Origin of the sequence: Proteus sp. fly-1013 (genome assembly GCF_040140245.1) — a bacterium.
GTDB classification, from domain to species: domain Bacteria; phylum Pseudomonadota; class Gammaproteobacteria; order Enterobacterales; family Enterobacteriaceae; genus Proteus; species Proteus mirabilis_B.
Genome location: NZ_JBEEWD010000011.1, coordinates 57,672 through 106,043 on the forward strand (window position 1 = coordinate 57,672; position 48,372 = coordinate 106,043).

General features: G+C 36.6%; 38 protein-coding genes (1 of these 38 cut by a window edge). 27 read left to right on the forward strand and 11 right to left on the reverse strand.

What is annotated here, in order from left to right; all coding sequences use genetic code 11:
• A protein-coding gene (locus ABN236_RS17790; RefSeq protein ID WP_349474552.1) for an efflux RND transporter permease subunit crosses the window boundary here: on the forward strand, window positions 1-2,459 show its 3' portion. The gene continues 625 nt to the left of window position 1, outside the view; the window shows 2,459 of its 3,084 coding nt (coding positions 626-3,084); its start codon lies beyond the left edge, outside the window; its stop codon occupies window positions 2,457-2,459.
• 198 nt (window positions 2,460-2,657) lie between these two features.
• Window positions 2,658-3,743 carry a tRNA 2-selenouridine(34) synthase MnmH gene (gene mnmH, locus ABN236_RS17795; RefSeq protein ID WP_349474554.1) on the forward strand — a complete coding sequence of 362 codons (1,086 nt, stop codon included), beginning with the start codon at window positions 2,658-2,660 and terminating at the stop codon, window positions 3,741-3,743.
• 93 nt (window positions 3,744-3,836) lie between these two features.
• On the opposite strand, the gene ABN236_RS17800 is transcribed toward mnmH, so the two are convergent.
• Together ABN236_RS17800 and ABN236_RS17805 are read right to left on the reverse strand one after the other, a co-directional pair.
• Entirely contained in the window at window positions 3,837-4,580 is a 744-nt protein-coding gene (locus tag ABN236_RS17800) for a DUF4184 family protein (RefSeq protein WP_349474555.1), read from the reverse strand.
• Between the two features lie 188 nt (window positions 4,581-4,768).
• A complete protein-coding gene (locus tag ABN236_RS17805; RefSeq protein WP_349474556.1) occupies window positions 4,769-6,328 on the reverse strand; it encodes a bifunctional metallophosphatase/5'-nucleotidase in 1,560 nt (519 codons plus the stop codon).
• A gap of 169 nt (window positions 6,329-6,497) precedes the next feature.
• Between ABN236_RS17805 and ABN236_RS17810 the strand changes: the two genes are divergently transcribed.
• The 6 genes from ABN236_RS17810 to ABN236_RS17835 all read left to right on the forward strand — a co-directional run bounded on the left by ABN236_RS17810 (window position 6,498) and on the right by ABN236_RS17835 (window position 12,807).
• On the forward strand, window positions 6,498-7,874 hold the full coding sequence (locus ABN236_RS17810; protein WP_349474557.1) for an IS1/IS1595 family N-terminal zinc-binding domain-containing protein: 1,377 nt from the start codon (window positions 6,498-6,500) through the stop codon (window positions 7,872-7,874).
• A 148-nt stretch (window positions 7,875-8,022) separates the two neighbouring features.
• On the forward strand, window positions 8,023-9,201 hold the full coding sequence (locus tag ABN236_RS17815; RefSeq protein ID WP_349474558.1) for an MFS transporter: 1,179 nt from the start codon (window positions 8,023-8,025) through the stop codon (window positions 9,199-9,201).
• Window positions 9,194-10,168: an HTH-type transcriptional regulator YidZ gene (gene yidZ, locus ABN236_RS17820; protein WP_349474559.1), complete on the forward strand. Its 975-nt coding sequence runs from the start codon at window positions 9,194-9,196 to the stop codon at window positions 10,166-10,168. Before ABN236_RS17815 ends, yidZ begins: the two co-directional genes overlap by 8 nt.
• Before the next feature lie 279 nt (window positions 10,169-10,447).
• Complete coding sequence (locus tag ABN236_RS17825; RefSeq protein ID WP_349474560.1) at window positions 10,448-11,104, forward strand: glutathione S-transferase family protein; 657 nt, start codon at window positions 10,448-10,450, stop codon at window positions 11,102-11,104.
• Window positions 11,105-11,332: 228 nt separating this feature from the next.
• Window positions 11,333-11,776, forward strand: a complete 444-nt coding sequence (locus ABN236_RS17830) for a GNAT family N-acetyltransferase (protein WP_349474561.1) — start codon at window positions 11,333-11,335, stop codon at window positions 11,774-11,776.
• On the forward strand, window positions 11,773-12,807 hold the full coding sequence (locus ABN236_RS17835) for a serine hydrolase domain-containing protein (RefSeq protein ID WP_349474562.1): 1,035 nt from the start codon (window positions 11,773-11,775) through the stop codon (window positions 12,805-12,807). The genes ABN236_RS17830 and ABN236_RS17835 overlap by 4 nt, the downstream gene beginning before the upstream one ends.
• A 102-nt stretch (window positions 12,808-12,909) precedes the next feature.
• Here ABN236_RS17835 and ABN236_RS17840 read toward each other — a convergent pair whose 3' ends face one another.
• Both ABN236_RS17840 and ABN236_RS17845 read right to left on the reverse strand, forming a co-directional pair.
• Window positions 12,910-14,568 carry a DUF4139 domain-containing protein gene (locus ABN236_RS17840; protein WP_349474563.1) on the reverse strand — a complete coding sequence of 553 codons (1,659 nt, stop codon included), beginning with the start codon at window positions 14,566-14,568 and terminating at the stop codon, window positions 12,910-12,912.
• 354 nt (window positions 14,569-14,922) lie between these two features.
• Window positions 14,923-16,323: an amidohydrolase gene (locus ABN236_RS17845; protein ID WP_349474564.1), complete on the reverse strand. Its 1,401-nt coding sequence runs from the start codon at window positions 16,321-16,323 to the stop codon at window positions 14,923-14,925.
• Window positions 16,324-16,495: 172 nt separating this feature from the next.
• Between ABN236_RS17845 and ABN236_RS17850 the strand changes: the two genes are divergently transcribed.
• The gene (locus tag ABN236_RS17850; protein ID WP_349474565.1) at window positions 16,496-17,734 is read left to right on the forward strand and encodes a TerD family protein; all 1,239 of its coding nucleotides are present in this window, start codon (window positions 16,496-16,498) and stop codon (window positions 17,732-17,734) included.
• A 101-nt stretch (window positions 17,735-17,835) separates the two neighbouring features.
• On the opposite strand, the gene ABN236_RS17855 is transcribed toward ABN236_RS17850, so the two are convergent.
• Together ABN236_RS17855 and ABN236_RS17860 are read right to left on the reverse strand one after the other, a co-directional pair.
• Window positions 17,836-18,291: a YaiI/YqxD family protein gene (locus tag ABN236_RS17855; protein ID WP_088495601.1), complete on the reverse strand. Its 456-nt coding sequence runs from the start codon at window positions 18,289-18,291 to the stop codon at window positions 17,836-17,838.
• Between the two features lie 83 nt (window positions 18,292-18,374).
• Complete coding sequence (locus ABN236_RS17860; protein WP_349474566.1) at window positions 18,375-19,250, reverse strand: EamA family transporter; 876 nt, start codon at window positions 19,248-19,250, stop codon at window positions 18,375-18,377.
• A gap of 99 nt (window positions 19,251-19,349) precedes the next feature.
• Between ABN236_RS17860 and ABN236_RS17865 the strand changes: the two genes are divergently transcribed.
• From ABN236_RS17865 to fhuB, 14 genes are all read left to right on the forward strand, one after another.
• Window positions 19,350-19,832 carry a MarR family winged helix-turn-helix transcriptional regulator gene (locus ABN236_RS17865; RefSeq protein ID WP_088495599.1) on the forward strand — a complete coding sequence of 161 codons (483 nt, stop codon included), beginning with the start codon at window positions 19,350-19,352 and terminating at the stop codon, window positions 19,830-19,832.
• A 284-nt stretch (window positions 19,833-20,116) separates the two neighbouring features.
• The gene (locus tag ABN236_RS17870; protein WP_349474567.1) at window positions 20,117-22,255 is read left to right on the forward strand and encodes a TonB-dependent receptor plug domain-containing protein; all 2,139 of its coding nucleotides are present in this window, start codon (window positions 20,117-20,119) and stop codon (window positions 22,253-22,255) included.
• 53 nt (window positions 22,256-22,308) lie between these two features.
• On the forward strand, window positions 22,309-23,133 hold the full coding sequence (locus ABN236_RS17875) for a heme/hemin ABC transporter substrate-binding protein (protein ID WP_270754069.1): 825 nt from the start codon (window positions 22,309-22,311) through the stop codon (window positions 23,131-23,133).
• A gap of 17 nt (window positions 23,134-23,150) precedes the next feature.
• Window positions 23,151-24,497, forward strand: a complete 1,347-nt coding sequence (gene hutW, locus ABN236_RS17880; RefSeq protein ID WP_349474568.1) for a heme anaerobic degradation radical SAM methyltransferase ChuW/HutW — start codon at window positions 23,151-23,153, stop codon at window positions 24,495-24,497.
• A gap of 42 nt (window positions 24,498-24,539) precedes the next feature.
• Complete coding sequence (hutX, locus tag ABN236_RS17885) at window positions 24,540-25,028, forward strand: heme utilization cystosolic carrier protein HutX (RefSeq protein ID WP_370992614.1); 489 nt, start codon at window positions 24,540-24,542, stop codon at window positions 25,026-25,028.
• Window positions 25,029-25,034: 6 nt separating this feature from the next.
• Window positions 25,035-25,661 carry an NAD(P)H-binding protein gene (locus ABN236_RS17890; protein WP_349474569.1) on the forward strand — a complete coding sequence of 209 codons (627 nt, stop codon included), beginning with the start codon at window positions 25,035-25,037 and terminating at the stop codon, window positions 25,659-25,661.
• Window positions 25,662-25,922: 261 nt separating this feature from the next.
• Window positions 25,923-27,521 (forward strand): ABC-F family ATPase, encoded by a 1,599-nt coding sequence (locus ABN236_RS17895; protein WP_088495593.1) that lies wholly within the window; start codon window positions 25,923-25,925, stop codon window positions 27,519-27,521.
• 243 nt (window positions 27,522-27,764) lie between these two features.
• Window positions 27,765-29,954 carry a TonB-dependent siderophore receptor gene (locus tag ABN236_RS17900; RefSeq protein WP_349474570.1) on the forward strand — a complete coding sequence of 730 codons (2,190 nt, stop codon included), beginning with the start codon at window positions 27,765-27,767 and terminating at the stop codon, window positions 29,952-29,954.
• Window positions 29,955-29,963: 9 nt separating this feature from the next.
• A complete protein-coding gene (locus ABN236_RS17905) occupies window positions 29,964-31,118 on the forward strand; it encodes an ABC transporter substrate-binding protein (RefSeq protein ID WP_349474572.1) in 1,155 nt (384 codons plus the stop codon).
• A gap of 2 nt (window positions 31,119-31,120) precedes the next feature.
• The gene (locus ABN236_RS17910) at window positions 31,121-32,242 is read left to right on the forward strand and encodes a hypothetical protein (RefSeq protein ID WP_349474573.1); all 1,122 of its coding nucleotides are present in this window, start codon (window positions 31,121-31,123) and stop codon (window positions 32,240-32,242) included.
• 111 nt (window positions 32,243-32,353) lie between these two features.
• Complete coding sequence (locus tag ABN236_RS17915) at window positions 32,354-34,438, forward strand: TonB-dependent siderophore receptor (protein ID WP_349474574.1); 2,085 nt, start codon at window positions 32,354-32,356, stop codon at window positions 34,436-34,438.
• 74 nt (window positions 34,439-34,512) lie between these two features.
• Window positions 34,513-35,295, forward strand: coding sequence for an ABC transporter ATP-binding protein (locus tag ABN236_RS17920; protein ID WP_098942867.1), 783 nt, complete (start codon window positions 34,513-34,515; stop codon window positions 35,293-35,295).
• Window positions 35,286-36,194: an iron-siderophore ABC transporter substrate-binding protein gene (locus ABN236_RS17925; protein WP_349474576.1), complete on the forward strand. Its 909-nt coding sequence runs from the start codon at window positions 35,286-35,288 to the stop codon at window positions 36,192-36,194. The genes ABN236_RS17920 and ABN236_RS17925 overlap by 10 nt, the downstream gene beginning before the upstream one ends.
• Entirely contained in the window at window positions 36,184-38,151 is a 1,968-nt protein-coding gene (gene fhuB, locus ABN236_RS17930; RefSeq protein WP_349474578.1) for a Fe(3+)-hydroxamate ABC transporter permease FhuB, read from the forward strand. Before ABN236_RS17925 ends, fhuB begins: the two co-directional genes overlap by 11 nt.
• 64 nt (window positions 38,152-38,215) lie before the next feature.
• Here the strand turns inward: fhuB and ABN236_RS17935 are convergent, their stop codons facing one another.
• A complete protein-coding gene (locus ABN236_RS17935; RefSeq protein ID WP_349474579.1) occupies window positions 38,216-39,433 on the reverse strand; it encodes an MFS transporter in 1,218 nt (405 codons plus the stop codon).
• Window positions 39,434-39,574: 141 nt separating this feature from the next.
• Between ABN236_RS17935 and ABN236_RS17940 the strand changes: the two genes are divergently transcribed.
• Entirely contained in the window at window positions 39,575-40,165 is a 591-nt protein-coding gene (locus tag ABN236_RS17940; protein WP_349474580.1) for a TetR/AcrR family transcriptional regulator, read from the forward strand.
• Between the two features lie 84 nt (window positions 40,166-40,249).
• Here the strand turns inward: ABN236_RS17940 and ABN236_RS17945 are convergent, their stop codons facing one another.
• On the reverse strand, window positions 40,250-41,182 hold the full coding sequence (locus ABN236_RS17945) for a LysR family transcriptional regulator (protein WP_349474581.1): 933 nt from the start codon (window positions 41,180-41,182) through the stop codon (window positions 40,250-40,252).
• Between the two features lie 99 nt (window positions 41,183-41,281).
• Between ABN236_RS17945 and ABN236_RS17950 the strand changes: the two genes are divergently transcribed.
• Window positions 41,282-42,475, forward strand: a complete 1,194-nt coding sequence (locus ABN236_RS17950; protein WP_349474582.1) for an MFS transporter — start codon at window positions 41,282-41,284, stop codon at window positions 42,473-42,475.
• A 95-nt stretch (window positions 42,476-42,570) separates the two neighbouring features.
• Here ABN236_RS17950 and ABN236_RS17955 read toward each other — a convergent pair whose 3' ends face one another.
• Window positions 42,571-43,167, reverse strand: coding sequence for a TetR/AcrR family transcriptional regulator (locus tag ABN236_RS17955; protein WP_102949508.1), 597 nt, complete (start codon window positions 43,165-43,167; stop codon window positions 42,571-42,573).
• Between the two features lie 152 nt (window positions 43,168-43,319).
• Between ABN236_RS17955 and ABN236_RS17960 the strand changes: the two genes are divergently transcribed.
• Window positions 43,320-44,822, forward strand: coding sequence for an MFS transporter (locus ABN236_RS17960; RefSeq protein ID WP_349474584.1), 1,503 nt, complete (start codon window positions 43,320-43,322; stop codon window positions 44,820-44,822).
• 3 nt (window positions 44,823-44,825) lie between these two features.
• Here the strand turns inward: ABN236_RS17960 and ABN236_RS17965 are convergent, their stop codons facing one another.
• Window positions 44,826-45,713: a LysR family transcriptional regulator gene (locus tag ABN236_RS17965; protein WP_349474588.1), complete on the reverse strand. Its 888-nt coding sequence runs from the start codon at window positions 45,711-45,713 to the stop codon at window positions 44,826-44,828.
• Window positions 45,714-45,791: 78 nt separating this feature from the next.
• On the reverse strand, window positions 45,792-46,754 hold the full coding sequence (gene accA / locus ABN236_RS17970; RefSeq protein ID WP_088495584.1) for an acetyl-CoA carboxylase carboxyl transferase subunit alpha: 963 nt from the start codon (window positions 46,752-46,754) through the stop codon (window positions 45,792-45,794).
• Between the two features lie 302 nt (window positions 46,755-47,056).
• Between accA and ydeE the strand changes: the two genes are divergently transcribed.
• Window positions 47,057-48,244, forward strand: coding sequence for an efflux MFS transporter YdeE (gene ydeE / locus ABN236_RS17975; protein WP_349474585.1), 1,188 nt, complete (start codon window positions 47,057-47,059; stop codon window positions 48,242-48,244).
• Window positions 48,245-48,372: the final 128 nt, after the last annotated feature.

Here is a 48,372-nt window from a genome sequence, read left to right on the forward strand (position 1 = left end):
TACGAGGTGTTCACCAGAATTCAGCGGGAGGAAGTACCAAATATAATACACTGCAACATACCATCCGTGTTTTAGGTGAAAAACAGAGTGTTGAGGAAATTAAAAATATTCTATTGCCTACTGATAATGGGCAATGGATCAAATTAGGTGAAGTCGCCAATATTTATGATGGGCAAAAATCAACTAAATCTATCTCTCAACTTAATGGCAATGACGGTGTCGGATTTGCGATATATAGAACAAAAGGTTCTAGTGATACGGTCGTTGCTGACAATGTCGAAAAAGTATTGGCACAACTAAGAGCAACTAACCCAGATATTAATATTGAGCTCATTTCATCAACAGTAAAATACACCGAATCGAGCTATCATTTAACGATTAAAACGTTAATTGAAGGGGCTTTCTTAACGGTTATTATCGTTTTATTTTTCTTAAAAAGCTGGAGAGCAACATTAATTGCTGCAATTGCACTCCCTTTGTCCATATTACCCACATTCCTTGTTTTGCTGCTTTTTGACTATAGTTTAAACAGTATTACGTTATTAGCGCTAACTCTTGTTATTGGTATTTTAGTGGATGATGCTATTGTCGAAATTGAAAATATTCAAAAGTATATTGAACGTGGTGAACGGCCCTATATTTCTGCATTAAAAGCATCTGATGCTATTGGGTTTGCGATAGTGGCTATTACCTTAACAATTGTGGCTGTATTTCTTCCTGTTAGTTTTATGGGTGGATTTGTCGGTAAATATTTTATTCCTTTTGGTATCACTGTATCTGCGGCGGTATTGTCTTCCTTGCTAGTTGCTCGCCTAGTAACTCCGCTAATGGCTGCTTATATTTTGCTGCCTCAGACAAAAAGCAAAGAACACAAAATACCTCGTTGGATTGGTAAATATACTTATTTTCTATCACTAACCTTAAAACACCGAAAACTCGCTTTATCCATTGCACTCAGTTTTTTAATTGGATCAATGGCAGCCATTCGTTTATTACCTGTCGGTTTTATGCCCGAAGGTGATATTAGTATTAGTCAAATTAGTGTTGAATTACCACCCGGCTCTCCAGTTGAACAGACACAAAAAGAGATTAATCAGTTGACTCGTTTATTAAAAGAGAGAACGGAGATTAAGTCTGTTTATACTATTGCCGGCATTGCTGATGACTCTGATGGTATCGCTCAACATAAAGGCGAAATAATTCTTACCTTATCTGAGCCTAATGAGCGTGTTTTATCACAAAAAGAGTTTGAGCAAGAAGTGACAACGCTTTTTAATCAGCGCGCAGATATTAAGTTTTCATTTAGTAACAGCAGTGGTAATAAAGAGTTTTCACTCGTTTTTAGTGGGAATGATGCTGAAGAATTGGATAGAGAAATACAAAAATTAACCGATAAAATAGCAACACTTCCAGGATTTAATAATATCCAAGTTGTTAAGCCATTACTGCGTAAAGAGCTTATTGTTACACCGAAGCTAGATAATTTAGGTCGTACTGGAATAAATGTCGAAGAGATTGCGAACACATTACGGATTGCCACAATGGGAGAGGCAAATTCTCGTAGTGCTAAATTTAACCTACCCGATAGACAGTTAGCTGTTCAGGTTATTTTGCCTGAATATCAACAAGATAATATTGAGTTACTCAATAACCTCTATGTAAATAGCGCTGGGCAACAACCCGTTCCGATTAAAACGATGGCTAAAATAGACTCAGGAGATGGTCCTTCACAAATTGAGCGAATTAACCGTCAAAGAAAAATAGCGATTGAAGGTAATCTTGATGGTATTAGTTTGGGTGAAGCAATCGAAACAGTAATGGCGCTACCTGAATATCAACAATTACCACATACCGTGTCACAAGTTGAATACGGTGATACAGAATATATGCACGATATGCTGATGCGTTTTGGTTCAACAATGGTTTTTAGCATACTGCTTGTTCTCGCGATATTAATTGTATTGTTTAAAGATTTTATGCAACCAGTAACTATTTTGGTCGCATTACCCTTTTCTATTGGTGGCGCTATTATCGCTTTAGTCTTATATGGTGCGATGATTGATCTACCTGTGATTATTGGCATTCTTATGCTTATGGGGATTGTCACTAAAAACTCGATATTATTAGTTGAATTTATTCTGGAAAAAGAGCGAGCTGGGCTAAGTCGTGAAAAAGCAATTTTAGAGGCAGGTCAAGAGCGTGTTAGACCGATTATTATGACCACGTTTGCAATGATTGCAGGAATGATCCCTCTTGTTTTAACTACAGGTGCAGATGCGGGTTTCAGAGGACCTATGGCGATCGCGGTTATTGGCGGATTAATCAGTTCAACTTTATTAAGCCTATTATTTGTACCTATTATCTACACCTTTATGGATGATTTTAAGCACAAATTATTACCGGTATTAGCCAAATTAACGTCAGTGACACAGGAAGATAGAAATATTAAGCAGTGGTAACCATGCCATTGTGACAAATTAAAAATACGCCACAGAAAATACTCACTGTGGTGTATTTTTTTTGCTCTAGAAAAAATTATTCTGTTAGAAATAACACACTATAATTTAATAAAAATATACGATCAGAGCGTGTCATAACATGTTCTTAAGAGTATAGTAGTCAATCTTTCAGCTAGACTAGATATAACAATTTTTATTATGGAATCAGCGTTTTCTGCTCAAAATATTCGACATATTCTTGCTAATAACACACCTATTATTGATGTGCGTGCGCCTATTGAATTTAATCAAGGTTCAATCCCTAATGCGATTAATTTACCTTTAATGAATGATGAAGAGCGTGCTGCTGTGGGAACTTGTTATAAACAACAAGGCTCACAAAAAGCGGTTGATTTAGGGCATCAATTGGTTAGTGGTGAAATTCGTGATAACCGTATCGCAGCTTGGCGTGAAGCTTGTGAGCAATTTCCAAATGGTTATATTTGCTGTGCTCGTGGAGGAATGCGTTCTCATATCGTTCAGCAATGGCTTAAAGAGATCGGTATAGATTATCCATTAATTGAAGGTGGATATAAGGCGCTAAGACAGACTGTTATTGAAATGACCAATGAATTAGTTCAACGCCCTATTGTCTTAATTGGTGGATGTACCGGTAATGGAAAAACGACTTTAGTGCGTTCATTACCAGAGGGTATTGATCTTGAAGGTATTGCGCACCATCGAGGTTCATCTTTTGGTCGTACAGTAGAAGCGCAATTTCCTCAAGCGACATTTGAAAATCATCTTGGTGTCGAAATGTTGAAAAAATCACCGAAATATACGCGATGGGTGCTTGAGGATGAAGGTCGTGCTATTGGAGCGAATGGATTACCCGAATGTTTACGAGCAAAAATGGTTGATGCTTCAATAGTTGTTGTGGATGATCCCTTAGAGCGACGCATAGAACGTTTGAAAGCAGAGTATTTTGATCGTATGACGCACGATTATCTGGAAGCGTATGGCGAAGAGAAAGGTTGGCAAGCTTACAGTGATTATTTACATCATGGTTTATTTGCTATCCGCCGTCGATTGGGCTCTCAAAGAGCAATGGAATTAACCCAGTTGCTAGATAATGCCCTAGAAATTCAGAAAAAAGAGTCTAACACAGAAGCACATTTTTCTTGGTTAACCCCTTTACTTAAAGAATATTACGATCCTATGTATCGTTATCAATTAAGCAAAAAGGAAGATAAAATTATTTACCAAGGAAGCTATGAAGAAGTCATGCAGTGGTTTAAAAACTAATAAATAGCTAAGATTTTCTGTATTAAATACAACGTATACCAAAGAAAAGCCCCGTAAAATTTATATTACGGGGCTTTTCTTTGTTTACTGGACCTAAATTTTAGTTCGATATAACCAGACTCCTAAGATTATCATTAAGCCAAAGAAAAAAGGTACCGCTAAAGAGAGTTCAAGGAAAATAAACCGATTAATGTTAATTCCCTGCCCTTTATTTGAGAATTGTAAAGCTAAAGGTAAAGCACATAATCCAGACAGAAAGCCAATCCCAATTAAGCGATATAACTTAATACGGTTCTCTTTTTGTGTTGGCGCGTCTTGTTTGCGCTGGTATTGAATATATTTCCAACACAAATAAAGCAACCCTAATACAGAGCCTAAATGTTGTAATAACTTATAGATAGCTATCTCTTGGCTATCGGTCATTCCTTGTAGTAATTGTGCTTGTAGTACAGAAAAAAATCTGACGGCGGTTCCTGTTTCGTGAGTAAAAGAATCCCATACAATATGAGTTACCGCGCCAATATACAGGGATAAAATAAATAAGCTTAATGCTCGAATATTGGGTTTTATTGGCTCATATAAGGGGATCGGCGATACGCACTTTAATGGCTTCCGTAGTAAATAATTTAGAATAAAAACCAGTAGGCAAAAAGGAAATGCAGTATAAAACCAACCCAATAAATCATGTGCCGTTGTTGCTGATTGATATAGGCCAAAAGAATAGAGTAAATCAGGTGAAGTACTTCCTACAATTAATGCAGGTAAACTAAGGCTTTTTCCTATTCTGGACTGCTTTATGGGGAAAACAATAGAAGGATGTGAAAAAGTCCACGGCATAGGAATATCTCTATAATATGAAAATGAATAACAAAAATTAGTATGAGTATATCAGTAGATTAGCTAGGCTTTATCTGATATCACAACGATTATTAAGATTAAATTAGCTCATTGTCATTAATACAAAAACGCCATTAATGGTGAGAACATTAATGGCGTTAAATGATGGGGTTATTGATTTTTACACACTATTTTTTTGCAGAGATATCAACAATTCGTTCTTCTTTAGGCATGTTGATAGTAACTTTTTGCTTAATATATTCAATTACTGCCGTAGCTGCACTGGTATTAGGAATATCTTTAGCATTTCGACCCTGAGTGAAGGCTGTAAAACCATCTCCGCCTCTCGCTAAGAATGAATTAGCAATAATTGGATAGTAAGTATTATCTTCAACACGTTTTCCATTGATAGAAACTGAGACAACACGTTCGTTTACAGGTTTAGTACTGTCATATTTCATTTCAAAACCACTAGATGCCTGCAATACACCATTAGTTAAATTTGCAGAGTGGTTCATTAAATCCCGTAAGTCTTTACCGCTCAATTCCATGTAAGTTAAATCATCTGGGAATGGGAACATACTAATAATATCCCCAATCGTAATATCTCCTTTATGGATCTCGTTACGAATACCACCACTATTAACAAAAGCAACTTGTGCCCGATTATCTGTAACTAAAAAAGCATCAGTAATTAAATTACCAATTTCAGAAGACTCACCATAAGAACGCGTTAGTTCATTCTGAGTATTGCCAATTTTTTGTTGTGCAATTTCATCTAATTTTTTAGTCCATGTTTCTATTTTTTTCTGTGTATCCGGATCTGGCTTGTGCTCATCAGCAAAGATATTAACTAACTCGCCTTTATAGTTATCAATTTTTTTAGTTTTGTCGTTTATATCTAACACCAATTTTCCAACGTTAATGCCATAAGCATCCGTAGAAACAATCAACGTGTCGTTTACTTTAATAGGTTCTGGAGTACCCACATGAGCATGGCCAGTAATTAAAATATCTAGCCCTTTTACTTGTTGTGCTAATTCAATATCTTTTTGTAGCATACGAGCGACATCTGCCGAGCCGAAACTGGATTGTCTTGCTGGAACGCCTTCATGAACGAGTAATACGGTTATATCAACTTTCCCTTTCAGTTCATTAAGATATTTATTAAGGTATTCAACTTCATCTCTTGCTTCAACACCCTCTCGTTTATCTTTATTAACCGTGTCATAGAAAGCAAATTTACCATGCAGTCCAATTACACCAAACTTTACGCCTTCTTTTTCTACTATAATATACGGTTTATCCCAGACAGCTTTGCCGTTATCTTCATAGAAAACATTGCCTAAAAGTACAGGGAATGTTGCTTTTTTTAGTTGAGTCACCATGTTTTCTACACCATGGTCGAATTCATGATTACCCACGGAAGCTGCATCAAAAGACATCTCGTTCATGATATCGATGATGGCCTCACCTTGAGTCAAAGTACTTAAATAAGGACCTGTAAAATAATCTCCGGCATCAAGAAATAAAACACCCGGGTTATTTTTTTTAGCATCTTTAACAATGGTTGCAATATTTGCAAATCCACCAACTAATCTATCCTTACTAATATAAGGTGCTTTAAAAGGAACAGCATTCGCGTGTAAATCGTTAGTATGATAAATAGTAATTTCTTGAGCGAATACGGAAGAGCTTCCTAATAAAGCGCCAATTAACAGAGGTAATATAAGAACGGGCTTATTCATAATAATATCCTGTAATAATAAAAATACTGAAATAACCTGGTTGATATTCGGTATTTAGTTAATATCACCTGACTTGTTAAAAGTATGATGACTATCACATTGCGTTAGCATTACACGTAGTTGAATTATGTTATTATCATTTTGTGTTGGTTTTTTGTGATAAGAACTGATGAAAACAGTAAAAGAAATTAATGTTAATGTATGTAAAACAGAGGGTTGTGAGCATTTTTCTGAAGTTGTAGAAAATGCCTATGTGATCCCGTCTTTTAAATTAGGTTTTCCTGCCGTTTATTGCAATTGCTGTGGCGGTAGTAGCGTATTAATTAATAATGAAGATATAAAGGCATTATTAAATCCTTATATTGATTTTTTTAATTTAAATATTAATGAGCAATGCCCAAATTGTGATTCATCAGCAAAAATACTTTATGGAAAAACGGGGAAAGGAACGGTACGCTATCAATGTAAACAGTGTAATACGGTTTTTTCTCTTAAAAACAACATAGATTTAAAGTCTCTTAATAATAAAATAATAGAACTTCTTATTTTACAATCGCAAACGCCTACTTATATTATTAAGAATTTAAACATTACCCCTGCACTATTTTATAGAAAACTATCTGCTATCGAAAAGATAATGGAAATAAAAGCAAGGCAATATGAAAAGTTATTAGATAAAAATAAAACTTATGATTTGCAAACAAACGTATTTACGTTGAGTTGTCGTAACAACACAAAAAAAGGCTTTTCAAATGAACTTTTTGGAATGGTAACCTGTTGTTCTAAAACAGGCTATATTTTTCTTCCAAGTGTTAATTGGAGTGAAATATTAGTGAGCTCTGACAGTCAATATCATAATAATACTAAAAAAGAGACATTAGATAATACTCAAGGTATATTACTCGACAATATTATCATGCGATATGAGCAAATAAACAGTAGAAAAAGTTTTGGTCAAATTCAATACACAGAAAAGATTTGCTCTGAACATATTATTGAGCCTGTAGTTTTATCTCATTTTCACTTTCTTAAACTAAAGTTTATTTTACCAATAAGTATTAAACATCATTTTATTTATCATGATAGCTTTATCCGTGGTGGGTGTATGGTTGCCTACGGTAAAGAAATAAAACAAAAAACGTCTAACCTTTATTATGTGGTTTCAAAGGGAACACGCCTAACATCAGATTTTAATTATAAAGGAAGTTATACACTGGGTTGGTGGAATAACAAATGGTATGAGTTTATATCTCAAGATAATCAAGAGTTATTCTATCTATGTAATTTGGGGTTAAATAAAACAGATGATGTTAGTTTTTATACTAAAATATCCCCTTCTCTTGATTACAGCCATCTATTTATTCAATCATTTAAAGAAAAATTTCCTGATGTATTTTTGAAAACCTTATCGCCTCGTACAGTAAAGTTATTATTATCTATTTATAGTTTTTACTATAATTATTGTCTTAGTAATGAAAGTGGAACGCCAGCACAAAGAGTGGAACTAATAAAAGAAAAGATAACGATAAAATCACTGTTTAATTAAAATAAAAATACCTTATCATTACCGTTTGATCTCGAAAAGTATAATCGGATATTTCCAAAATGGAAATTAGAGATTGCTTTTTTGTCATTAGGTTTCAGTTTCTTTGACGACTAGAATGCCTCTTCATCAGAATAATTGAGGTGGCTGGATGACAAAATATATCCTTTTTAGCTTTTGTTTAGTGTTGATTTACCCTCTTGGTGTGGACTTACATTTAACGGGGTTAACAGCAATTGCAAATGATTTAAACGCGTCAGAAGTGACATTACATCAAGCTTTCTCAATTTATTTAATGGGCATGGTTTCATCCATGTTAATTGCAGGATGGTGTAGTGATAATTTAGGGCGTAAACCTGTTGTATTGCTTGGAGCCGTTATTTTCTTATTGGCATCATTTGGTGCTGGAGTTTCGGTAACGGAAAATAACTTTTTGATCGCACGCTTCTTCCAAGGTATTGGGGCTGGATTTTGTTATGTTGTTACTTTTGCGATATTACGAGATACATTAGCTGAAAAACAACGCGCTAAAGTTCTTTCTATGATAAATGGCATTACTTGTATTATTCCAGTATTAGCGCCTGTTTTAGGTTTTCTGATCTTATTAAAATTTAAATGGCCGGTCATGTTTTATGCCATGGCAATCTATGCGTTATTAATCTTTATCTATTGTTTCTTTGCAATAAAAGAAACCAAACCAAAACAGTCAGCTAAAAGTAAAAATAGAACGACTACAATCACCGATGAATCTTTCTTAAATAGCTTCTTTTTAAGTCGTTTGCTTATATCATGCTTGGGAATGAGCGTGATCCTGACTTATGTTAATATCTCTCCAATCGTGATTATGCAGCAAATGCACTACACCACTGGGCAGTATTCAACAGCAATTACATTGCTTTCAATGGTTAGTATGATCACTTCGTTTATGATGCCGAAAATATTAACAAAACTCCGTTATGAAACCATTTTATATACAGGGTTATCGAGTTTTTTAGGTGCGGCTATTTTTCTTTTTATCGGAAAAAATAGTGATCCTCGCTGGTTCTTTGTCTCATTTTCATTATGTGGCGCGGGGTTTGCGTTGTTATTTGGTATTATAATGAGTCAAGCACTTTCACCATTTAGCCAGCGTGCTGGGCTTGCCAGTTCAATTTTAGGGATTTTGCAGTTGAGTTTTGCATCTCTCTATATCTGGACTATGGGGTGGTTAGGAATATCTGCAATTAATATGCTGATGATTATATTGTTTGCAAGTAGCTTTATTGGTTTTACCTTTTTGCATCTCTTTCGTTCTTCTGGACAACAACAAAAGGTGAATTGTGATGCATAAGCCATTACATCGAATAGATTTGAATTTATTAGTTATTTTTCAAATTCTTTTACAAGAGCGTAGTGTTACATTGACTGCAAAATGGTTGTCTATTTCACCTTCTGCGGTGAGTAAAGCATTGGCTAAATTGCGCGTTTGGTTTGATGATCCTCTTTTCGTTCGCAGCCCTCAGGGATTAATTCCAACACCTTTGACATTAAGTATTGAAGAATCTCTTTCCGATTTTATTAATATTGGTAACCATATCGCGGGTAAGCAAAATAGCGAGACACCTAAAGGTGTTCATTTTAGTTTAATATTGGAATCCCCTTTACATCAGGTGTTACTGAATCAATTTCCTTTAGAAATATTGAATTATTATCCTCAATCAATGGTGCAAATACGAAATTGGGAATATAACTCACTTTCGAGCATTATTGACGGTGATGCTGATATTGCTTTTTTAGGTCGTGAATATTATTCAGGCTCTAAAGAAGCATTACATTTATTACCTGAAGTCATCGATTGTGAAGAGCTTTTTCGTGATACGCCATTAGTTTATGTACGAAAAGATCACCCGTTATTAAAAGAGCCTTGGAATTTAGAGACATTTTTACGCTATTCTCACATCTCAACAGAATATGATAAACGACCTCATTGGGCATTAGATGATATTTTGGCAGAGCATGGGCGTTTACGTAATATAGCCATAACTTACACGTCATTCGAGCAAACTTTATTTATGATTTCTCAACCTAATCATGAGCTTATTACTTGTTTGCCTGGGTATTGTGTACATTATATCTCTAGAGCTTTACCTAATTTAGTGACATTATCTCTACCACTGCCACACAGTGTTTCTGAACAGCTTGATATCTCATTTATTTTACTGTGGCATAAACGCCATGCGTATAATTCTAAAGTGTTGTGGTTAAGAGAAACTATCAAAAATAGTGTTAATCAATTTATGCAGAAAAATAGTCGTTAAAAGTCTTACTACTATTTATTTAGTTTCTTCTGTGTTTACCGAAAATTATTAGCAGGATTAAGATTATTATTAATAAAAATCTTAATCCTGTTTTTTATATCGCTATCGTATACCACCCTATTTCTAACCTCTTTTTATACTCTTTCTGACATCAGAGGAGCATGTTATGCACTTTATCGTGCTTGATCTCCTTATGCTTAAAATATATAGTTGCAATTGCAATGATTGCTTTTGCAATCTAAATAATATTTAAAGAATATAAACTGTAGAGAGCGCAATATGAAAAAATCACCTGATAAAAAGCTAATTTTTTATACCTCTAATACGCCTAATGGCTTAAAAATTAGTATCTTTTTACATGAAGCTCAATTAGCACATTCTAAAATCTATTTGGATTTATCGACGGGCGTTCAGCGTAGCCCAGAATATTTGGCGATCAACCCAAATGGAAAAATACCTGCAATTGTTGACAATGAGGAGGATATGACTGTTTTTGAATCAGGTGCGATATTAACTTACCTCGATGATAAGTATAAAGTATTTAAATCGGCATCAATGAAAGAGAATTTGAGTATCCAGCAATGGCTAAATTTTCAAATCGCAGGTGTTGGCCCTATGATGGGGCAATTATGGTGGTTTTTGCATGGTTCTAAAACACAAAATCTTGAGGCAATTACACGTTATACAAATGAATCTTTGCGTCTATTGGGTGTAATTGAACGACAACTCACAATAACGCCTTATTTAGCAGGAAATCATTACTCAATTGCTGATATTGCAACTTTTTCATGGTTAAGAACATGGGAAGAGTTAAATTTAGATCTTGCAACATTCCCATATGTTATTGAGTGGCTGGATAAAATTAATCAACGCCCTGCTGTTAAAAAAGCGATATTAGCAAATAGCCAACCTAAAAATGAAGAGATATTGGCTTAATTATTAGATTAAATATGCAGAATAATTAATGCTGATCTTTTTTTATACTCACCTTAGTTTTTTAAGTTTAAGGTGAGTAAATAAAATATTTTTATATTTTCCCTTTTATAAATAATGTGTCTTATTGTGCTATCTAAATCTTCTCTTAATCTTTCTTTAATTTTATCGCAGATAATAAACAATGAGTTTTTATTAAAATGCGATTTAGTGATTTAAAAAGAGAATATGATGGATATCAGTTTAAAACGTATCACTTCAGATAATTATGAAGAAATTAGCTTGCTTGAAGTGGAAGAATATCAAGAAGACTATATTGCTTCTAATATGTGGTCTTTAGTTGAGGCGGCTTATAACGAAAACTATGTCGTCAGAGGTATTTATTTATCAGATAAACCAGTCGGCTTTTTTATGTGGGTAAAAGAAAACTCGCATAAAATTGCTATCTGGCGTTTTATGATAGATAAAGCACACCAAAATAAAGGATTAGGCAGAAATGCCCTTCAGCTTGCTTTAAATGAAATTAAACAAGATAAAGAAATCAATGAAATTGAGATCTGTTATAACCCATTAAATCCAGTGGCTAAAACATTCTATGCCTCTTTTGGTTTTGAAGAGATAGGTATGGATAAAGATGGGGATGATATGTTAGCACTAATAAGAGTAACACAATGAAAAATATAAAAAATAATAGCAAGCAAGAACAGATAGAACAGTTATTGAGCCCTATTTCAGAGAATACACCGGGTATTATTATACAGGCTCGTTTTGATGATGGTGTTATATATCAAGCTCAAAAAGGTCTTACGAATATATCTAAAAATCAATTAATTGATGAAAATAGTGTCTTTAATTTGGCTTCTGTTTCAAAGCAATTTACCGCTTTTTCTATATTACTTCTGGCTAAAGATGGAAAGTTATCACTTGATGATTCAATTCTTATTTATTTGCCGGAGTTAGGTGACTATGCCAAAGCGATCACAATTAACGATTTAGTTTCCCATACCAGTGGATTAATTGATTATATGGAATTAGCGTTTGAGCGAGGTGTTTCTTACACAACGCAACTTACGCCAGAAGAAAGTTTTGCTGATATTGTAAAGCAAACAGATACTTACTACCCTATTGGTAGTAAATTTGAATATAACAATACTGGATATTTTTTACTTTCTCAGATCATTGAGCGAGTAACTCAACAACCATTTTCAGTTTTTGCTCAAGAGCGTATCTTTGCGCCATTACAAATGAACGATACGTTTATTGTTGAAGAATATCCTACAATAAATCCTATTGTGTCTGGATATGCGGAAAATGAGCAAGGAAACTATGAGTTATCAGAAAGTCCTTGGACACATACTGGAGATGGTGCAGTACATTCAAGTGCGAACGATTTAATGAAATGGGGTGAAAACTTTAGTACTGCAAAAGTGGGCGGTGCTGAGCTTATTGCGAAAATGACACAACCTTTTCCTAATTCTACGTGTGAAGGTAAGCCGATAATTGATTATGAAGCTTATGGATTTGGCCTTTTTATTAATCATACTCTGGGTGAAATAAGTTTTGAACATTCGGGGGGCTGGATGGGAACTTCAACCTATTTTATGCGTTTCCCTCAATCTAAACTCACTATCACCGTTCTATCTAATCGTGAAAACTATGATGTTGATTTACTTGCAACTAAAGCCGCAAAAATTTTGCTTAATTAGTCGGCAAAATAGAGAAAATGAAAAAATAGCTCTTATTTAAAATAGAAAAAAGGTGCAATTGCACCCTTTTCTATTTTGTTTTTTAAATGTAGATAAGACAAATTATAATCCCATAATTTGTCTATTCTTAGGATAAGAAAGAGTATAATTCAATGGTAATGATTTTTCCTCTTTGGCACCTAATGTGATATCCCATTTAATTTCGCCAGTATCTTTATCAAGTACACCATCTTTATAAACGGCATCTGCTACATTGATATTGTTTTCTTGGCTAAGTGGTAGTTGATCGTAAATAGTGACTTTTACAGGAGAGTTATAAGTATTTCTTACTTTAATGGTATAACTCTCTTTTTGTTCAATCGTTGTACCAATAAAAATAGGCTCTTTTCTTATTTTCTCATTGTTAATACGGCTAATTTGAATATTTTTATCTATTCCAAATGGAATGCTAAGTAACTCTGTTAATTCGTTGGTATTAATATAACTATTACCAACAAAGCTATTCATATAGTAGATATTCGCACGACCATTAAGTAAATTTAAGTTTTCCCAATCTTTAACTTCAGCTTGTAAATAAACTTCTTCAACTAATTTAGGCGTTGTTAAATAGCGATAATCCGCAACAACTTCTTTTTGATTAATCACTAATGTATTAGGCTCTGTGCTATTTTTTAAGGTGTAAGGTAACGCGATAGCATGGCTTAAATTGATACCATTATTATTGGTTGTTACGTAACGAGTCACGCCTTTACTTAGTCGCTCTCTTGGTGCCATGCTTTCCCTTTCACTCATTTCTTCTAACACGGGAGCTGGCATAGCCATCCTCATGTCCATATTGGATTGTTTAAATTTCGAAGTGTTATTATAAAGAGATAAATACCAAGGTGATAATGTTGGTGCAGTGATATTAAGTGATGGATTAGTAGATGTTAAAACCAGTTTTACTTTATCCCAATTTAAGCCTGTATTTTGAATAACATCCGCTTTATAGGTGAGTAATATTGGCTTATCCATTCCTTGGCTTCGGATATCATAAGCAGGTGACCATCCAGCATCTGGCGTTATATAAGAAATACGCATTTTGCTGGTTAGATTTTTTGATGTGCCTAAAGATAAAACAATTTGTGTTTTCTCTTGCGCAATAATTGGCATATCAATTTCTAATTGTCGGTTTAACTCTTCTAATTGTTCTGTTAATTCAGCAATTTCTTCACGCGCCATTTTTTGCTGATTTAGAATAGATGTCATTTTTTGGCTAATAAAATCAAATTTTTGTGATGAGTGTTCTAATGACTGAGTTTCACCATAACCAAAAAATGATTGGTCTTTTAATAAAGTAATTTGTTCATCACCCACATTAATATTGATGTTTAATACTTCAATTCGCTTATTAATGTCTTTCTGTTTTTCCATCAATACTGCAATGTTAGAAGGGTAACTAGGAGCAATAGGAATTTTTTTAACGTTAATGGTATTAATAATCACATCTTCATTATCAATGCTAATTGATAGGCTTCTAGGATCAATATTGTTTGCGACATTAGATAAAACAACTTCACTCTGCCCTGCGGGTAAGTTGAGAGTGACGTTATTTTCAAGTTCAGCACCCCGTAAAAAAATCGTTGCTTGGTTGAGTTTTATATCATAATTAAGCGGTTTAGTTGGATCTACTGAATTGATTTCATTAGCAAAAACACTAGTTGCACTAATAATAGATAATGTAATAAGCGATAGCGTTAATTTATTGGGTTTAATCATCATTTTTATTCTATCCGTAGTTGATGAGCAGTATTAGTGAGAACTGCAAAATAGAGATGCACTGTTGCACAAGTATATTTAGATAGTATTGCATCTCTAATAAATTTGATAACAGAATAAACTTAAAATCTGATAGTTACGAAGTGGAAAAAACAGATAAAACAGTGTGTTAGAATTTTTAATTAAATGAATATTTAAATAATAAGGATTATCTTAATGATGGTGCAATATTTAGCTTTTATTAGCTTTATATCGTCTTGTTTAGATAAAAATAAGCAGAAAAGATTAATATACTCTAGCAATAAAAAAGGCAGTTTAAAAATAAACTGCCTAGGATAAAGATATTTTTATCGAATCTTATTTAACAATTTCACCGCTGTCGATAACGGTTTTACGTACTTTATCTGAAAAATCTTGTGCTTCTTTAATAATGGCTTTTTCATCAACGGTTAATAGTTGGCGATCTTCCATTAAGATCTTTCCATCAACAATGGTGTGGCGAACATTACTGCCATTTGCACCATACACTAATGCTGCATAAGGGCTATACATTGGCACCATATTAGGCGATTTAGTATCAACAACGATAATATCAGCAAGTTTGCCTGATTCTAAAGATCCCAGTTTATCTTCCATATGTAATACTTTAGTCGAACCCATTGTCGCCAGTTCTACAACGGTTAATGGTGGCATAGCAGCACGATCTTTATTCTCTAATTTATGGATTTTACCTACAAGATTTAGCTCATTCATGGTCGTTAGCGTATTACTCGACATTGGACCATCAGTCCCTAAGCCCACACGAACACCCTTTTCTAACATCGCGACGACAGGCGCTACACCTTTTGCTGATTTAGTATTTGCACTGATATTATGAGCAACACCAACATCATATTTTTTCAGTAAATCAATATCTTTATCATCAACCATAATTGCGTGAGCTGCGATAACTTTATTATTTAGCGCTCCGATATCTGCCATATATTGAACTGGACTTTTACCGCCAGTACGTTTAGCGATTTCTTCTTGTTCACGGTCAGTTTCAGCCAAATGGATCATAACAGGAACATCAAGTTCTATTGATAATTTAGCAATCTTCTGAAGGTTTTCTGTGGTATTTGTGTAAGGAGCATGTGGTGCAAATGCTGGGATAATACGAGGGTGATCTTTATATTCTTTAATAAAGTTGACTGCGTATTGAATACCTTCTTCTGGTGTTTTCGCATCTGCAACAGGGAAATTAATAACAGATTCTCCTAATACTGCGCGATTACCCATTTTATCAACAGTTTTGGCTACTTCATCTTCAAAGTAATACATATCAACGTAAGTTGTTACGCCACCTTTTACCATTTCGATATTTGCAAGTTCGGCACCTACTCTGACCATTTCGCGAGAAACCATTTTGCTTTCGAGTGGGAAAATATAGCGATGAAGTCTGTCTGGTACATCATCGGCTAATGAACGAAATACCGTCATCGAACCATGCGTATGGGTATTAATTAAACCCGGCATCACAATATCACCCTCAACATCTAACACTTTGTTGGCTTGATATTCTTTTGAAAGCTCAGGGCCACCAACGGCAATAATTTTATTTTCTTTTACGACAACAGTACCCTGTTCAATGATTTTATTTTGCTGATCCATAGTTAGAACAGTACCGTCAACTATCATCAAATCAGCCTGTTTTGCCGCGTAACTAGAAAAAGAGACCGCCATAACAGCCAAAGCAAGCATAGATTTAGAAAATGACATCATTACCTCTCGTCTTGATGGGAAAATTTCCCTAAGATTATAAGTAAATTCATCGGCTTTTGATATCAACCAAAAGTGAATGAGATCACCGAATAAATAATTAATCGAAGTTATTATCGCATTCGCGGTCTAAATTTCTTGCAGTTAGTCTTATCAATCAAGGAGCGGTTTAATGAGTAAAACGTTACAACCGGGTGAAAATACATCACTCAACGAAAATAAAGGACAAGTTAAAGTCTCTCATGCAGTAGGCGATAATCTTGATATTAATCTGACTGCGTTTTTAGTAACAGATTCAGGAAAAGTCGTTAATGATGATGATATGGTTTTCTTTAATGCTCCTCATCATGCTTCTGGTGCAGCTTCGTTTATTTCACCGATAACTCAAGGTTCAACAGTTATTCATAGTATTGACTTTGATTTTTCTCGTTTGCCCGCAAATATTACCAAAATAGCAATTACATTAACGCAAGATGGCAGTGCTGGCGCTTTCGCTGTTGTTAATCAATTAAAAGCACAAGTGCTGATAAATAATGAAGTTATTGAGTTAGCGCCGAGCCAGTTTTCACAAGAAACAGGCATCATCGTTTTAGAACTTTATGTTCGAAATGGTCAGAATAAAGTCCGTTCTGTGTGGCAAGGTTTTGCTTCTGGACTTGCGGGCTTATGTAACCTTTACGGTGTTGAAGTTGAAGAGCCTGCTCCCGTTGTTACACCACCACCTGCTCCCGTAAATATACAAAAAAGCGTAGTGAAACTGACTAAACCAGATAGTAGTCATCGTGTTTCATTGCTAAAAGGTAATGATGCACCTAAGCGTATTTTAGTCAGTGCAACATGGATAGATAATGGAGATGGAAAAGATAATGATGATTTAGATCTTCGTGTGGGAATTTTACGCCCGAATGGTCAAATGTCGATTATTCAAGCGCCAGATAAAAGCGGTGCTTTTAATTCTGATCCTTTTGTTTTCCATACCGGTGATGTGGTGAGTGTGAGTCAACAACAACCCGGTTGCGAAACCGTTGAGATTAATCCCGCTATTTCTCAATTAATGGGCGGTAAAGTCGCGTTGGTTTGTAGTGTTTACTCTGCGATCAGTAACGGTTGTGTTTCTGTTGCCTCATTAAAACCAACAATGCGTATGGAATATGGCAATCAAGTAGTTGAATGTTCTTGCGAGTATAAGAAAGGCTTTTTCAATAATATGATTTATACCTATGTGATTGGTATTATTGAAATTGATCAAGATAGCATTACATTAAAACCATCAGGTGTAACATCAAGAGCAGGTAGTGAAGCGACACCTTGGTTAACTCGCAATGGTAATGAGCTTAAATTAACGATGGACGGTCCTCATGTTTTTAAAGGGAAGAAACCCAGTATTTTAGGCACTAAACGTTATGTCTGATCTCATTATAAAAAAGAAATAATCTAAAGTTTATCTTAAAGAAAAACGGGCTATAATATCTATGCCCGTTTATTTATTAAAAGCATTTATTGCTGATTAAATTAAGCGCGCTTTTTTTGTTGTAAAAACCACTTATCTAATTCATTGGCAAAAAGTTGACGGTCGCGTTGGCTTAAACTTGCAGGACCTCCAGTTTGAATACCGCTTGCTCTCATCGTATCCATAAAATCACGTATATTTAGACGTTCCCGAATAGTTGCTTCAGTATAACGTTCGCCTCTTGGATTTAGAGCGACTGCACCCTTTTCTATGACTTCGGCTGCTAATGGAATATCAGCGGTAATAACCAAGTCATCTTTATTAGTACGGCGAACAATTTCGTTATCAGCAACGTCAAACCCAGCAGAAACTTGTAATGTACGTAAGAAAGGCGATGCGGGCACGATTAATCGTTGATTAGCAACAAAAGTAATAATCACTTTTTCTCTATCTGCTGCACGATATAACACTTCTTTGATTACTTTTGGACACGCATCAGCATCAACCCATATAGGCATAACAACACTCTCTTGATTATTCGGTATTAAACAGTCGGTATTAAATGGTCTGTATTTGTGGCGTTTAAAATAACACATTAATCCTAACTAAGTGACTGAAGCTTTGCTCTTTCTCGTTTTTCTGACTGTTGATTAGCCCAGATACTAATTAATATCACGATCATGCCTAGAATTTGTAAACTCGTTAATTGTTGTCCTAACAATGCCCAACCTAAAATAACCGCGCTTAGTGGGCTTAAAAAGCCTAATGAAGCCACAGAGCTTGGTCCTAATAATGCTAATCCTCTAAACCAGAAAATATAAGTTAATGCTCCACCGATTAAGGTTAAATAAGCCAAGCCTAAAAGATTAATTCCTGTTAATGAAGGTAATGCGGGTTCGAAAAATAACGCAAAAGGTAATAATACAGCGCCACCAGCGGTTAATTGCCAAGCTGTAAACGTTAAAGGTGGAACAGGCGGTTGCCAACGACGACTTAATACAGTACCTGTCGCCATAGAAAATGCACCGCCTAATCCTGCAATTATTCCGATAGGATCAAGCGCTGCATTCGGTGTCAATATCAGTATTGCCACACCAAAAATACCGCCTAATGCGGCTGAAATAGACAACCATGATAACCGTGTTTGTAATAACCACCGAGATAAAAATAAGACAACTAAAGGCTGAACGGCACCCACTGTTGCAGCAACACCACCGGGTAAACGATAGGCTGAAATAAATAATAGCCACCAGAACAGCGAGAAATTTAAAATCCCCAAAATAATGACACGCAACCACCATATACCTTGTGGCAGTTGTCTCATGATAATTAATAATAAAATTCCTGCGGGTAATGCTCGTAATGCAGCTAACGTCATGGGAACATTAGCGGGCAACATTTCCGTTGTCACAATATAAGTGCTCCCCCATACAATAGGAGCTAATGCCGTTAGTAGTAATGTTGTGTATCGATTCATAAAATCACTCGTTTAGTTGTTATCATACTAATTTATCTTGAGGTCAAGATAAATTGATAATACCTTGACGTCAAGATAAATAATTGACATTATGAATACATGGACAGAATAGATAAAATTACTAAACAATGGCAGCGTGAGCGCCCTGATCTTGATATTAGTCCGATGGGATTAATAGGTCGATTGGGGAATATAACTTTGCATCTTTCGCGCGAAATGGAGAAAGTTTTCTCTCAATTTGGCTTAAATACGTCAAGTTTTGATGTTCTTGCTACACTACGACGTGCAGGAGATCCTTATACCCTCTCTCCTGGTGAGATGTTATCAACACTGATGGTTACATCAGGCACGATGACAAATCGTATTGATCAATTAGAAAAAGCCGGTTGGGTTATTCGTAAAGTTAATCCAGAAGATGGGCGTGGTTTTTTAGTCTCGCTAACACCTGAAGGTCTGGAATTAATCAACCAAGTAATAGAAGCACACGTTGAAAATCAAAAACGTTTAGTCTCAGGTTTATCACAACAAGAACAACAAGCATTAAACCAATTGCTTAAAGTTTTTCTTAACACATTAGAATAGTATTTTATCCGCTTTTATTTTCTTCCATTTAACCTAACTCTCTCGATAATGAAGGTAAGAATATAAACCGAGTGTCTTTACTTACCTTTTTTTCATTACTTGCTTAAAAACCCTTCTATTTGTGTTATTTCTGTTTATTTAAGCAGCTAATATGCATGAAGTCACACTTTTACTTTGATTTAAATCAAAGATGCATTCTATTTACCATTTTGTGGTTGATGAATGCCAAAACTTAAATTATAAAGCGAATGATAATAATTATTGATCTCATTAGGATTCGCATTATGTGTATTCAATTTAAGTCTTGCTTCGTATTATCTGCTTTAACACTCTCACTCTCTCAATATGCTATTGCTGATAATGTTTCGCCTAAAGAAGAAACACTGGTTGTTACTACAACACGTAGCGCATCTTCGCTATGGAATAGCCCTGCTACCATTCAAGTTATCGATAAAGAAACATTAACTCAGTCAACATCTTCTTCTATTGCAGACCAATTACGTGATATCCCTGGTGTTGAAGTCACGGATAATAGCCTTGCTGGCCGTAAACAGATCCGCATTCGTGGAGAAGCATCATCACGCGTACTTTTGTTAGTTGATGGGCAAGAAGTAACCTATCAACGAGGTGGTCAAAACTTTGGTGCTGGTATTTTAATTGATGAATCTGCATTAGAGCGCATTGAAGTGGTTAAAGGCCCCTATTCTGTACTTTATGGCTCACAAGCTATTGGCGGTGTAGTGAATTTAATTACTCAAAAAGGTGGCGATAAGCCTTTTGGGGGAAATGTCAAAGTCGTTTATGACTCAGCCACGATGGGCTGGCGAGAGTCTGCGTTAATTTCAGGTACTGTCGGTGATTTTGAATATCGCCTTAATGGAAGTTATGCCGATCATGGCGACAGATATACGCCTGATGGGCGTTTACCTAATACGCATTTTAGAAATAACGGTCAAGGTGCATGGTTAGGCTATAAAGTGGATAAACATAAATTTGGCCTTTCACTTGATCGCTATAATTTATCGACGCAATCTTATTACGCGGATGAAGGAAAGTATCAAGAGTTTAGCGTTAAAGTGCCTAAACTTGAGCGTGAAAAAGTCGGTTTATTTTATGACTATGAGATTGATGCAGATTATTTCAAAAAACTTCATATTGATGCTTACACACAGCGTATAGAGCGAAAATTTGAAAACCGCGTGGGTGTTGTTACACCAACAGGCAGTCCAATGATTGGTAATTTGACGGTTAAAAACAGAACCCAATCGGAAGATACACAGAATACTTATGGCATGACTATGCAGGCAAACTTTACGTTACCTGCAAATAATGAATTAATTTTAGGCACGCAATATCAACAAGATAAAGTGAAACAAACCTCTGTTGGTCAAACATCTTCAAATAGTACAACAGGCTTCCCTCCTGCCGTAAATTACGAAAAGCAATCTCTGTTACATAATCGTAGTCAGCAAACTAATGTGTCTGTTTTTGCCCAAAATGATTGGAAAATAACAGAGGATTGGTCATGGACAATGGGTGCCAGACAATATTGGTTGAAATCAGAATTACAAGATGGTGATGAAACTGTTCATCATAATAAGACAGGAACAAGTTATAAGACATTAGGCTCTGATCCTGTAAGAGATAACGCTTTTATTGTGTCATCTAATGTGCGTTATTCTGGATTTAAAGATACAGAATTACGTCTCGCGTTTGCACAAGGTTATGTTTTCCCAACGCTGGTTCAGCAATTTATGAACACGACTGCTGGCGGTGCGGTGACTTACGGTAATCGAGATCTTGAAGCTGAACACTCTAATAATGTGGAATTTGGTGCGCGTTATAAAGGAAATAACTGGTATATCGATAGCGCGATTTATTATTCTGAAGCCAAAGATTACATCACATCTATTGCCTGTGCAGGCGAATCAATTTGCGAAGGAAATAGCAAAACAGGACGAGCAGATTATTTCTATTATGACAATATCGACCGCGCTAAAACCTATGGTATGGAAGTGATGGCTCAATACCAAGGTTGGTCAATTACGCCTTATGTTTCAGCCAATGTGATGCGTCGCCAATTTATTGGTTCAACATTGAAAACATGGGATACCGGCGAACCTACATTAACGACTCGTTTTGGTGCTAAACATTTATTATTGCTCAATAATATGAATTTAATGTCAGATTTGTATTTAAGAGCAGCAACAAAAGCGAAAGATCATAGCAACCCAGAAAATAAACAGCACTATGCTGGTTGGACAACGGTTAACCTTTCACTGAGTACAGAATTTGGCAATAACGATCAATACCGTATCAACTTTGATTTAAATAATATTTTGAATAAGCGTTATCAAACGGCTCATGAATCTATCCCTGCTACGGGTATTAATGCTGCAGTTGGTCTGACATGGGCATTTTAATTATGAAAAAAATAGCGATCGTACTCAGCTTGTTATTGTTACCTTTTAACTTAATGGCAAAAGATAACGAAGATAGTGAGCGTTGGGTTATTGCCGGTGGCTCTATTACAGAATTAGTTTATGCCATAGGTGCTGGTAATAAGGTTGTTGGTGTTGATGAAACGACGTCTTATCCTGAACAAACGCAAGCATTACCTCATATCGGATACTGGAAACAGCTAAGTACAGAAGGCATTTTGTCTTTACGCCCTTCTACTTTTGTAACTTGGGATGATGCTGAACCTAAAATGGTACTGCGCCAGCTGGCACAACATAATGTAAAGGTGATTTCCTTACCAAGAACACCCGCCACATTTGAATTAATGCTTAAAAATATTCGTACCTTAGCGATTTCATTAGATAAACAAAAGGAAGCAGAAGCATTAATTGGTTCTCTTCAATCTCGTTTAGCCGTGATCAACGCTAAAAATAGTCAAATTAAGCAAAAAGTGAAAGTGATGTTCTTTCTTTCACCTGGTGGTGGAATTCCTCAAGTTGCGGGAAAAACCAGTGTTGCAGATGCCATTCTTCATTTAGCCGGCGGCGAGAATATTGCTACGCATGAGAACTATCGTATTTATAGTGCAGAGGCGATTATTGCTGCCAATCCAGAATTAATTGTTATTACAACGCAGAGTCAGAAAAACCAAACCGGTGGATTAAGAGCCTCTGAAGGGCTTGCTTCTGTGCCCGGTGTTTCAATGACTCAAGCATGGAAAAACCAACGCATTATTGAAATTGATCAATCCCTTATTTTGGGAATGGGACCTCGTATTGTGGATGCCGTGGAGTTATTGCATCAACAGTTTTATCCCGCTGATCCTGTTAATGATAAATAAGTAGGAATGATTTAATAATGAAAGAGTCAGTCGCAACACATAGCACGCAATCTTCAACTGAAATCGATCTTACTCCCCATTTTGCACTTGAGGGTGATAGCCCTTTTCGCGATAGACATGCCACCATGCCGTGGAGAGGCTCTGTACCTATTGCAAAAGAAGAGCAACAATCAACATGGCAAGCTTTATTAGAAAGTAAAACACCTGCATGTAAACGTTTGTTGTATATCCACATTCCTTTTTGTGCAACTCATTGTACATTTTGTGGTTTTTATCAAAATAACTACCACGAAGAAGCCTGTACACGCTATACCGACGCATTATTGCGTGAGATATCGGCTGAATCAGATAGCTTACTTTATCAGTCTGCACCAATTCATGCCGTTTACTTTGGTGGCGGAACCCCTTCAGCATTATCGGCAAAAGATCTCTATCGAGTGATCACGCATTTGCGCCAATCACTTCCTTTAGCACCCGATTGTGAAATTACGATTGAAGGTCGCGTTTTAAATTTTGATGATAATCGAATTGATGCTTGTTTAGATGCAGGTGCAAACCGTTTTTCTATTGGTATTCAAACCTTTAATAGCAAAATTCGTAAACGAATGGCAAGAACATCAACGGGTGAAGAAGCCGCTAAGTTTATGAAAGGACTCTGCTTACGTGATAGAGCTGCTGTGGTGTGTGATCTGTTATTCGGATTGCCGGGACAAAATGCGATGAATTGGCAAGAAGATCTCACTATTGCCCACGATATTGGTTTAGATGGTGTCGATCTGTATGCATTGAATTTACTTCCTAATACACCATTAGGTAAAGCGGTTGAAAATCAGCGGATCACTGTACCAACGCCGATAGAACGGCGTGCGCTATATCTTCAAGGCTGTGATTTTATGGAGAATGTAGGTTGGCGTCAGATCAGTAATAGCCATTGGGCTAGAACAACCCGTGAACGTAATCTCTATAATTTATTAATTAAACAAGGTGCGGATTGCCTTGCCTTTGGCTCTGGTGCTGGTGGTTCGGTTAATGGTTATTCATGGATGATTGAGCGTTCACTGGATAGCTATTATCAAAAAATTACAGATAACCAAAAACCTTTAATGATGATGAGTCGTACAACTGACAGTGGTTTTCGTTGGCGTCATGAATTACAAGCTGGCATTGAGTGCGGGCGTGTTGATTTAGCTAAATTAAGTCCGCAAGCGACTCTGCTCTCCCCTTTATTAAATCAATGGTATCAAGCAGGCCTTGTTGAAGATGATTTTCTTTGTATGAAACTCACCAATGAAGGTCGGTTTTGGGCAAGTAATTTGCTGACATCCTTACAGCAGTTAATTTTGCAATTAAATACACCTCGCTAATTTTATTACCCTAAATATTAATTAAAAGATGGAAATAACATCATGAATATAGAGCTACAACAATTTTTAATGACCGAGCCTGATGGAACGTTGGAAACTATTGCTACGCAATTTGATACAACCTTGTTAGAAGTTGTGAGACATTTGCCATCACGCTCATTAATGAGTGGTGAGCAATTCGATACAGTGTGGGATAACGTGATGAAATGGGGTAATGTCACCACACTTGTGCATACTCAAGATGTTATTTTAGAATTTAGCGGTGAATTACCGAGTGGTTTTCATCGCCATGGCTATTTTAACTTACGTGGCAAAAAAGGAATGACAGGCCATATTAAAGCCGAAAATTGCCAATATATTGCGATGATCGAGCGTAAATTTATGGGTATGGATACCGCCTCTATCTTATTTTTCAATCAAGAAGGCGTTGCAATGTTTAAGATTTTCCTTGGCAGAGATGAACATCGTCAATTATTGCCAGAGCAATTATCAGCCTTCCGTCAATTAGCACAACAATTAAATAAGGAATAATTGCTCGTGAAAACATGGGTTATTTTTGGCGCTGGCGGTAAAGGTGTTGGCGCACATATTGCTGATATTGGCGTCGCACAACAACGCCCTATTGTGGCTTTAGTTCGTTCCAAAGAAGCGGCTAGCCGTTTAGAAGAAAAAGGGATCAAAACTGTTATTGGTGATGCGATTGATGCTAAAGCTGTTGAAGCTGTTTTAACATTAGCAGGAAAAGAAGCCGATATTGTTTCCACAATGGGGGGTGAAAATGATTATCTTGCTCATCGAACCGTCATTGATACTGCGGAGAAAATGGGTTTTCAACGTATGTTAATGGTTTCTTCTTTAGGATGTGGTGATAGTTGGGTTGCTTTATCAGATAGGGCAAAAGCGGCATTTGGTCAAGCAGTAAGAGAAAAATCATTGGCCGAAGTGTGGTTGCAAACTAGCCGTTTTGATTATGCAATAGTAAGACCGGGTGGATTACTTAATGGTGAAGAAACGGGCAAGGCTCAGCTTTATCAATATGAAGAGACGCATGGTTTAGTTAATCGTCGAGATGTTGCACGTTTAGTGACTCAGCTTCTTGAGGCTGATCTTCTAGATGACCAAGTTTATGCTGTGGTTGAACCGGGTTTAGTACCTTCCAAGTAATTACTAAGTGGTTACCAAGTCGTTGCGTGCGCGGTAAATATATTACGCTTCAAGTTAAGCTTACAACTAAGAGATAGCGAATTGACGTTATCTCTTTTTTCTTACTTTAGTTATGGGCAAAAACTCACAATATGATGAGTTTTTCTCTTACAGCTAAAATTCCTTAACAGACATTCGTCACTTTACTGTCTTAATAGGGGTAACTTGTGGCATAATGCCGCCCCATTACCTTTTGTCATTCACTAATAATGAGTATTCGTCTTGTTAATCAGCAATAATATCACTATGCAGTTTGGCTCAAAGCCACTGTTTGAAAACATTTCTGTCAAATTCGGTGGCGGAAATCGCTATGGTTTAATCGGTGCCAACGGTAGCGGTAAATCAACCTTTATGAAAATTTTAGGTGGCGATTTAGTGCCAAGTAGCGGCAACGTATTCCTCGATCCTAATGAACGTCTTGGTAAACTAAAACAAGACCAGTTCGCTTATGAAGAGTTTACTGTGCTTGATACCGTGATTATGGGTCACACTGAACTTTGGGAAGTGAAGCAAGAGCGTGAACGCATCTATAGCTTACCTGAAATGAGCGAAGAAGACGGCTTACGTGTTGCCGATCTTGAAGTGAAATTTGGTGAAATGGACGGTTACACCGTTGAATCTCGTGCTGGCGAATTATTGCTCAACGTAGGTATTCCATTAGAACAACATAATGGCCCTATGAGTGAAGTGGCTCCGGGTTGGAAATTACGTGTGTTACTTGCACAAGCCCTGTTCGCTGATCCGGATATTTTGTTACTGGATGAACCGACGAACAACTTGGATATTGATACCATTCGTTGGCTTGAGCAAACGCTAAATGAACGTAACAGTACCATGATCATTATTTCCCATGACCGTCACTTCCTAAATATGGTATGTACGCACATGGCTGACTTAGACTATGGTGCGCTTGCTGTTCATCCGGGTAACTATGATGAATATATGTTTGCTGCAACTCAAGCGCGTGAACGTTTATTAGCGGATAATGCGAAGAAAAAAGCACAGATTAGTGAATTACAATCTTTCGTAAGTCGCTTTAGTGCTAATGCCTCTAAATCACGCCAAGCAACCTCTCGCGCTAAGCAAATTGAGAAAATTCAATTAGCTGAAGTTAAAGCATCTAGTCGCCAAAACCCATTCATTCGTTTTGAACAAGAGAAAAAATTATTCCGTAATGCGCTTGAAGTGGAAAATATTTCTAAAGGCTATGATGATAATGCCCCGCTGTTTAAAGACGTCAATATGATGCTTGAAGTGGGCGAAAAAGTTGCCATTTTAGGTAACAACGGTGTGGGTAAATCGACAATGATCAAAACATTAGTCGGTGAATTAACACCTGATACTGGTCGTTTAAAATGGTCTGAAAACTCAAACATTGGCTATTATGCGCAAGATCATGCAACTGATTTTGAAGTCAATATGACTGTGTTTGATTGGATGAGCTTATGGATGAAACCAGAAGACGACGAACAATCTGTACGTAGTGTGTTAGGCCGTTTACTGTTCTCTCAAGATGACTTGAAAAAATCAGTTCAAGTTTTATCGGGTGGTGAAAAAGGCAGAATGTTATTTGGTAAGCTAATGATGCAAAAACCAAACATTCTGATTATGGATGAACCAACCAACCACTTAGATATGGAATCTATTGAATCACTGAATATGGCATTAGAACTTTATCAAGGTACTTTGATTTTTGTTTCTCATGACCGTGAATTCGTAAGTTCATTAGCAAACCGTATTATTGAAATAACACCTGAAAAAGTGACTAATTTCCAAGGAACTTATGATGAGTTCCTCGCGAAGAAAGGTGTCACACTTTAATTTCATAACCAAATTAGAGTAATAAACAGTTAAAGGCTCGATATTATTTATCGAGCCTTTTTTATTGTGAGCAAAAGAACCCGATAATTTCGCCCTCCTATTTTTATTGCATTTATGACTTATTCTATTTTTTATCTCAATACAAATAAAAATGATTATCATTTATATTGACTGACAGTCGGTCGTTAGTGTATGTTACCGACCACGAGTCAATCATGGTTTATTTTCATTTTTGGGATCATTATGTTGCTACTACTTCAATCGACACATTATCCAAATAAGCAATTAAAAAATTATTGGAAATGTGGCTACTCTTTTGTTTTACCTACATTAATTTCATTAAGTGTGATATCACCCTCTTTCGCTTCAGAAAATATTGAAAAAATAATTGTCACTTCAGCGCAAAACACTCAGTCTGATACACAACCTTATGGTTATATTGCGAAAAAACAGACAACAGCGACTAAAAGTGATGCCACTTTATTAGAAGCACCACAAATGGTTTCTGTTGTTAATCGTGCTCAATTAGATAACTTACCCTCTGAATCTATTAGTCAGGCACTGCGTTATAGCTCAGGTGTTGTGAGTGAAAAATTTGGTGCTTTTGGTAGCGGTATTGATTACTCGAAAATGCGCGGATTTGATGCAGACTACTATCTAGATGGATTAAGAATGCTAGGTAATAGTGGTATTTGGGCACCTCAAGTTGATAGTTGGAGTTTAGAAAGTTTAGAAGCCGTACATGGTCCTGCATCTGCATTATATGGGCAAGGTGGTGCAGGTGGCGTGATTAATATGACATCGCGTCGCCCTTCCGCAGAAGCGCAACACCAAGTGCAATTACAAGCGGGCAATAATAAAAATCATGGTATTAAATTTGATACTACATCAGCAATCAATGAGGATGAAACATGGTTATATCGTGTTTCAGGGTTAGCGCTTGAACAAGAGTCTCAAATCCCCTCTTCTCGTCAAACACGTTTTCTTATCTCACCCGCTATTACATGGAAACCGAATGATGCATTGAGTTGGACACTATTGGGACAATATCAAAAAGAGCCTCGTCTAGGTTATTACAATACGTTACCTGCTCAAGCTTTAGGTTTGTTACCGAATCCTAATGGTAAAGTTGATCCTAATCGAAATTATAATAATCAAAGCCATGATAATTCACATCGCAAACAACAGTCTCTCACTTCATTATTTGAATATGAACTGACACCTCAGTGGCAATTTAAACAAAATACCCGCTTTATGAAGATTGATACTGAAATTAGTCGTGATTATACCCGCGGATTTTTACCCGGTGATCGTCTATTAACGGCGGTTTATCAAGAAGCACCGAGTAAATCAGAAACGTGGGTAACAGATACTCAATTGATAGGGAAAATAGCAACATGGGATATCAATCATACGGTTATGACAGGTTTTGATTATCAACATGGCTATATGACAAAAGATTGGTGGGGCTCTCAAACAGTCAGTTTTGATCCTTGGGCATCGCATCATAAACCTGATTTTGAACCTTATCCGGTTTCACGTACTTCAACAAAGCAACAATTTGATCGCTATGGATACTATTTGCAAGATCACTTGCGCTGGCAGCAATGGAATTTACTGCTAAGTGGACGTTATGATTCAGCTGATTTAGATACACATAATCAAATTTCAGGTGTGACAAATTCAAGCCATAACACGGCATGGAGTCATCGCGTTGGTTTAAGTTACCAATTTAATAATGGATTCTCACCTTGGATAAGTACATCAGATAGCTTTGATCCTGTATTGGGTACAGATGCAGATGGAAAGGCGTTTATTCCAATGAAATCAAAACAGTATGAAGCCGGTATCAAGTATCAAAATCCTGAATTAACACAACTCGTTAGTGTTGCTGTTTATCAATTAACTCAAGAAAATGTCACAACACATAATCCGAGAAATCCTGATTATTATCAGCAATCTGGGGAAATTCGTTCTCGTGGGCTCGAGTTCGAAAGTAAATTAGCGTTAACACCACAAGTGAATATGATGCTCAATTATGCTTATCTGCATAATATTGTGACATCGACTAGTGATCCGACAACGTTAAATAAACATCCTGTTCAAGTACCTACTCATACGGGTTCTGCATGGATAGATTACCGTTTTCAGCAGCCTTATTTAGAAGGTGCATTATTAGGTGCTGGTGTTCGCTATTTAGGTTCAACTTACGGTGATAATACAAATACGTTTAAAGTACCCGCAGTATGGTTAGGTGATGTGAGCTTCCGCTACCAATTATCGTCAATTAACCGTGAATTACAGGGATTAGAGTTAGGATTAACTGTCAGTAATATCACAAATAAATCCTATGTTGCGAGTTGTACCAGCTCAACTTATTGTAGTATTGGTACAGATCGCGTGGTTCTTGGTGTATTAAATTACTATTTTTAGGAAATGAACATGGATAATTATCGACGTTCATTACTAAAAGGTGCTAGTGCATTCTCTTTATTATTAGCGAGCCCTTTTCCTGTTTATGCAAAATCCAGACAGAGAGAAATCGTTGATATTTTGGGAAGAGAGATTGTATTACCCCAAGAATTAACACGTATTTATGTGGCAGATAGTGGGTTATTTTTACTTTATGCTTCATTAAATGAAGGCGCTCTTTATGAGCGTCTTATCGCTATGCCTTCTGCTTTTCGTACCGCAGATTTAAGTTTATATCATCAATACACTCGAGCATTTCCTCAATTATTGGCATTACCTGAATTTACCGCTATGTCGAGTGGACACTTTAATAGTGAAAAGCTTATCGCGTTGAAACCTGATGTCATCATTGTCGCGGTTGGTACTTATCGCGCGATCAGTGTTAATGGTGTGCTGGATTTATTAACAAAAGCAAATATTCCTGTCGTCGTATTTGACTTAAGCATCGATCCACTTAATAACACTCCAATTAGTACATCTATTATGGGAAATATGCTTGGTAATATCCGACAGAGCCAAGCAATGAACCAATTTCGTGAAAAACAACTCAGTTATATTTCTCAGCAATTAGGAAAAAAGCCACTTAAACGCCCCACAGTGTTATTTGAACGAGCCGCAGGCTTTACACCAGAGTGTTGTCTTTCATATGGCAATGGCAGTATGGGACAAATGCTACAAAATGCGGGGGGTGAAAATTTAGGATCGGAATATATAAAAAGTACTTATGGCCTTCTGAATCAAGAAACGGTGATTTACTCTAAACCCGATAAAATCTTTTTAACAGGTGCGGATTGGAGTGGTTATAACCCTTCTGGTGATTGGATTGATTTAGGACCTGGTGCAAATTTAGAGTTGGCAAAACAGCAACTTGCAAAATTAATGCAACGCCTTGCTTATAAAACACTTGATGCGGTTAAAAACAAACAAGTTTACGCCATTTGGCACTCTTTTTATGACAGCCCTTTTGGCTTTATTGCTATTTTGCAAATGGCGAAATGGCTACATCCCGAACGTTTTTCTCACCTTGATGCAGACGCTATTTTCCATGAATACCATACCCAATTTTTGCCAGTAAAATGGGAAACCGGTTATTGGGTGACATTACTTGATGAAGATAAGGAATAATCATGTTTGATATCTATTCACCCGACCCTTTACGGATAAAAGTTGAGACACAATCAGCAGGAAAAAGAACTATTTTGTATTCTGCAAAAGGTCAGCCGAATTATATGTATGTAATGCCCCGTTTTCGATTAAATGAGGTATTGGATTATCTTGATAATACTATTCACCCTGCTTTTATTGTAAATGGAAAAATTAAGGATGCTTTTTTCTATGCGTGTTATCCCGCTTCATTACATCAAAGTGAATTATTAAGTTTACCCAATCAAAAACCAGCCAGTCAGTTAGATTTGTTAAGCTTTCAACAGTGTGCTCAACAGACAGGAAAAGGATTTCATTTAAGTACTCATGCTGAATGGGCAGCACTGATGTTGTGGTGTCGTCATCACAATATGGTTGAAGACGGGAATACAGACTATGGACGTAGTTTTCTACATCCAGAGCAATGTGCTAATCGAGTGGATGGCAAAGATGCTGGCGACACCGATTTTATTACTGGTGATCCAACTACAATAACATCACCACAGTGGCCGAGTTGGTATCATGATAATAGCTTATTTGGTATCAGTGATTTATGTGGGAATCTCTGGGAATGGCAAAGTGGAATGCAATTAAATGCCGGAGAAATACAGATAATTAAAGATAATGACGCTGTATTTTGTGGTGATCCAACAATAACTGAACAATGGCATTCAATAGCATTATCAACAGGTAAGTTATTGCCTATCAATCATATTAATAGCGCAAAATACGATGCACCCTCTGATTATTGTGAGGGAAATGCAGGCACGCCTATTTTATCTACGTCAATAAAACACTATAACGGTGCGCCAGCAGATAATGGTTATCCCGCAGGATTAATGGATAGTGATTTTAACGCAATAACGACGGTTGATAATCTTGAAGTACCTACGTTATTTAAAGCATTAGGATTATATCCAGCAATAAACCAGCGAGATCACGATCAGGTTTATTTGCGAAATTATGGTCAACGCTCTTTAATGCGAGGTGGAGCTTGGTATTCACAACAAGTAGCAGGAATGCGGACTTTATGTTTAAGTCATAATGCACTACATCGCAGCACTTCTGTCGGTGGACGCCTATCTTGGATTGACATAAGCAGTTAATTAACCCAAAAAGTTATCATTTATAGACATTTTTGCATAAATTAATTTACCTTAGTATACATTGTGTGAATAATAGCGTTAATAGTAATCATTATTATTCGGTGACTCATTGTGATTAATTTTTATGCATTTAAATTGAAACCGGTGGCATTACTCTGTTCTGCCACCCTTCCTTTTATTTTGACTACACAGGCTTTTGCAGAAGAAAAAGCAAAAACGGAACAAGTCGAGAAGCTTGTCGTTAGTGCTCAAGCGCTAAAAGTAAATACCAGTTTGCAAGAAACGCCTAAATCCGTTTCTGTCATTTCCCAAAAAGATCTCGAAACACATGCTCCTCAAAAACTTGATGAAGCCTTACGTTATACCTCTGGTGTTGTTTCTCAGCCCTTTGGTGCCGATAACGATACTGATTGGCTTCGTGTGCGAGGTTTTGAAGCGGCAACTTATTTAGATAACAGTCGCCTTTTTCGTGATGGTTATTACACATGGCTACTTGAGCCTTATGGTTTTGAACAGATTGAAGTGGTAAAAGGTGCATCAGCTGTATTATTTGGTGAATCTACACCCGGTGGTGCGGTTAACGTCGTACAAAAGAAACCCAGCTTTAAACCTCAAAATGAAGTATTTCTTGAGGTAGGAAATAATGATCAGCGTGGATTAGGCTTTGATGTTTCAAGTACAACTGATGATAAACGAGTGCGTTATCGTCTTGTTGGCTTAATGAAAAAATCAGATGGGGAATTATCTCACACGGATAGTGAGCGGATTTATCTTGCACCAAGTGTAGCGATTAATCTAACTGACGATACATCACTGACCTTTATGGCGACCTACTTGCATGATGACGGTACACCGACTAATCCTTTCTTCCCTGCTGCCGGTACGTTAATTTCATCTCCTTTTGGTAAAATTAAACCGTCAACTAACTTAGGTGAACCAGGATACGATAAATATAAACGTACTCAAATTTCAGCGGGTTATTTATTAGAAAGTAACATCAACGATGTTTGGCGTTTTTCTCAACGTTTAAACTATGGCTATAACGATCTGTTATTGCGCAGTGTCTATGCATTCCCTAATTCAGATATTACGGCAACAGAAATTAGCCGTGGTATTGTTTTCCGTGATGGTAAAAACCAAAGTATCTCTTTTGATAATAATGTTGTCGGTGAATGGGATACGGATAATTTCGAACATACCTTATTAGCGGGTGCTGAATTGCAATATCACCAAACCAAAGGTGATGAGCAAGATAATTACAGCTTTGGTACGATTAATCCGTGGAACCCTGTTTATGGCAAGTATACCCCGCTTAATCCTGCTGATAACATCAATCGTACCATTGATAAAACTCAATATAGCCTTTACTCACAGTATCAAACTAAATTTGATAGCCGCTGGGTTGCAATGGCGGGTGTACGCCAAGATTGGGTGAAAACAGAAAATAAGGCACAAGTAAAAAATGAGGATAAATCACGCACTGATAGTGAATTTAGCCTTAATGCAGGATTAATGTACCTAGCAGATAACGGCCTATCTCCTTATGTGAGTTATTCCGAGTCCTTTGAGGTGATGAGTACTATCGATCCTGCAACTAAAGATCTATATAAACCATTAAAAGGTGACCAAATTGAAGCAGGAATAAAATATACGCCTGATTTTATGGATGGTTACTTTAATATTGCTTGGTTTGATATCACACAGAAGAATGCGCTTGTTGCAAATCCAACGACTTTTGTTTCAACACAAACCGGTAAAGTGACATCAAAGGGTGTTGAAGTAACAAGTGAAATGCAATTAACGGAACGTTTAGCGTTAAAAGCCAATTACACCTATACCGATATGCAAACCGATGACACGGGTAATAAAGGTAAACAACAAGCGGGTTTAATTCCTAAACATACTGCATCAGCTTGGGGTAGTTACACTATTCCAATTACGGGAACCCAAGATTTAACGTTAGGAACAGGTGTGCGTTATTTAGGTAAATCTAAAGATAATCCTAAGAGCAGTGATTTAACCGTACCTAGTGCAACATTATGGGATATGGCTGCAATCTATAACTTCAATAAACAGTGGCAATTACAGTTAAATATCAACAATATTCTTGATAAAGAGTATCTCTCTGGTTGTGATTATTACTGTTATTACGGGCAATCTCGCTCTGTTTTATTGAATGCTAAATATCGCTGGTAATTTTCTTTATTATTCCGCCTTTTGTTGTTAACCATACAATAAAAGGCGGAATATCATTTTATAAATGAGTGACCATGTTTGAACTCTCAAATATTCAAATGGATCGCGGTGGACGTACTATTCTATCAATTCCCTCACTGCGTATTTCAGATCTAGGATTAACCATTGTGCTTGGTCATAATGGCTCAGGTAAATCGACTTTAGTCAGTTTGTTATCAGGTCAGCAAGCGCCAGATAGTGGATCTATTACACTAAATAACAGCAATATCTCACATTATAAGCCCCGTGATTTGGCTAAACAGATAGCCTTTCTCCCCCAAAAACTGCCTGCTTCTGCGGGATTAACTGTCAGAGAATTAGTGCGTTTAGGACGCTTTCCTTGGCGTGGAACATTAGGCCGTTGGAATAAAAAAGATGACGAAATTATCACCATAGCGATGGAAAAAGCAGGAGTTTTGCCCTTTGCAGACACACTTGCTGATGATTTATCGGGTGGCGAACGCCAACGAGCTTGGGTTGCAATGTTACTCGCTCAGCAATCACCTATTTTAATTTTAGATGAACCAACATCAGCACTAGATATACATCATCAATATCAACTAATGGAATTGTTGAGTGAGTTAAACCAAACTCAGCATGTTGGTATTATCGTTATTTTGCATGATCTTAACCTCGCCTTGCGTTATGCCACTCATATTATCGCGCTTAAAAAAGGTGAGATTGCGTTTGAAGGTGAAGCATCATTACTTTTTGATGATGAGCGACTTTCTGCACTTTATGAAACACCAATAAAGCTGATTGAGCACCCTGATAATCAAGGTTCACAACAACATAAGGTGGCGGTGGTATGCGTGTAATATTACAAAAAGTAGTTAAATCACTATTTTTTGGTCTGACTATTTTATTTATTACTCCCATTGTTAATGCTGCGCCAAATAACAACAAAATACCGCAACGGATTATTGTTTTAGATTGGGATCTATTGGAACAAATATTAACGCTGGATGTTATTCCCGTAGGTGCGACTGAAATTGCGGGATATAACCAATGGGTAGCTCACCCTATAGCCCCAAATTCTATTGAGGAAGTGGGTATGCGGGCAGAGCCTAATTTAGAAAAAATGGCATCATTAAAGCCAGATCTTATTTTAGCATCTAGCTCACAACAAGATTTATTGCCTGTATTAAAAACCATTGCTCCTGTTGTATATTTACCTAATTTTTCTCGCCAAGATAATGCTGCTCCGGTTGCTTTAGCGCATTTTAATACCCTCGCCGCTCTTTTGGGAAAAGAAACGCTTGCCCAACAAAAATTAGCTGAGATGGAAAGTACTTTTACACAATTAAAAGAAAAACTACAACAGGCATTTATTACGTTGCCAGAAGTAGAAGTGATCCGTTTTTCTACATTAACGTCCGTCTTTTTATACACAGAAAACTCAACAACCGAATATGTCGTTAATAAACTGGGATTGAAATCGACAATATCATTACCTCCTCAACCTTGGGGAATTGATCAGCGAAGAATGAATGTATTACAGCAAATTAAACAAGGCTATGTTCTTTATATGTTGCCATTCCCCGATGAAAGTAAACTGCAAAAATCTGTGTTATGGCAAGCAATGCCGTTTGTTCAGAATGGGCATTTTCATTCAGTGAAACCTGTATGGAATTATGGAGGAGTAACATCGTTAACGTTAATGGCAAAAGCAATTACCGAAAGCTTATTAGATATGGCACCTAATAATGAAAATTAAGCAATATACTTTCTATTTTTTGGCGATCATCTTATTAAGCATTATCTGCTTACAAATTGATAATTCTCTTTCATTATCTCGCCAATGGTATTTATTGGGAAATTCAGAAATACACGCTCCATTTGCTGATGTTTTTTTTATTCATGCACAATTACCACGTTTAGCAATGACTCTGCTTATTGGGGGGATCTTCGGGGTTGTTGGTAGTTTAATGCAGCAATTAACGCAAAATAACCTAACATCGCCCTTAACATTAGGAACTTCATCAGGCGCTTGGTTAGCTTTAGTTATTGTTAATATCTGGTTCACCGATTGGGTTGCGGATCACAGTGCATTAGCTGCGACAATGGGCGCTTTATTTGCGTTTGGTCTTGTGATTATTATTGCTGGTATTCGTAATATGACCGGATTACCTCTTGTTGTTTCCGGTATGGTGGTGAATATATTATTAGGTGCTATTGCAACCGCATTAGTGACGTTAAATTCTCAATTCGCTCAAAACATATTTATGTGGGGAGCCGGAGATTTAGCTCAAGATGGTTGGGATACTTTTTTTTGGTTATTACCTCGAATTGCACCTATTTTACTCATTTTTATTTTTGCACCTCGTATTCTCACACTATTACGTTTAGGTCATGAAGGCGCAACGGCTCGAGGGCTGTCTGTTTTACCTGCATTTGCCTTTTTTATCATATTAAGTACTTGGTTAGTTTCTGTCTCTATTACCGTTGTTGGGGTTATTAGTTTTATCGGATTGCTTGCACCTAATATTGTTAGAACCTTAGGCGCAAGAACTGCTCGCCAAGAGCTTATTGCAAGTGGCCTAATGGGAATATGTTTATTGCTTCTTACGGATAGCTTGGCGATGTGGATTGGTCAGTGGCTTAATACCGTTATTCCAAGTGGTGTTACTGCGGCTGCAATTGGCGCACCTGCATTAATTTGGTTTAGTCGCAAGAAAATGCGAGCTCAAGATCAACTTTCGATTTCAATTAATTCTCAGGCTAAAACAGTATCAAAATATACCGTGATAGGAATATTTGTATTATTAATACTCGGATTAGCCCTTACTCTGTTCATTCATATTAATGAACAACAATGGTTCTGGGAAATGCCTTCTGTTTATCAATGGGCATTACGATCGCCACGTTTATTGGCTGCATTATTTGCAGGTATTGCGCTAGCTATTGCAGGTGTTATTTTACAACGTTTAATTTATAACCCATTAGCTAGCCCAGATATTTTAGGTGTTTCATCAGGTGCTACTTTCGCATTGGTTTTTTCAAGCTTAATTTTAGGGAGTGTATTACAAACATCACAGTGGGGAGTTGCTCTATTAGGCAGCTGTGTTGTTATGATTACTTTATTAATCTTAGGTCGAAAGCACCAATATGCACCCGCTAGCTTAATATTAACGGGTATTGCATTAACCGCGAGTTTAGAAGCCTTTATTCAATTTTTCTTAGCTAAAGGCTCTTTAAGTAGCTATAAAATACTGTTGTGGTTATCTGGTTCGACTTATCGGGTTAACAGTGAACAGGCTCTCTATTTTGCATTCGCGGTCACATTGATTGTGGGAAGTGTTTTTTTATTAACGCGCTGGCTTGCTTTAATATCAATTGGTCGGGATTTTGCTTCAGCTCGTGGATTACATACAGAGCGTGCCAGTATTATTTTATTAATCATTGTATCGTTGTTATGTGCCTTAGTAACTTCAACCGTCGGCCCTATTGCCTTTATTGGCTTAGTCGCGCCTCATATGGCGGTATTACTTGGCGCTCAAAAAATCAAATCGCAATTAATTGTTTCGGGGTTAATTGGTGGAACCTTAATGGTTTGGGCTGATTGGCTTGGACAAATATTTATTTATCCTGCACAAATTGCGGCAGGAACTTTAGTGGCGATTTTAGGCGGTAGCTATTTCCTTTGCTTAATGCTGTTAAATCGCAGTCGCTGATTTGAAAAGCCTAAGATATCGGCACTAATTTTTGCTGATATTCTTAGGCTTTGATCGTTATTAATTACGCATAGTTTTTGCTGTTTTTATTGCTTTTATGATTAATACGTTGAAAACCTAAAAATGCAATTAACATCACTAAAGCACTCGCTCCAATCGCAATCCATACGCCAGATTGAACACCAGAATAATCAACAAGTTGTCCTGTTAATGTTGCACCAATTGCTGTACCTACATTTAATCCTGCAAGTAACCATGTCATTCCCTCTGTAAGCTGATTTTCGGGTACACTCTTTTCAATAAGTGACATTGTCACGATTATCATAGGCGCAAAGAAGATCCCTGAAATTAATACGACTAAACTTAAGCTATAAATAGAGCCTACAAAAACAAGAGGTAAAATAGTGAGGAATGTTGCGATGCCACCTAGGTATAATAAACGGTGTAACGGTGTGGCTAATTTTAACGTGCCAAAGAATAAACCGGCAAAACAAGAGCCAATCGCATAGGCTGATAATACAAGGCTTGCACCTGCGGGTATTTTTTGGGCATTGGCAAAAGCCACGCTAAAAATATCAATGGTGCCTACAATGACGCCCATAAAAATCATAATAACAGTTAAGATTTTTACGAGAGAAAAACGGAGCACAGATTGTGTTTTATAAGGTGTTAATTCTGATGATATCAGTGTTATTGCAGGCTCTGTATTGCGTTGTAAAACAAGTAAGAAAACACCAATAATAAGAAAAACAGCAGACATTAATAACCCTGCTTGTGGGAAAAAAGCGACACTTAATGTGACAGAAATGGGTGGACCAAGAATAAATGTGACTTCATCAAATACACTTTCTAATGAATAAGCTGTTTGTAAGCGACTATCTTCTTTGTAAATTGCGGTCCATCTCGCTCTGATCATCGCTGAAATACATGGCATAAAGCCAGTTAATATTGCAAAAATAAATAATAAACTAATATGCCATTGTAACCATGTTGCTAATAGCATTCCCCCTATTCCAATAACACTAATTAATGTGAATAAAGGTAAAACTCGATATTGCCCATAAGTATCAACTAGGCGTGATATTTGAGGTGATAACACCGCGTAGGTAAATACAAAACTAGCAGAAATTGTTCCCGCTAATGCATAGCTGCCTGTAAGTTGTGAAATCATCATGATGATACCAATACCCATCATCGGTAGTGGTAATCGTGCAACCATTCCCGCTAAGGTAAAAGATAGCGTGCCTTTATAGCTAAATAGGGTTCGATAAGTGCTTATCATAGTTTTCCTTATGTTTACCCTTGCCATTTTAGCGAGGGTTAAAGATAATACATACATCTCGTATGTATAAATCATATATACATACGAACTGAATGTAAATATACAAACAATACGTATGTATATTTTGAAAAAGGAGATGAAATGGCTAGACGTACTCGTGCTGAAATGGAAGAAACACGGCTTCTATTGCTAGAAACGGCAAGAAAAGTCTTTTGTGAACAAGGTTATGCAGAAGCATCGATGGATGATTTAACTGCGCAAGCGGGATTAACTCGAGGTGCGTTATATCACCATTTTGGTGATAAAAAAGGGTTATTATCGGCTGTTGTTGCACAAATAGATGCAGAGATGGATGCGCGTTTGCAAGCTATTTCCGATACGATTAATGATCCTTGGTTGGCATTCTCAATGCGTTGTCATACCTATTTAGAAATGGCTTTAGAGCCTGAGATCCAACGTATTATTATGCGAGATTCACGCGCTGTATTAAGTGATAAGCTGACTGAATTACCTACTCATTGTGTAATATCTATGAGTAATATGATTGATAAACTTATCGAAAATAAAATACTTGTAAAGACTGATTCAAAAATGTTGGCCCTATTTATTTATGGCAGTTTAGAAGCCACTGCTTTATGGATAGCAAATAGTCTTGATGGTAAGGCTCAACTAGAACAAGCTAAATCAACATTAGATACTTTATTAAATAGCCTACGTATTTCGGCAAAATAAATAAAATATAGCGAGGATCATTAAAATAGTCCTCGCTTGTATCTATTTCATTTTTTACTTATTAATTTTTATTCAAATCAGAGATTATGTTATTTGCCATATCGCTTTTCCTTGCCATTGCTTTTCAATAAAATCAAGAAAATAGCGTACTTTAGGGGATAAATGACGTTTAGACGGATAAATGGCACAAATCGGTGCAAGATCAATCGTATGCTCTAATAAAATAGGCACTAATTTGCCGGATTTAATAGACTCGCCCACTAAGAACTCACCTAGTTGGCATATTCCATAACCTGATAATGCCATATCTAAAATAGCTTCTGTATTATCTAAACGTAATTTTCCTTTAACGGGAAGTGCAAATTCTTTTTGATGAGTTTGATATTTCCAAGGCACTGTTGTTCCTTGGTGGGAAAAAGTAATTAATTGATGTTGTGATAATGCATTAGGCGATTGAGGCGTATCATTTCGTTCAAAATAATCAGGAGATGCGCAGGTTATTAAACGATGAGGTGCTAATACTTTACGCATTAATCGACTGTCATCATTGCCACCAATACGAATAGCTAAATCAACGCCGTTTTTAATTAAATCAGTGTATTCATCTGAAAAAGTAATTTCAGCGTCTAACTCTCGCCATTGCGTTAAATAAGTTTGTAATAACGGTAAAATATAGCGCCGCCCAAAGGCGATGGGTAAATCAATACGTAAACGCCCTCTCGGATTTTCATTAAGTTTATCAAGAGCTGCGCTCGCTTCTTCAATTTCATTTAAGATAAGTTGTGCATGTTGATAAAATAATTCACCTTCAGCCGTTAGACTAATACTGCGTGTAGTTCGATGGAACAAACGCAAACTGAGTCGCTCTTCTAAACGCGCAATGCATTTTCCTACCGCTGAGCGAGACATCTCTAAATTTTCTGCTGCAAGGGTAAAACTCAATAAATCTGCCACTCGAATAAAAATAGTAAGATCAGAAATATTATCAAAAGGCATTGTGAGTTTATTATTTGCCACTTTTATTCCCCAATGTTGTGACTTTAACGGTGTTTATCTCCAATATAGCGACAGATAGACTAAAACGCGATAAATAAAAAGTGAGTAAATGGAGCCTCAATGGATAATATCGCGTCAGTATCACAGAAAACAAATAGCAGTCATCGTCATTGGTGGGCTGTTATTGCATTAAGTCTTGCCACTTTCTCTGTGGTTACCACAGAAATGTTGCCAGTGGGTTTATTAAATCCCATTAGGGATAGTTTTGGTATATCTACGGGAATATCTGGTTTTATGATTGTTATTCCTGCCATTATTGCCGCCTTTTTTTCACCCATTGTTGTTATTGGTGCCGGTAAACGAGATCGTAAAAAGATACTTTTATTTTTGGCTCTGCTTTTAGTTATCGCCAATATTATTTCAGCTTATTCAACGACCATCGTTCAGTTATTAATTGCCAGAGCTATTGTTGGTTTTTGTATTGGGGGAATTTGGGCTTTTGCCGGTGGTTTAGCATTAAGATTAGTACCAGAAAAATCCGTTGCTTTGGCAACTTCACTTATTTTCGGTGGTGTAGCTGCGGCATCGGTATTAGGTATTCCTATGGGCGTTTTTATTGGTGAATATCTAGGTTGGCGTGGTGCTTTTATTGTTATGGGGCTATTTTCATTCACAGTATTAGTATTAATGTTTATTTGTTTACCTTCATTACCCGGCTCAACATCTTCTCTCTCTAAAGCTTTCTTTGCTCAGTTTAAAAATACACAGCTTGTTTTAGGATTATTAGTCACACTCTTTCTCGTGTGTGCTCATTTTATGGTGTTTACTTATGTCCGCCCATTACTCCAAACCACAACTACGCTGTCAAACAACACATTGGCATTACTTTTATTTGCATATGGTATTAGCGGGATCATCGGTAATTTTATCTTTGGTATTCAATCAGCAAAAAGACTCAACATTGCAGTTTCAGTTATTATCATTGGCATATTAAGCGTCTTTTTAGGTTTTTTATTTTGGGTATCATCTCCAATAATGGCGATTGCGGTTATGTTAATTTGGGGATTAATGTATGGCGGCGTTTCAGTCGCACTAATGACATGGATCATGACAGCAGCTCCTAAAGGAATTGAACTAGGAAGTTCTGCTTATATTGCAATTTTTAATTTAGCCATTGCGTTAGGTGCTTATTTAGGTGGCTTAAGCGTTGATAATTATGGATTAAACTCAGTATTACTTATTGCTGTATTGTTTATTGCATCCGCTTTGTTGTGTGTTTTTTCATCAAGATATGCGAAGTGTTCAGCTAAATAACAAACTCAAGTTTGCCATAAATAAAAGGGTAATAATTATTACCCTTTTCTCTTTTAGATACACAATAATGTGACACTGTCACAATAAGCTTTAGTCTATTTTAGTAACTGTGTAAATTGCTGATATAGCATATTACCTAATGTTTTTGCAGTATATTCATCGCTATGACCTAAATTATCAACAGCGGCATGCATACCATGATAAATCAATGTACTGGTTAATTCTGGTTGCGTAACGTGCCAGGTTTTATTTTCTGTACCTGAAATTAACAGTGATTGAATTTGCTGTAATGCTCTATTTTCATGAATATTACTGCTTTGATGAAAAACTTGATGAAAAAGCATATCGTGTAATTCTTGTTTTTCAACATAAGCAATAACGCTGATTTCACACCATTGTTTTAATTTTTCACGATGATCTTGTTGTGAGCAGGCATTCATTGCGTTATCTATTTTATTTAAATACCAATCCATATAACGTGTTCTAAGTGCATCAAGAACATCTGTTTTGGCAGAAAAATAGTGATAATACGTCCCTTTCGCTACCCCTGCTTTTTTTACAATATCGCTAACGGTTGTGGCATCAAAACCCTTATCAAGAAATAACGTTTCTGCGGCATTCATTAACTCTTCTAAACGAACCTCTGCGGGTTTTGTTCTCGGTTTATCTGTTGTTTGTTCTTCTAATGACATTGCTTATCTCCCTCAAAGTCGCGTGTAAAGAGTACTCTATATTAAAGCGACTCACAATGATGATAAATGAAACTCATTATCAATAACCATTGACCGACGGTCAGTCGAGTATTATTATGCCAGTATTATTCATCATTAAGGCAATAAAGCTTATGACTTATTTAAAACGACTGTCACTTATCTGTGCCATTTGTTTAGGCACTTTTATGGCAACTCTTGATATCAGTATCGTCAATGTGGCTCTACCAACCATTCAAAATGATATTCATGCTGATATGGCAACATTGCAGTGGATTGTTGATGCTTATGCTCTTTGTCTATCAGCCTGTATTTTGTCATCTGGTCCTTTAAGTGATCGCTTTGGACGAAAAAAAGTGTGGCTATGGGGCGTGATTATTTTCACGTTAGGTTCAGTAATTTGTGCGATTGCACAGCAACATGAAATATTAATTCTTGGACGTATTATTCAAGGTATTGCCGCGGCTGCACTTATTCCGGGTGCATTGTCTTTAATTACTCATGCTTTTCCTATTGATATTGAACGAGTTCGTATCATCGGAATTTGGTCTTCCGTTAGTGCATTATCACTCATCATTGGTCCTATTTTAGGCGGGGTTTTAGTTCATGCGAGTGGTTGGGCGAGTATATTTCTTATTAATATTCCTATTGGGATTATTACTGTTTTATTAGGTTGGTATGGATTAAGTGAAAGTGCCGATCCTGAAAATGTTGCTTTAGATCCCTTCGGTCAATTAACCAGTATGTTGGGATTAGGATTGCTGACTTATGGCTTAATTGAAGCTGGCTCTGTGGGTTGGACACATTATAGAACGGTATCAACACTGATTGCGGGTGTTATATTTCTTCCCCTTTTCTTAATGATAGAAAAACGTGTTGAACGTCCATTATTACCACTGGCTTTATTTAAAGATCGCACGTTCTTTCAATATAATCTTTCTTCTTTTACCTTGGGTTTTGCCACATATAGTAATGTCTTTTTTATCGCTTTCTTTCTGCAAAAAGCACAAGGCTGGAGTGCATTAGAAACAGGTTGGAGAATGGCACCGGAATTTATTGCAATGGCACTATTTTCCATGTCTTTTGGGCGACTCTCTTCTTATTTCTCAGTTAGAAAATTGATGATCTGTGGTTTCTTATTTATCGCCATTTCTTCTTGTTTATTAGCGACATTAGCAACCAATAGCCACTATGGAATAACAGGAAGCTACCTCTTTGTATTAGGTGCCGGAATGGGGTTATCAACGCCAGCAATAGGGGCTTTAGTGATGAAAAGTGTATCATCATCTCGCTCTGGTATGGCGTCAGCCACGATGAATGCATTAAGACAAACTGGTATGACAATGGGAATTGCTTTATTAGGTACATTGATGGTGCAACAAGCAATCCATTATATGGTTATTCAAAGTCAGGTATTGGGAATATCTGTAAACTATATCGATATTGTCAGTTTAGTGACTGAAAATACGACAAATAATTTGGACAAAGGATTTGTCACTTTGTTACCTGAGGCATTTAATTCGGGATTTGCTTACGCGATTGCAACCGCGGGGATCTCATGTTTTGTGACACTATTTATTGTGCTCTTTCCTGTTAAAGAAAAACATAATGCACTTACTCAACAGATCACAGATTAATATTTATAAACGCTGAGCTAGAAACTCAAGAAAAGATTCAATATTACGTGAAAGTGAGCTACGAGTTGCATATATTGCCACTAAATTAATTGTTGCGGGTTGTTGAGGAAATTCAATAGCCCGTAATTTTCCCTCTTTAATCATATTAAGACAGCAATGTTCAGCTAAAATAGCAAATCCCAATCCTTTTAATACCGCAGATTTTGCCAATATGGCGCTGTTTACTCGGTAATTGCTATTAATGGTTATTCTGATTGGTTTTTTATCTTCATCCATAAATATCCAAGGTTGCCCTTCTAGTGCGCTTAAACTAGAAATACAAGGCAATTTACTTAATTGTTCAATATGTGTGGGTATTCCTGTTTTTTCTAATAATTCATTAGATGCCACGACAATACTGCGCCATGATTTAATTAAGCGAGAGTGATAACTACTATCCGCTAAATTTCCACGATGAAAAGTTAATAGCAAATCAATATCATCATCGATGATATTTCTTGGCATTAATTGGGTATCACATTGAATAAGTAAATTAGGATGAAGTACAGCAAAATCAGCCAAAATATCACCAAGTAGCTCACTACCGTATTCACTCGGAATAGTTAAACGAAAAGTGCCCGTTAATGGCCCATCACTGGTGATATTGCTTACAACATTATCCAACTCGGTTAAGGTTTTATTTCCTTGCTGATAGAGTGTTTTGCCTTGTTCAGTAAGGCGCATTTTTCGAGTTGTTCTGTCAATAAGTTTACAGTTGAGCTGCTGTTCAAGCTGTTTAATTGCTCGACTGATATTTGAGGTAGGCATAGATAATAGCCGAGCCGCGGCTGCAAATTGCCCTTGCTCTGCTACGGCAGAAAAAATACGTAATAAATTAAGATCAATTTGCATAAATAATTCACTGCCTACTGTATTTCTATTATTCAAGATAGGCAGTGTATCATTCATTCACTTTTCTCTCGTTAATAATTAACAGTAACCATGAGACATGAGTTTTTGATAACGTTTATCTAAAAGTTCTTCGGTTGAGTAGCTTTTTAATAATGCTAAATCAGTTAATAACTGTTGCTTAAGAAATTCTGCAGCTTGTTGGTGATCACGATGGGCTCCACCTAATGGTTCGGGAATAATGGCGTCGATAATACCTAATGCTTGTAATTTAGGTGCAGTCATTCCCATAGTCTCTGCCGCAATTGGCGCTTTATCAGAACTTTTCCATAAAATAGAAGCACACCCTTCTGGTGAAATTGCCGCATAAGTACTGTATTGCAACATATTAACTTTATCACCAACACCAATTGCTAACGCACCGCCAGAGAATCCTTCACCCGTAATAGTGCAAATAATCGGTGTTTTTAATCGTGACATTTCAAGAATGTTACGAGCAATAGCTTCTGCTTGTCCGCGCTCTTCAGCGCCGACACCAGGATAAGCGCCCGCAGAATCAATAAAAATAATGACAGGTAGATGAAAGCGCTCTGCCATTTTCATTAAACGTAATGCTTTTCTGTAACCTTCTGGTGATGGCATACCAAAATTGCGAAGAATTTTCTCTTTTGTATCACGGCCTTTTTGTTGCCCGATCACCATGACTGGCATTTTGTCTAAACGCGCTAAACCTGCAACAATCGCTTTATCATCGGCATAAGCTCTATCCCCCGCTAATTCCTGAAAATCAGTAAAAATCGCTTTAAGATAGTCAAGGGTATATGGGCGCATAGGATGACGAGCGAGTTGCACAATTTCCCAAGCACCTAAATCAGTAAAAATAGATTTTGTCAGCGAAAGGCTTTTCTGCCTTAAACGTGCAATCTCTTCATCTAAATTAATACCTGTTGGTTCATCTTGAGATTGCTTAAAGGTAAGCAATGCATCTATTTTTTCGTCTAATTCAACAATAGGTTTTTCAAATTCAAGATGAATAAAAGACATAACGACCTCAGATTTAGTGCAGTAAATAAAACAGTTATTGATTCAGTCTAGAAAAAATAAGAAGGTGGTGATAGAGATAAATTTGATAAACACTATTATCAAAAATGGGATAATTAAACATTACAACGAGATCAGTAAGAAAAAATACAAGATCAAAAAGAGCTTTTTCTCTGACTTTAAGCTATACAGAAATTACTAAGTCATGTATTAATATACAGTGCGAATTTGTTCTTTTTTCACCCGTAAAAATCGCGCGAATAATAAAACACTCCATAAAATACAAATAATTAGAAAAAAATAATATGTTCTCAAAAAAAACACGATCAACAACTGCACTGCTATTTTCATCACTTCTTCTTACGATAGGAAGAGGTGCAACATTACCGTTTATGGCGATCTATTTATCGCGGGAGTATCAATTACCGGTTGATGATATTGGCATTGCTATGTCTATTGCATTAACAACGGGTATTTTTTTCAGCCTGGGCTTTGGGATGCTTGCTGATAAATTTGAGAAAAAACGTTATATGCTACTATCTATTATAACGTTTATCTTTGGTTTTGCCGCAATACCAATGGTTCATAGCACTGTTTTAGTGGTTATCTTTTTCTCGGTGATTAACTGCTCTTATTTAGTATTTTCAACTGTGTTAAAGGCCTATTTTTCTGAAACTTTATCGGTTTCAGCGAAACCTAAAATATTCTCTCTAAACTATACCTTTATTAATATGGGGTGGACGGTTGGTCCGCCTATTGGCACCTTATTATTAATGTACGGAACTCAATTACCCTTCTGGCTTGCTGCTATTTCTGCCAGTATTCCACTTTTTATGATCCAGTTATTTGTTCAGCGTTCTAAAGCAATAAATGTCGGTGAAGAAAATAGTGTGAAATGGGATCCGAAAATAATGCTAAAAGACAGAGCATTAAGTTGGTTTGTGCTCTCGACTTTTTTCGGTACATTAACATTTGGCTCTTTTGCGTCATGTATTTCGCAATATATTTTAGTGGTTTACGATGCAAAATTAGCAGAGTCGGTTATTGCAGTTGTATTACCTGTAAATGCCGCCATTGTCGTCTCTCTACAATATATTGTTGGTAAGCATGTTACAGCTGAAAGACTACGTAAATTAATGACGCTTGGTACGCTATTTTTTATGATGGGCTTACTTGGTTTTATGTTTGCAGGTAACAATTTAATCTTTTGGGCATTAGCTATCGCTATATTTACCTTGGGTGAATTAATTTATGCACCTGGTGAGTATATGATGATTGATAACATTGCACCGTTAGGAATGAAAGCAAGTTATTTTTCGGCTCAGTCATTAGGTTGGTTAGGTGCTGCACTTAACCCATTAGCCAGTGGTTTTATTCTGACTTCATTCCCTCCTGTTTCTTTATTTGCGATTTTAATGGTAATTTGCGGTCTCGCTTGGTTTTGTATGATCCAAGGAATGAATGTAAGTCAAAAAAGATCCGTAGCGCTGTAATATAGTAGCACTGTAATATAGCAGCACTGTAATTTTGGTGACTAATTAACATGACTAGTCCTGATATAGGTTGACAACTTTTCAGGCATAAAACGCTCGATGTACTTCATCGGGCGTTTTATAGTTTA

Bases quoted from the DNA above. Each gene is read 5' to 3' on its own strand.
- mnmH (WP_349474554.1), top strand. From the start codon at position 2,658: ATGGAATCAGCGTTTTCTGCTCAAAATATTCGACATATTCTTGCTAAT.
- ABN236_RS17800 (WP_349474555.1), bottom strand. From the start codon at position 4,580: ATGCCGTGGACTTTTTCACATCCTTCTATTGTTTTCCCCATAAAGCAG.
- ABN236_RS17805 (WP_349474556.1), bottom strand. From the start codon at position 6,328: ATGAATAAGCCCGTTCTTATATTACCTCTGTTAATTGGCGCTTTATTA.
- ABN236_RS17810 (WP_349474557.1), top strand. From the start codon at position 6,498: ATGAAAACAGTAAAAGAAATTAATGTTAATGTATGTAAAACAGAGGGT.
- ABN236_RS17815 (WP_349474558.1), top strand. From the start codon at position 8,023: ATGACAAAATATATCCTTTTTAGCTTTTGTTTAGTGTTGATTTACCCT.
- yidZ (WP_349474559.1), top strand. From the start codon at position 9,194: ATGCATAAGCCATTACATCGAATAGATTTGAATTTATTAGTTATTTTT.
- ABN236_RS17825 (WP_349474560.1), top strand. From the start codon at position 10,448: ATGAAAAAATCACCTGATAAAAAGCTAATTTTTTATACCTCTAATACG.
- ABN236_RS17830 (WP_349474561.1), top strand. From the start codon at position 11,333: ATGGATATCAGTTTAAAACGTATCACTTCAGATAATTATGAAGAAATT.
- ABN236_RS17835 (WP_349474562.1), top strand. From the start codon at position 11,773: ATGAAAAATATAAAAAATAATAGCAAGCAAGAACAGATAGAACAGTTA.
- ABN236_RS17840 (WP_349474563.1), bottom strand. From the start codon at position 14,568: ATGATGATTAAACCCAATAAATTAACGCTATCGCTTATTACATTATCT.
- ABN236_RS17845 (WP_349474564.1), bottom strand. From the start codon at position 16,323: ATGTCATTTTCTAAATCTATGCTTGCTTTGGCTGTTATGGCGGTCTCT.
- ABN236_RS17850 (WP_349474565.1), top strand. From the start codon at position 16,496: ATGAGTAAAACGTTACAACCGGGTGAAAATACATCACTCAACGAAAAT.
- ABN236_RS17855 (WP_088495601.1), bottom strand. From the start codon at position 18,291: ATGCCTATATGGGTTGATGCTGATGCGTGTCCAAAAGTAATCAAAGAA.
- ABN236_RS17860 (WP_349474566.1), bottom strand. From the start codon at position 19,250: ATGAATCGATACACAACATTACTACTAACGGCATTAGCTCCTATTGTA.
- ABN236_RS17865 (WP_088495599.1), top strand. From the start codon at position 19,350: ATGGACAGAATAGATAAAATTACTAAACAATGGCAGCGTGAGCGCCCT.
- ABN236_RS17870 (WP_349474567.1), top strand. From the start codon at position 20,117: ATGTGTATTCAATTTAAGTCTTGCTTCGTATTATCTGCTTTAACACTC.
- ABN236_RS17875 (WP_270754069.1), top strand. From the start codon at position 22,309: ATGGCAAAAGATAACGAAGATAGTGAGCGTTGGGTTATTGCCGGTGGC.
- hutW (WP_349474568.1), top strand. From the start codon at position 23,151: ATGAAAGAGTCAGTCGCAACACATAGCACGCAATCTTCAACTGAAATC.
- hutX (WP_370992614.1), top strand. From the start codon at position 24,540: ATGAATATAGAGCTACAACAATTTTTAATGACCGAGCCTGATGGAACG.
- ABN236_RS17900 (WP_349474570.1), top strand. From the start codon at position 27,765: ATGTTGCTACTACTTCAATCGACACATTATCCAAATAAGCAATTAAAA.
- ABN236_RS17905 (WP_349474572.1), top strand. From the start codon at position 29,964: ATGGATAATTATCGACGTTCATTACTAAAAGGTGCTAGTGCATTCTCT.
- ABN236_RS17910 (WP_349474573.1), top strand. From the start codon at position 31,121: ATGTTTGATATCTATTCACCCGACCCTTTACGGATAAAAGTTGAGACA.
- ABN236_RS17920 (WP_098942867.1), top strand. From the start codon at position 34,513: ATGTTTGAACTCTCAAATATTCAAATGGATCGCGGTGGACGTACTATT.
- ABN236_RS17925 (WP_349474576.1), top strand. From the start codon at position 35,286: ATGCGTGTAATATTACAAAAAGTAGTTAAATCACTATTTTTTGGTCTG.
- fhuB (WP_349474578.1), top strand. From the start codon at position 36,184: ATGAAAATTAAGCAATATACTTTCTATTTTTTGGCGATCATCTTATTA.
- ABN236_RS17935 (WP_349474579.1), bottom strand. From the start codon at position 39,433: ATGATAAGCACTTATCGAACCCTATTTAGCTATAAAGGCACGCTATCT.
- ABN236_RS17940 (WP_349474580.1), top strand. From the start codon at position 39,575: ATGGCTAGACGTACTCGTGCTGAAATGGAAGAAACACGGCTTCTATTG.
- ABN236_RS17950 (WP_349474582.1), top strand. From the start codon at position 41,282: ATGGATAATATCGCGTCAGTATCACAGAAAACAAATAGCAGTCATCGT.
- ABN236_RS17955 (WP_102949508.1), bottom strand. From the start codon at position 43,167: ATGTCATTAGAAGAACAAACAACAGATAAACCGAGAACAAAACCCGCA.
- ABN236_RS17960 (WP_349474584.1), top strand. From the start codon at position 43,320: ATGACTTATTTAAAACGACTGTCACTTATCTGTGCCATTTGTTTAGGC.
- ABN236_RS17965 (WP_349474588.1), bottom strand. From the start codon at position 45,713: ATGCAAATTGATCTTAATTTATTACGTATTTTTTCTGCCGTAGCAGAG.
- accA (WP_088495584.1), bottom strand. From the start codon at position 46,754: ATGTCTTTTATTCATCTTGAATTTGAAAAACCTATTGTTGAATTAGAC.
- ydeE (WP_349474585.1), top strand. From the start codon at position 47,057: ATGTTCTCAAAAAAAACACGATCAACAACTGCACTGCTATTTTCATCA.